At 72.9% G+C, this 56836-nt stretch carries 47 protein-coding genes and 5 pseudogenes; 20 read left to right on the top strand and 32 right to left on the bottom strand.

Annotation, left to right across the window (positions count from 1 at the left end; all coding sequences use genetic code 11):
* Positions 1-2052: ATP-binding cassette domain-containing protein (locus HCJ94_RS24880; RefSeq protein WP_168003471.1), on the top strand; the 2052-nt coding region annotated here is incomplete at its 5' end.
* 175 nt (positions 2053-2227) lie between these two features.
* Here the strand turns inward: HCJ94_RS24880 and HCJ94_RS30515 are convergent.
* The 15 genes from HCJ94_RS30515 to HCJ94_RS24805 form a co-directional block, all read right to left on the bottom strand.
* Positions 2228-3265, bottom strand: coding sequence for a hypothetical protein (locus HCJ94_RS30515; RefSeq protein ID WP_240944485.1), 1038 nt, complete (start codon positions 3263-3265; stop codon positions 2228-2230).
* A 277-nt stretch (positions 3266-3542) separates the two neighbouring features.
* Entirely contained in the window at positions 3543-4457 is a 915-nt protein-coding gene (locus HCJ94_RS24870; RefSeq protein WP_205801868.1) for a hypothetical protein, read from the bottom strand.
* Positions 4458-4699: 242 nt separating this feature from the next.
* The gene (locus HCJ94_RS24865) at positions 4700-5743 is read right to left on the bottom strand and encodes a polyprenyl synthetase family protein (RefSeq protein WP_168003469.1); all 1044 of its coding nucleotides are present in this window, start codon (positions 5741-5743) and stop codon (positions 4700-4702) included.
* Positions 5744-5750: 7 nt separating this feature from the next.
* Complete coding sequence (locus HCJ94_RS24860) at positions 5751-6167, bottom strand: hypothetical protein (RefSeq protein ID WP_168003468.1); 417 nt, start codon at positions 6165-6167, stop codon at positions 5751-5753.
* A 58-nt stretch (positions 6168-6225) separates the two neighbouring features.
* Positions 6226-7473, bottom strand: a complete 1248-nt coding sequence (locus HCJ94_RS24855) for a MalY/PatB family protein (protein WP_168003467.1) — start codon at positions 7471-7473, stop codon at positions 6226-6228.
* A gap of 9 nt (positions 7474-7482) precedes the next feature.
* Positions 7483-8568 carry an LLM class flavin-dependent oxidoreductase gene (locus tag HCJ94_RS24850; RefSeq protein ID WP_168003466.1) on the bottom strand — a complete coding sequence of 362 codons (1086 nt, stop codon included), beginning with the start codon at positions 8566-8568 and terminating at the stop codon, positions 7483-7485.
* An 86-nt stretch (positions 8569-8654) separates the two neighbouring features.
* Complete coding sequence (locus HCJ94_RS24845; protein WP_168003465.1) at positions 8655-9887, bottom strand: vanadium-dependent haloperoxidase; 1233 nt, start codon at positions 9885-9887, stop codon at positions 8655-8657.
* A 68-nt stretch (positions 9888-9955) separates the two neighbouring features.
* Positions 9956-10507, bottom strand: coding sequence for an NAD(P)H-dependent oxidoreductase (locus tag HCJ94_RS24840; protein ID WP_168003464.1), 552 nt, complete (start codon positions 10505-10507; stop codon positions 9956-9958).
* Positions 10504-11565, bottom strand: coding sequence for an aldo/keto reductase (locus tag HCJ94_RS24835; RefSeq protein ID WP_309227418.1), 1062 nt, complete (start codon positions 11563-11565; stop codon positions 10504-10506). Before HCJ94_RS24835 ends, HCJ94_RS24840 begins: the two co-directional genes overlap by 4 nt.
* 22 nt (positions 11566-11587) lie before the next feature.
* Positions 11588-12919, bottom strand: coding sequence for an LLM class flavin-dependent oxidoreductase (locus tag HCJ94_RS24830; protein ID WP_240944484.1), 1332 nt, complete (start codon positions 12917-12919; stop codon positions 11588-11590).
* A 2-nt stretch (positions 12920-12921) separates the two neighbouring features.
* Positions 12922-13659 carry an ABC transporter ATP-binding protein gene (locus tag HCJ94_RS24825; RefSeq protein ID WP_168003461.1) on the bottom strand — a complete coding sequence of 246 codons (738 nt, stop codon included), beginning with the start codon at positions 13657-13659 and terminating at the stop codon, positions 12922-12924.
* A complete protein-coding gene (locus HCJ94_RS24820) occupies positions 13635-14465 on the bottom strand; it encodes an ABC transporter permease (RefSeq protein ID WP_168003460.1) in 831 nt (276 codons plus the stop codon). The genes HCJ94_RS24825 and HCJ94_RS24820 overlap by 25 nt, the downstream gene beginning before the upstream one ends.
* Positions 14462-15526 carry an ABC transporter substrate-binding protein gene (locus HCJ94_RS24815; RefSeq protein ID WP_168003459.1) on the bottom strand — a complete coding sequence of 355 codons (1065 nt, stop codon included), beginning with the start codon at positions 15524-15526 and terminating at the stop codon, positions 14462-14464. Before HCJ94_RS24815 ends, HCJ94_RS24820 begins: the two co-directional genes overlap by 4 nt.
* Positions 15527-16039, bottom strand: a complete 513-nt coding sequence (locus tag HCJ94_RS24810; RefSeq protein WP_168003458.1) for a flavin reductase family protein — start codon at positions 16037-16039, stop codon at positions 15527-15529.
* A gap of 380 nt (positions 16040-16419) precedes the next feature.
* The gene (locus tag HCJ94_RS24805) at positions 16420-17025 is read right to left on the bottom strand and encodes a TetR-type transcription factor C-terminal domain-containing protein (RefSeq protein WP_205801867.1); all 606 of its coding nucleotides are present in this window, start codon (positions 17023-17025) and stop codon (positions 16420-16422) included.
* Between the two features lie 134 nt (positions 17026-17159).
* Here HCJ94_RS24805 and HCJ94_RS24800 point away from each other — a divergent pair, with 134 nt between their 5' ends.
* Genes HCJ94_RS24800 through HCJ94_RS24770 form a run of 7 tightly spaced genes read left to right on the top strand, consistent with a single transcriptional unit; the run spans position 17160 to position 23241 of the window.
* Entirely contained in the window at positions 17160-17942 is a 783-nt protein-coding gene (locus HCJ94_RS24800) for an SDR family oxidoreductase (protein ID WP_168003456.1), read from the top strand.
* Complete coding sequence (locus HCJ94_RS24795; RefSeq protein WP_168003455.1) at positions 17942-18724, top strand: SDR family NAD(P)-dependent oxidoreductase; 783 nt, start codon at positions 17942-17944, stop codon at positions 18722-18724. The genes HCJ94_RS24800 and HCJ94_RS24795 overlap by 1 nt, the downstream gene beginning before the upstream one ends.
* Positions 18721-19704, top strand: coding sequence for an NADPH:quinone oxidoreductase family protein (locus HCJ94_RS24790; protein WP_168003454.1), 984 nt, complete (start codon positions 18721-18723; stop codon positions 19702-19704). Before HCJ94_RS24795 ends, HCJ94_RS24790 begins: the two co-directional genes overlap by 4 nt.
* 51 nt (positions 19705-19755) lie before the next feature.
* Entirely contained in the window at positions 19756-20511 is a 756-nt protein-coding gene (gene fabG, locus HCJ94_RS24785) for a 3-oxoacyl-ACP reductase FabG (protein WP_168003453.1), read from the top strand.
* Between the two features lie 17 nt (positions 20512-20528).
* Positions 20529-20981 (top strand): MaoC family dehydratase, encoded by a 453-nt coding sequence (locus HCJ94_RS24780; protein WP_168003452.1) that lies wholly within the window; start codon positions 20529-20531, stop codon positions 20979-20981.
* Positions 20978-22006, top strand: a complete 1029-nt coding sequence (locus tag HCJ94_RS24775; RefSeq protein WP_168003451.1) for a phosphotransferase family protein — start codon at positions 20978-20980, stop codon at positions 22004-22006. Before HCJ94_RS24780 ends, HCJ94_RS24775 begins: the two co-directional genes overlap by 4 nt.
* Positions 22006-23241 (top strand): acyl-CoA dehydrogenase family protein, encoded by a 1236-nt coding sequence (locus tag HCJ94_RS24770; RefSeq protein ID WP_168003450.1) that lies wholly within the window; start codon positions 22006-22008, stop codon positions 23239-23241. Before HCJ94_RS24775 ends, HCJ94_RS24770 begins: the two co-directional genes overlap by 1 nt.
* Positions 23242-23303: 62 nt before the next feature.
* On the opposite strand, the gene HCJ94_RS24765 is transcribed toward HCJ94_RS24770, so the two are convergent.
* A complete protein-coding gene (locus HCJ94_RS24765; RefSeq protein ID WP_168003449.1) occupies positions 23304-24236 on the bottom strand; it encodes a DUF817 domain-containing protein in 933 nt (310 codons plus the stop codon).
* Between the two features lie 88 nt (positions 24237-24324).
* Positions 24325-25754, bottom strand: a pseudogene (locus HCJ94_RS24760) (CocE/NonD family hydrolase).
* A gap of 314 nt (positions 25755-26068) precedes the next feature.
* Between HCJ94_RS24760 and HCJ94_RS24755 the strand changes: the two are divergent.
* The 4 genes from HCJ94_RS24755 to HCJ94_RS24740 all read left to right on the top strand — a co-directional run bounded on the left by HCJ94_RS24755 (position 26069) and on the right by HCJ94_RS24740 (position 30341).
* Entirely contained in the window at positions 26069-27601 is a 1533-nt protein-coding gene (locus HCJ94_RS24755; RefSeq protein ID WP_168003448.1) for an amino acid permease, read from the top strand.
* Positions 27602-27719: 118 nt separating this feature from the next.
* Complete coding sequence (locus HCJ94_RS24750) at positions 27720-28454, top strand: DUF899 domain-containing protein (RefSeq protein ID WP_168003447.1); 735 nt, start codon at positions 27720-27722, stop codon at positions 28452-28454.
* Between the two features lie 155 nt (positions 28455-28609).
* Entirely contained in the window at positions 28610-29512 is a 903-nt protein-coding gene (locus HCJ94_RS24745; RefSeq protein ID WP_168003446.1) for a bile acid:sodium symporter family protein, read from the top strand.
* Between the two features lie 85 nt (positions 29513-29597).
* Positions 29598-30341, top strand: coding sequence for a YqjF family protein (locus HCJ94_RS24740; RefSeq protein ID WP_168003445.1), 744 nt, complete (start codon positions 29598-29600; stop codon positions 30339-30341).
* Between the two features lie 63 nt (positions 30342-30404).
* Here HCJ94_RS24740 and HCJ94_RS24735 read toward each other — a convergent pair.
* Together HCJ94_RS24735 and HCJ94_RS29705 are read right to left on the bottom strand one after the other, a co-directional pair.
* Positions 30405-30749 (bottom strand): annotated as a pseudogene (locus tag HCJ94_RS24735) (ATP-binding cassette domain-containing protein); the annotation flags it as partial.
* A pseudogene (locus HCJ94_RS29705) lies at positions 30743-31065 on the bottom strand (CbiQ family ECF transporter T component); the annotation flags it as partial. The pseudogenes HCJ94_RS24735 and HCJ94_RS29705, both read right to left, overlap by 7 nt.
* Here HCJ94_RS29705 and HCJ94_RS24725 point away from each other — a divergent pair.
* Positions 31046-31423 (top strand): annotated as a pseudogene (locus HCJ94_RS24725) (DUF2470 domain-containing protein); the annotation flags it as partial. The pseudogenes HCJ94_RS29705 and HCJ94_RS24725 overlap by 20 nt on opposite strands.
* A gap of 36 nt (positions 31424-31459) precedes the next feature.
* Here HCJ94_RS24725 and HCJ94_RS24720 read toward each other — a convergent pair.
* From HCJ94_RS24720 to HCJ94_RS24675, 10 genes are all read right to left on the bottom strand, one after another.
* Entirely contained in the window at positions 31460-32605 is a 1146-nt protein-coding gene (locus tag HCJ94_RS24720; RefSeq protein WP_168003442.1) for an alanine racemase, read from the bottom strand.
* A complete protein-coding gene (locus HCJ94_RS24715; RefSeq protein ID WP_168003441.1) occupies positions 32602-34200 on the bottom strand; it encodes an IucA/IucC family protein in 1599 nt (532 codons plus the stop codon). Before HCJ94_RS24715 ends, HCJ94_RS24720 begins: the two co-directional genes overlap by 4 nt.
* Complete coding sequence (locus HCJ94_RS24710) at positions 34197-35819, bottom strand: IucA/IucC family protein (RefSeq protein WP_168003440.1); 1623 nt, start codon at positions 35817-35819, stop codon at positions 34197-34199. The genes HCJ94_RS24715 and HCJ94_RS24710 overlap by 4 nt, the downstream gene beginning before the upstream one ends.
* Entirely contained in the window at positions 35816-36985 is a 1170-nt protein-coding gene (locus HCJ94_RS24705; protein ID WP_168003439.1) for an ATP-grasp domain-containing protein, read from the bottom strand. The genes HCJ94_RS24710 and HCJ94_RS24705 overlap by 4 nt, the downstream gene beginning before the upstream one ends.
* 85 nt (positions 36986-37070) lie before the next feature.
* Positions 37071-38720: an MFS transporter gene (locus HCJ94_RS24700; RefSeq protein WP_168003438.1), complete on the bottom strand. Its 1650-nt coding sequence runs from the start codon at positions 38718-38720 to the stop codon at positions 37071-37073.
* The gene (locus tag HCJ94_RS24695; RefSeq protein WP_168003437.1) at positions 38717-40501 is read right to left on the bottom strand and encodes an IucA/IucC family protein; all 1785 of its coding nucleotides are present in this window, start codon (positions 40499-40501) and stop codon (positions 38717-38719) included. The genes HCJ94_RS24700 and HCJ94_RS24695 overlap by 4 nt, the downstream gene beginning before the upstream one ends.
* On the bottom strand, positions 40498-41067 hold the full coding sequence (locus HCJ94_RS24690; protein ID WP_168003436.1) for a GNAT family N-acetyltransferase: 570 nt from the start codon (positions 41065-41067) through the stop codon (positions 40498-40500). Before HCJ94_RS24690 ends, HCJ94_RS24695 begins: the two co-directional genes overlap by 4 nt.
* Positions 41064-42356 carry a lysine N(6)-hydroxylase/L-ornithine N(5)-oxygenase family protein gene (locus HCJ94_RS24685; RefSeq protein ID WP_168003435.1) on the bottom strand — a complete coding sequence of 431 codons (1293 nt, stop codon included), beginning with the start codon at positions 42354-42356 and terminating at the stop codon, positions 41064-41066. The genes HCJ94_RS24690 and HCJ94_RS24685 overlap by 4 nt, the downstream gene beginning before the upstream one ends.
* Positions 42357-42377: 21 nt before the next feature.
* Positions 42378-43934, bottom strand: a complete 1557-nt coding sequence (locus tag HCJ94_RS24680) for a pyridoxal phosphate-dependent decarboxylase family protein (RefSeq protein WP_168003434.1) — start codon at positions 43932-43934, stop codon at positions 42378-42380.
* Positions 43935-44121: 187 nt separating this feature from the next.
* A complete protein-coding gene (locus tag HCJ94_RS24675; RefSeq protein ID WP_168003433.1) occupies positions 44122-44832 on the bottom strand; it encodes a siderophore-interacting protein in 711 nt (236 codons plus the stop codon).
* Between the two features lie 96 nt (positions 44833-44928).
* Here HCJ94_RS24675 and HCJ94_RS24670 point away from each other — a divergent pair.
* From HCJ94_RS24670 to HCJ94_RS30975, 4 genes and pseudogenes are all read left to right on the top strand, one after another.
* A pseudogene (locus HCJ94_RS24670) lies at positions 44929-45015 on the top strand (GNAT family N-acetyltransferase); the annotation flags it as partial.
* A gap of 142 nt (positions 45016-45157) precedes the next feature.
* Positions 45158-46216 (top strand): S8 family serine peptidase, encoded by a 1059-nt coding sequence (locus HCJ94_RS24665; protein ID WP_168003432.1) that lies wholly within the window; start codon positions 45158-45160, stop codon positions 46214-46216.
* Between the two features lie 122 nt (positions 46217-46338).
* A complete protein-coding gene (locus HCJ94_RS24660) occupies positions 46339-47997 on the top strand; it encodes an NAD(P)/FAD-dependent oxidoreductase (RefSeq protein ID WP_168003431.1) in 1659 nt (552 codons plus the stop codon).
* Positions 47994-49418 (top strand): ATP-binding protein, encoded by a 1425-nt coding sequence (locus tag HCJ94_RS30975; RefSeq protein ID WP_168003430.1) that lies wholly within the window; start codon positions 47994-47996, stop codon positions 49416-49418. Before HCJ94_RS24660 ends, HCJ94_RS30975 begins: the two co-directional genes overlap by 4 nt.
* A gap of 10 nt (positions 49419-49428) precedes the next feature.
* Here the strand turns inward: HCJ94_RS30975 and HCJ94_RS24650 are convergent, their stop codons facing one another.
* Positions 49429-50424: a glycosyltransferase family 2 protein gene (locus HCJ94_RS24650; RefSeq protein WP_309227416.1), complete on the bottom strand. Its 996-nt coding sequence runs from the start codon at positions 50422-50424 to the stop codon at positions 49429-49431.
* 48 nt (positions 50425-50472) lie between these two features.
* Positions 50473-52254, bottom strand: a complete 1782-nt coding sequence (locus HCJ94_RS24645; protein WP_168003429.1) for a hypothetical protein — start codon at positions 52252-52254, stop codon at positions 50473-50475.
* A gap of 252 nt (positions 52255-52506) precedes the next feature.
* Between HCJ94_RS24645 and HCJ94_RS24640 the strand changes: the two genes are divergently transcribed.
* On the top strand, positions 52507-53883 hold the full coding sequence (locus HCJ94_RS24640; RefSeq protein ID WP_205801866.1) for an FAD-dependent oxidoreductase: 1377 nt from the start codon (positions 52507-52509) through the stop codon (positions 53881-53883).
* Positions 53884-53963: 80 nt separating this feature from the next.
* Here HCJ94_RS24640 and HCJ94_RS24635 read toward each other — a convergent pair whose 3' ends face one another.
* Positions 53964-55313 (bottom strand): carbohydrate-binding protein, encoded by a 1350-nt coding sequence (locus tag HCJ94_RS24635; protein ID WP_168003428.1) that lies wholly within the window; start codon positions 55311-55313, stop codon positions 53964-53966.
* Positions 55314-55422: 109 nt separating this feature from the next.
* Here HCJ94_RS24635 and HCJ94_RS24630 point away from each other — a divergent pair, with 109 nt between their 5' ends.
* Positions 55423-56061 (top strand): TetR family transcriptional regulator, encoded by a 639-nt coding sequence (locus HCJ94_RS24630; protein WP_168003427.1) that lies wholly within the window; start codon positions 55423-55425, stop codon positions 56059-56061.
* Positions 56048-56836: hypothetical protein (locus HCJ94_RS24625; RefSeq protein WP_168003426.1), on the top strand; the 789-nt coding region annotated here is incomplete at its 3' end. The genes HCJ94_RS24630 and HCJ94_RS24625, both read left to right, overlap by 14 nt.

Raw genomic sequence — 56836 nt, 5'->3', positions numbered from 1 at the left:
CGCTCCACCGTCGGCACCGCCACCGACGCCAACGCGATGCTGCGCATCCTCTTCAGCCGGCTCGGGCAGCCGCACATCGGGCCCAACGCCTACTCGTTCAACGTCCCCTCGGTGCGGGCCAGCGGTGGGATCACCGTCGAGCGCGGCCCCAGCAAGACCAGGACCGAGAAGGTCACCTTCAACCGTCTCGGCGGCATGTGCCCGCGCTGCGAGGGCACCGGTTCGGTCACCGACTTCGACCTCACCGCGCTGTACGACGACAGCAAGTCGCTGAACGAGGGCGCGCTGACGATCCCCGGCTACAGCATGGAGGGCTGGTACGGCCGCATCTTCCGCGGGTCCGGGTACTTCGACCCGGACAAGCCGATCCGCAAGTACACCAAGAAGGAACTGCACGACCTGCTCCACAAGGAGCCCACCAAGATCAAGGTCGACGGGATCAACCTGACGTACACGGGGCTCATCCCGACGATCCAGAAGTCGTTCCTGTCCAAGGACGTCGAGGCGATGCAGCCGCACATCCGCGCCTTCGTGGAGCGGGCGGTGACGTTTACGACCTGTCCCGAGTGCGACGGAACCCGGCTCACCGAGGCGGCCCGCTCCTCGAAGATCGAGGGGAAGAACATCGCCGACGCCTGCGCGATGCAGATCAGCGACCTGGCGGAGTGGATCCGTGGCCTCGACGAGCCGTCGGTGGCGCCGTTGCTCACCACGCTGGTGCGGACTCTCGACTCGTTCGTGGAGATCGGGCTGGGCTACCTCTCGCTCGACCGGCCGTCGGGCACGCTGTCGGGCGGCGAGGCGCAGCGCGTCAAGATGATCCGCCACCTCGGGTCCTCGCTCACCGACGTCACCTACGTCTTCGACGAGCCCACCGTCGGCCTGCACCCGCACGACATCCGGCGGATGAACGGCCTGCTGCTGCGGCTGCGGGACAAGGGCAACACGGTGCTGGTCGTGGAGCACAAGCCGGAGGCGATCGAGATCGCCGACCACGTCGTCGACCTGGGCCCCGGTGCCGGTACGGCGGGCGGCACCGCCTGTTTCGAGGGCACCGTCGAGGGCCTGCGAACCAGCGGCACCGTCACCGGGCGCCACTTCGACGACCGCGCCGCCCTCAAGGAGACGGTACGGAAACCGAGCGGCACGTTGGAGATCCGCGGCGCCGCGACCCACAACCTCCAGGACGTCGACGTCGACATCCCGCTCGGGGTGCTGTGCGTCGTCACCGGCGTCGCCGGCTCCGGCAAGAGCTCGCTGATCCACGGCTCGATCCCCGCGACCGCGGGCGTCGTGTCGGTCGACCAGACGCCCATCCGCGGCTCGCGGCGCAGCAAACCGGCGACGTACACCGGACTGCTCGACCCGATCGGCAAGGCGTTCGCGAAGGCCAACGGCGTGAAGCCGGCGCTGTTCAGTGCCAACTCCGAGGGCGCCTGCCCTACCTGCAACGGCGCGGGCGTGATCTACACCGACCTGGGGATGATGGCCGGCGTCACGACGGTCTGCGAGGACTGCGGCGGCAAGCGGTTCCAGGCCGAGGTGCTCAGCTACCTCATCGGCGGCAAGGACATCAGCGAGGTGCTCGCGATGTCGGTGACCGAGGCGACCGAGTTCTTCGGATCCGGTCCGGCGAAGACGCCGACGGCCCACGCGATCCTGTCCCGGATGGCCGACGTCGGGCTCGGCTACCTCAGCCTCGGCCAGCCGCTCACCACGCTCTCCGGCGGCGAGCGGCAGCGCCTCAAGCTGGCCACCCACATGGCCGACAAGGGCGGCGTCTACGTCCTCGACGAGCCGACCAGCGGCCTCCACCTCGCCGACGTCGAGCAGTTGCTCGGCCTGCTCGACCGGCTCGTCGACTCCGGCAAGTCGGTCATCGTCATCGAGCACCACCAGGCGGTCATGGCGCACGCCGACTGGATCATCGACCTCGGCCCGGGCGCCGGCCACGACGGCGGCCGGATCGTCTTCGAGGGCACACCCGCCGATCTGGTCGCCGCCCGCTCCACCCTCACCGGCGAGCACCTCGCGGCCTACGTCGGCGCCTGACCGTGCCGCCCGGGCTGCGACGGGCTCGGGCGACGACCGGGGGCGGTGTCACTCATCCGACCTGTTCGGCCTCGTCGTGTCCGGACGCCGTTCCCGGCTTCGGCGGGGACCGTCGCTGTGGCCCGTCCAACCCAACCGGGCGGCGCGGACGGCCTGATCCGGGCCGACTCTCCCGCTACGCCGACATGATCGGTTCATCCCCGGTCAGGCCGGCGTACTGGTCGGGTTGCGCGGTCAGGATGGTGCATGCGTTGCTGGTGGCGGCGAGCAGCGCGCTCGCCAGGTCCAGTCGACCGACGGTGCGGTACGTGTCGGCGAGGGCGCTCCAGCTGAGCGGATCGACGGTGAGCACCGCCGCGGCGGGATGGTCGACCAGCAGGTCGAGCCGGGCCGTGTCGACGACCGACCTGGACGCTTCCGCCAGGCACGCGACGGGCAGCCCGAACAGGTGGCCCTCCTCGGCGACCTGCGCGATCGCCCCACCGACGGCGGTCGATCCCTTGGTGAAGGCGAGGATCGCCGACGCGTCGAGGACGACCCGGACCGGCAGGTCGGGACCGCGACGCCTGCGGGCGGGCATGTGCGGGCGGGCGGCGGTGACCGATGCGCCCGGTCCGGGCCTCCGTTGTCCCGGACTGCGCCACATCGGGTAGGCGGTGGTGCCGCCCGGGAGCGCGAACGGCTCGCCGGAGACGTAGCCGTGCCGCGCGTACAGGTCCCGGTCGGTCACCGATGTCGCCTCCGTGTACGTGGGGAGCAGCGCCTGGCCCATCCGGGCGGTGCTCGCGGCGAGCAGGGTGGTGGCGCGCCGGACGCGGTGGCCGTCTGGCGCGACCGCGAAGAACGCCAGGTGGTTGTGCGGACGTGCGGGTCGGTGAGTGCGCAGGACGTCGTCGAGCAGCAGGAAGCGGTCGACGTAGTCACCACAGGCGGCGGCGAGCCGTTCGCCGTACCCGCTCGTCCGGGGAATGGGACCGTACCGGTGGAGCCACACGGCGGCGGCGGACCGGTCCTGCAGGAGGTAGGCCTCCCCGAACAGGAGAGCGTGCTCGGTCCAGATCCGGATGACGGAGCTGAGGACGTCACGTCGGCGACGTTCGTCGGGTACGAGCCACTCACTGATGGGGCTGCCGACGAAGGGGGCGACGACCAGTTCGACGATGTCGGGGATGTCCGCCCAGTGGGCGCGGCAGACGGGCAGGGTGTTGGTCACGGGTTCTCCTGGTGGTGGTTGCGGCTGAGCGGTCGTTGTCGGGGCGGTACGGGCTCGGGCACCGATCGGTCCAGACGTGGACGTGGCGTATCGCGGGCCCGGGAGGACTGCCTGGCCACCTGCCGGTGGCCAGTGCGTCAGGAGGGGCGTGGGGACAGAGGGGACCGGCCGTGCGTGCCCGGTCCGGGCCTCTGGCGACAGCGGTGTCCACGGCCGCGCGAGCGACGTGACCGCCCGTCGTGGCCGTTCCGCCTTCGCCGGCGGTGGGGACGGCCGCTCAGGCGGGTCGGGTGTCCGGTTGAGGCGATCGACCCGCGAGCGTGTCGCAGCCACGGACGTGGTGGCCGGAGCGCTTCAGGTCCGGGGCCCACGAGCGAACCGTGGCGTCAGCGGGGTCGCCGGTCCCGACGGCTGCGGATCCACTGCCGGCGGTGCTGGCCGGAGCACCAGGGGCCGATCCTGGGGGATTACGCGGGTCGCCCGGCGGCACCAGCGCCCGGCCCGCATCGGCCCACGGCTTCCGATGAGGTGCTGTCGTGGACGCGGGGGCCGGTGACGGGTCTCCCGGGGCGACCGCGAAGAGCGGTGCGGCGGAACGGGTCAGCGCGCCGGGCGTGCCGACGGCCGATGCGCCACCCACGGGTGTCGGGGCGATCTCGACCGGGTCGGCGGGCGGAGTGGACGGCGCGGCGGGCGGGCCGAGGATCGGCTGGGCCACGTCGAGCACCGGGGCGAGGACGGGGGTGAGGACCGGAGGCAGAACGTCGACGATCGGGTCGGCGACCGGCCGGACGACGGCGGCGACCGGTTCCGGCAGGCCGGTCCTGGAGACCTCCGCGACCGCCGGCGACGCGATCCCCACGACCCGACGTACGACTGAGCCGGCCACCTCGACGATGGCGTCCACCCCACCCCGGGGCCGGGGCGCGTCCACCGGCTGTCGCGCCGGGATGCGTCGGTTCGACGACTGCCCACCCGTCGGCACTCGTGCCGACAGCTTCACACGCGCCAGCGGCTGGTCCGCTCCGGGGAGAACCAGATCGACGCGGACCCGTGTGGCCTCGACGGGGGAACGAGGCGGTGGGGCAGGCGTACAGGCCAGGGAGCCGCCGAGGGCGGTCACCTCGGCGTCGAGCAGATCGCCCCGGACGCAGAGCCGCGTGGGCTCGGCGGCGTGCGCCGGCTGATCCACGACCGCATCGCACAGGCCCCAGACGCCGAACACGCCCCCGACCAGGAGTACGCCCCGCAGCGTCCACCGAGCCAGTCGGCCTCGACCCAGCAACGGGACACCTCCACGGAAACCCTCGTTCACACCGGCCTGCCGATTGTGCCGTGCGTGACTGTCCGAACACTCCTCGACACGCGGGCGAAATCAACGTACGCCGAAGTGTCGACAGGGGAGATGGCGTCCCGGATCGGGGCGGCGCCTGCCTACCGGCTGCGTTCCACGACGTACTCGGTCAGGTCGAGCAGGAACCGGCCGTCCTCGGTCTCGGCCGCCGGGCCCAGCGCCCGCTGTCCTTCGCGCCGTGCGGCCGCAGCCAGGTCCCGGGCGCTGCGGCGCGCGGACTCGACACAGTCGTACGCCAGGAGGCGCCCGTGCAGCCAGCGCACCTCCGCCGCCGTGCGCTGCGCCCGGGTCCCGCTCAGGAACCCGACCAGCCGCTCGCGTTCGTCACCGGTACACCGCTGCATGAAGTCGATGAGGATCAGGGTGCGCTTGCCCTCCCAGAGGTCGCCCGCGATCTCCTTGCCGTACCGGGCGTAGTCGCCGGTGAGGTTGAGCGCGTCGTCCTGGATCTGGAAAGCGGCGCCCAGGTACCAGCCGTAGCGGTCCAGGACGTCGACCGCGTCGTGCCGCCCGGTGGCGACGAGGATTCCGCTGCGGCACGGGTAGATGCACGTGTACCAGGAGGTCTTCTTCAGGCACATGCGGTAGTAGGCGTCGGCGTCCAGGTCGCACACGTTGTCGCGGATCCAGCCGATCTCGATCGCCTGCCCCTCCAACGAGTGGCGCAGCATCAGCTCGGTCTCCTCGAACAGCCGCCACGCGATGCCCGAGCCGAGCGCCCTGCGGTTCGCGGCGAGCCGCTGCAGCGCCAGCAAATTGGTCATGTTGCCGACGTTGAGGGCGACGCCGACCCCGTACTCGGCGTGCAGGGTCTGTGCCCCGCGCCGCTGCTCGCTCTCGTCCTGGATGTCGTCATGGATGAGGAACGCGTTGTGGAACAGTTCCACGGTCACGGCGGCGTTGAGCCCCACCGGCGTCGCACCGCCGAACGCCCGGCAGGTCGCGAGGCACAGCGCGGCGCGCAGACCCTTGCCCCACCGCCGTGGGTACTCGGCGACCAGGTCGTAGAGGTAGCGTGGCCCGCCCGAGGGCACGTCGTCCAGCAGCGCGCCGATCGCGAGCGTCCGGTAGCGCTCCAGCATCCGCTCGACGTGCCCACCGGCCACGCCGGTGGCCGACGGCATCGCCTGCTCACCGGTCCGACGGCGGCGCGTCCTGCCCGGCCGGCGGCATGAGCCGGTCGGCGAGCCCGTTGGCCACGTCCGGCAGCAGTCGCGCGAGGTTGAGAACGGTGTCCAGCGCGTCGTGCGCGTCGGAGGTGTACCGGCGGATGACCTCGCCGCGCTGGTCGTCCGACGTCTTCAGCTGCCCGACCACGGTGTCGATCAGCGCGTGCCCGTCCGTGCGCACCCGCCCCACCAGTTCGTCGAACGCCTCCGGGTCCACCCTGCGGTCGGCGCTGAGCCGCTCCTCGAGCCGCCGCGCGCTGGCCATGCCCGCCGCGAGCTCCTCCTCCAGCACCGAGGCCGCGTGTGTCACGGTCTCGGAGGTCTGCTCGGCCACCTTCTCGAAACGCTCGTCCCTGCGCTCACGCTCGCTGTTCGCCATGTAGGAAGTGTTCGTGGCGCAGCGGGCGGTGGGGTAGAGGTGTGTCGAGATGGTGACTTCAGCCCGTCGACGCGTGGTGCGTCTCGACCGCCCGGCCCATCCGGGTGACGGCGTCGGTGAGGATCGCGGGCGAGGTGGCGAAGTTGAGGCGTACGAAGCCGGCCCCGCCGGTGCCGAAGACGTGCCCGGAACTGAGCGCGACCCGCGCCCGGTCGAGGAACATCCTCGCGGGCCCGGCGACGTCGCTGGCGACGCCCGGCTCGCCGTCCGGCGGCCCGGAGTCGATGCCCAGCGCGGTGCAGTCCAGCCAGGCGAGGTAGGTGCCCTCGGGGCGGTGGTACCCGATCGACGGCACGTGCTTCGCCAGCAGCGTCTCCAGCAGCGTGCGGTTGGCGTCGAGGCCGTCGAGGACGAGGTCCAGCCACCGCCCGCCGGCGCCGAACGCGGCGGTGTGCGCGACGACGCCCAGGTGGCTGGGCCCGTGGCCGACCTCCTCCGGGATCCGGTTCAGGTCGGCGACGGCCCGCGGCCCGGCGACCGCGATTGCCGCCTTGAGGCCGGCGAGGTTCCACGCCTTCGAGGCGGAGATCAGGGCGAACGCGTCCTCGGCGCCGGCCACCGTGAGGTACGGGGTGAAGCGCGCCCCGGGGAGCACCAGGGGAGCGTGGATCTCGTCGGAGACCACCCGCACGCCGTGCCGGCCGGCCAACTCGGCGACGGCCTCGAGTTCGTCGCGGCGGTGGACGACGCCGGTCGGGTTGTGCGGGTTGCACAACAGGAACGCCGGGCGCCGGCCGTACGTCCGGGCGCGGCGGAACGCCTCGTCGAGAGCGGCGAGATCCATGCGCAGGTCGGGCCCGAGCGGAGCCTCGACCACGTGCCGGTCGGCGTGGCTGACGAACGCGTAGAACGGCGGGTAGACGGGGGAGCACACCACCACCGCGTCGCCGGGGTCGGTCACGACCCGGAGCACCTCGACGATGCCCATCATCACGTCGGGCACCACCGTGGTGCGGTCGACGCGGAAGTCGTGCCACCCCCACCGCTGGGCGGCGAAGTCGCCGAGCGCCTCGGCGTACGCCGTGCCGTGCGCGTATCCGGTGTCGCCGAGGTCGATCGCGCGGCGGAGCGCGTCGGCCACGGCGGGGGCGAGGGGCACGTCCATCTCCGCCACCCAGAGGGGGAGCACGTCCGGCGGGTGCATGCGCCACTTCACGCTGGTGCGCTGGCGGAGTTCGGTCAGCGTCAGTCGGGTGAGCGGATTCTGCGTCGCGGCGCCGCCGGCGGAGGGATCAGAGCCTGCCATGCCGCCACCCTATGCGGTGGACGTCGGCCCTCGATCGCGCAGCAGCGGCAGGAGTTGGTCGCCCTGGCGCTTGATCTCGGGCAGGTACGGCGTGTCGGAGAGCACGAAGTGTGTGATGCCGAGCCCCTGGTACCTGCGCAGCGACCTCGCCACGTCCTCGGCCGAGCCGACCAGCCAGGTGGTGCCCGCTCCGCCGCCGCCGAACCTGCCCGGAGCGGTGTAGAGGTTGTCGTCCAGCACCTCGCCGCGTGCGGCGAGGTCGCGCAGCCGCCGCTGGCCGACGGCCGCCTGCCAGTTGAGGTTCGGCGCGGCGTCGCCCGTACCGTTCGCCATCTGCGCGACCTTGGCCTCGGCGTCGGCCCAGGCCTGCTCGGTGGTGTCCCGCACCAGCGTGGTGACCCGCAGACCGAACTCCAGCGGGGGATGCTCGCGTCCCAACGTGTCGCTGAGCTGCTTGAGCCGCTCGATACGCTCGGCCACGCCGTCGAGCGGCTCGCCCCAGAAGAGCTGGACGTCGGCCTCGGTGGCGGCCACCTCCTCGGCGGCCGGCGAGGCGCCGCCGAAGTAGAGCCGGGGGTGCCGGCGCTCGCCACGGACGACCGGCCGCGGCACCGCGGTCGAGCCGGTGACGCTGAAGTGCTCGCCCTGATAGGTGACGTTCTCCTCCGTCCACAGCTTGCGGACGAGCTGCATGAACTCCCGGGTGCGCGCGTAGCGGTGCGCCTGGTCGCCCTCGCCGTCGCCGTACGCCGCCAGGTTGTCCCGGCCCGACACGATGTTGATCAGCACTCGCCCGCCGGTGAGGTGGTCCAGCGTGGCGGCGGCGGAGGCGAAGTTGGCCGGCCGCCAGTAGCCGGGCCGGATCGCGATCAGCGGCTGGAACGTCGTGGTACGGGCGGCCAGTGCGGTGGCGACCGTGAAGGTGTCCGGCCGTCCCCAGCCGGTGCCGATGAGCGCGCCGCCCCACCCGTGCTCCTCGAGCGTCCTGGCGTGGCTGGTGAGGGTGTCCAGGCTGTTGTGGTTCTCGACGACGTCGTCGCCGCGGTGACCGGGCTCGACCTGGTTCGGGATGTACCAGAGAAGCTCGATGCTCATCAGCGGGCCTTTCTGATCTGCGGAAAGGTGGTGGGAACACGAGGCCCGCCGGGGCGGAGCGGCCGCCCCGCCCCGGCTAAGCCTGGTCAGGCGAACAGCCGTGCCGCGTTGCTGACGGTGTACGCCGCGACGTCGCGGCCGAGCTGGACGCCGACCTCGTCCGCGGTGCGGGTGTGGATGCCCGACCACACCCGGGCGTCGATGTTCTCCTCGGTGGGACGTCGCCAGTCGCTGTAGGTGCGGGTGGCGGCGGGCTGGCTGGGGCTGGTGACGGTGTACGGTCCCCGGGCTCGCGCCCCGACGAGGGCGGTGAGCACCTGTTCGGCGGCGCCGGAGTAGGTGTTGTGGCCGCTGGGGTAGTCCGGGTGGGCGGGCGTCGGGTGCAGCGGCGTCCACTGCGGATCCCCGCCCGCGCCGGCCCGGATGGCGGTGACCGGTCGCCAGCGCAGGTACGCGTACTTGGCGTCGGAGGTGGCGATCTGCGTGTCGACGAGCGCGACGTGGAAGATGGCCACCAAGCCGGCCCGCGTGGCGATCGGCCGCGTCGACTGGGCCAGCGCGGCGCGCAGGATCCCGGTGTAGAGGGTCAGCGAGGAGCCGAGCCAGAACGTCGCCGTGTCCGTCTGCTGCGGTGTGCGTACGGCGCTGTCGGCCGCGCCGTACGCACGGACCTCGGCGAGGTCCGCGCGGTAGCGCTCCGAGTCCGGGGCGGGCGGCGGCCCGGGCCGGTACCGGTCCGCGCGGTCGAGCAGGAACGGCGTGGCGAACCGGGTTCCGGCCTGCTGGGCGGTGGTGAGGCTCGGTGGCGTGGGCTGCCAGATGCCGGGCCCCGGGTCGGGAGTGGGGAAGGCGGGGTTGACGGAGGCGGGATCGAGGCCGTCGGCGGCGCGCTGCGCGAGCAGCGATCGCGCTTCGGTCCGGCCGGCGGCCACACCGCGCTGCCTGGTGCGACGGTCGGGGATCCGCTCCAACGTGGTCCGCAGTGCGATGTCGAGCGTGGGCGCACCCTCGGGTATCAGGGTGGTCAGCGCGGTGTGCACGGCGGACGCCAGCGCGGCCTCCTGGTAGTGGCGGCCGGCCCCGGTGCGGGTGGCGCGGGCGGCGGCGAGCCAGCTGATCGCCCAGGCGCGGCTGTTCGTCACCTGCGGCCGGGTGCCGGTCGCGATGGTGGCCGCGGTGGCGTCGTACCACTCGAGAGCGGTGTCGACCGTGGACGTGGCGGCTGCGGCCGGTGGGGCGGCGCCGATGCCGGCGACCAGCACGGCGGCGGCGATACCGGCCACGCGCCGGCGCCAGCCGCGAACTGTTGGCAGGGTCATGCGGTCGCTCCTCTGCGGATGCGGGGGAAAGGGCTGAGGACGGGGACGAGCGGCGTCGACGCGAGACGTCACACCGCTGTGACCGGGTGGTGCGTGAGCGCGGCGGCGTGCTGGTCGGCCCACCGCCCGGCGATGTCGTGGCCGTCCGCCAGCCGCGACTCCGGCACGGCGAGCGGCGGTGCCGGGACCCGGGCGCCCAGTTCGACCAGCACGTCGCGCAGGGCCGACGCGGCCGCGTCCGCGTGCGCCGGCGCGGCGGCGACCGCCACCGGTACGGCCGTCACGTCGGCCAGTTGCCGGTGCGCGAACTGGTCCAGGAAGACCTTCAACAGCCCGGTGTAGCTTCCCTTGTACGCCGGTGTCGCGACGACCAGCAGCCGCGCCGCCCGCACCGCCTCGAACGGATCCGGGCCGGATGTCGCCCCGTACGCCGGCTCCGGCCCGAACGACACCCCGACGGTCTCGGCCAGCTCCACCACCTGGACGCCGCGGGGCGAGTCGCCCCGCCGGTCCAGGAGGGCCGTGGCCACGGCTTCGCCGAGTTCGCGGGTACGCGACCCGGCGCGCGGGTTCCCGACCAGGACGACGACGCCTGCGGCCGGCGGTGGTGCGCCCGTCACCGAGCTGCCCCGGCCGGGTACGGAGACGGCCCGCCGCGACGGCGGTGCGCCGGGTCGGCCAGCGACGGCGGCTGGTAGCCGGCGTCGGCGGGGTTCAGGGTGGTGCCGGGCGGGACGATGGCGTCGATGCGGTCGAGCACGTCCCGGGACAGCGTCACCTTGGCGGCGCCGAGCTGGGACTCCAGGTGCGCCAGGGTGCGCGGCCCGATGATCGCCGACGTGACGGCCGGGTGTTCCAGGACGAACGCGATCGCCAGGTGGATCAGCGACAGCCCGGCCTCGTCGGCGAGGGCGGCCAGCTCGTCGACGGCGGTCAGCTTGGCGGCGTTGGCCGGCAGGGTCGGGTCGAACCGGGCCGGGAACCGGCCGGCGCGGCGGGAGATCGGAGCGTCAAGCCCCGCGTGGTACCGACCGGACAACCAGCCGCCGGCCAGTGGGCTCCACGGGAGGACCGCCAGCCCGTACCGCTGGGCCACCGGCACCACCTCGCGCTCGACCCCGCGGGCCAGGATGGAGTACGGCGGCTGCTCGCTGACCACCCGCTCCCGCCCGCGCCGCTGCGCGATCCACTGTCCCTCCACGATCGCCGACGGCTCGAACGTGGAGGTGCCGAGGTAGCGGATCTTGCCCTGGCGCACCAGGTCGGTGAGCGCGCCCAGGGTCTCGTCGAAGTCGGTGTCGGGCTCCGGCCGGTGCGCCTGGTACAGGTCGATCCAGTCGGTGCGCAGCCGGCGCAGGCTGTTCTCGACCGCGCGGACGATCCACCGACGCGAGTTGCCCCGGTGCTGCGGGTTGTCACCGACCTGGCCGTGGAACTTGGTGGCCAGGAAGACGTCGTCGCGCCGCCCGCCGGCGAGGGCCTCGCCGACGATCTCCTCCGACTCGCCGTCGGAGTAGACGTCGGCGGTGTCGATCGCGTTGATGCCCTCGTCGAGCGCCCGGTGGATGATCCGGATGCCGTCCTCGTGGTCGGGGTTGCCCCGTTGCCCGAAGTTCATGGCGCCCAGCGTCAGGGAGCTGATGCGTACGCCGGTGCGCCCGAAGGGCCGGTAGTCGATCATTGTTCTCCGTTCCTGGGGATCAGCGGGAGGCGGCCGCGAGCTGCCGCGTGAACTGGTTGGCCGGGCGGGGCAGCCGGTAGTGGTCGCGCAGGGTGGCCCCGGTGTACTCGGTGCGGAACAGGCCCCGGCGCTGGAGGATCGGCACGACGTGGTCGACGAACGTCTCCAGCCCGGACGGCAGCACCGGCGGCATGATGTTGAAGCCGTCGGCCGCGCCGCCGCGGTACCACTCCTCGATGGCGTCGGCGACCTGCTCCGGCGTGCCGGCGAAGGTGCGGTGCCCGCGCCCGCCACCGAGCCGGCCGATGAGCTGGCGTACGGTCAGCCGTTCCCGGCGGGCCAGGGTGACGATCAGCGTGTACCGGCTCTTGGCGCCCTCGATCTCGTCCTCGCTGGGCAGGTCGGCGGGCAGCTCCTTGTCCAGGTCGAGGTCTTCCGGGGCGACCCGCAGCGTGGTGGCGAGCTGCTGCCGGGCGTACTCGGGCTTGATCAACCGGTCCAGCTCGTCCTCCAGCGCGCGGGCCTCCGCCTCGGTGGCGCCGATCGCCGGCACGATGCCCGGCAGGATCTTGATGGTGTCCGGGTCACGGCCGAGCTGCGCGGTGCGCCGCTTGAGGTCGCGGTAGAACGCCTGCCCCTCGGCGAGCGTCTGCTGGGCGGTGAAGACGGCCTCCGCGTACCGGGCGGCCAGCTCCTTGCCGTCCTCCGACGACCCGGCCTGCACGAGCAGCGGGTAGCCCTGCGGGGAGCGGGGGACGTTGAGCGGGCCGGCCACCCGGAAGTACCGCCCGGAGTGCTCCGGCGGGTAGAGCAGGTCGTCGTCGCCCCACCGCCCGGCGTCCTTGTCGCCGAGCGGTGCGGCGTCGTCCCAGCTGTCCCAGAGCTTCAGCGACACCTCGATGAACTCGGCCGCCCGCTCGTACCGGTCCCGGTGGGCCGGCAGGTGGTCCAGGTTGAAGTTCCGGGCCGCCTGCTCGCCGGCGGTGGTGACGATGTTCCAGCCGGCCCGGCCACCGCTGATGTGGTCCAGCGACGCGAACCGGCGGGCCAGGTTGAACGGCTCGTTGTACGTCGTCGAGGCGGTGGCGATCAGTCCGATGTGGTCGGTCGCACCGGCCAGGGCGGTGAGCAGCACGGTCGGTTCGAGCGTGCCGCCCGGCCGCCGGCCGATGCTGTTCCACAGCACCGGGCTGTCGGCGAGGAAGAGCGAGTCGAGCTTGCCGCGTTCGGCGATGCGGGCGAGACGTGTGAAGTGTTCGACGTCGGTCTGCGCGAACGGGTCGCTCTCCGGCAGCCGCCAGGCCGCCTCGTGGTGGCCGACGCCCATCAGGAACGCGTTGAGGTGCAGCATGGTCATCCTTCCGTCTGGTCGACGCCGAGCGCCCGCAGCAGGGATTCGCGGTACGCGAGGAACTGTGGCTGCCGGTGCGACCGTGGTGCCGGCAGGTCGATGGCGAGGTCGACCGCGATCCGCCCGCTGTCGAGCAGCAGCACCCGGTCGGCCAGCGTGACGGCCTCGTCGACGTCGTGCGTGACGAGCAGCACCGTGGGCCGGTGCCGGGCGTACAGCTCGCGCAGCAGGTCGTGCATGCGGAGCCGGGTCAGCGCGTCCAGCGCGCCGAAGGGCTCGTCGGCCAGCAGCAGTTCCGGCTCGGACACCAGCGCCCGGGCCAGCGCCACCCGCTGCTGCTCGCCACCGGACAGCTCGTTCGGCCAGGCGCGCTCCCGCCCCGCCAGGCCGACCTCGGCGAGGGCCGCGCGGCCGCGCTCGTCGGCGTCCGGCCCGCGCAGGCCGAGGACGACGTTGTCCAGGACGCGCTGCCAGGGCAGCAGCCGGGCGTCCTGGAAGACGACCGACGAGTTCCCGGGCACGTCGACCCGGCCCGAGCCGGTGACGTCGCCGTCCAGGCCGGCGAGCGCCCGCAGCAGGGTGCTCTTGCCCGAGCCGCTGCGGCCCAGCAGCGCGACGAACTCGCCCGCGCCGATCTCCAGGTCGAACCCGTCCAGGACGGCCCGATTACCGAAGCCGCGCACCAACCCCTGGACGCGTACGGTCCGGGTGGCGGTCAGTCCGCCAGCGTGCGTCGCCACGACAGCGCCCTCCTCTGCGCGAGCCGGACGGCGCCGTCGGACAGCAGCCCGAGCAGTCCGTACAGCACGAGTCCGACGATGATCACGTCGGTCTGGCCGTACTCGCGGGCCAGCTCCATCATGTAGCCGATGCCGCTGGTCGAGTTGATCTGCTCGACGACCACCAGGGACAGCCACGCGCCGACGACCGCGAACCGCATGCCGAGCAGGAAGCCGGGCAGCGCGCCGGGCAGCACGATCCGGCGGATGAAGGCGGCCCGCGGCAGCCGCAGCGACTCGCCCAGTTCGACGTACCGGCTGTCGATGCTCCGCAGCCCGTTGTGCGTATGTATGTAGACGGGAACGAACACGCCCAGCGTGATGGTGATGACCTTCATCTGCTCGCCGATGCCGAACCAGAGGATGAGCAGCGGCACCAGTGCGAGCGCCGGGATGGCCCGCTTGATCTGGATCGGGCCGTCGAGGACGGCCTCGCCCCAGCGGCTGAGGCCCGCGATCACCGCGAGCACGGTGCCGACGGCGGTGCCGATGGCGAGGCCCAGGCCGGCCCGCTGGGCCGAGATGGCCAGGTTGTCCTGGAGCCGGCCGTCGGCGATGAGGTCGCCCGCCGTCGTCACCACGGTCCAGGGCGCCGACAGGGTACGGGCGTCGATCCAGCCGGCCGCCGAACCGACCGCCCACCCGGCCAGGAGCAGGAACGGCCCGATCGCCGACCCGAACGGGATGGGACGGCCCGGCCTCAGGCGGCGCCTCGACGTACGGACGGGGACGGTCGCCGTCGGCCGGGTGAGAACGGAGGCGGTCATCGGGCACCCCCGGCGGCCAGCGCGTCCGCGGCGACGGATTCGTACCGCCGGTCGTACAGGTCCTCGGCTCTGAGCTTCCTGTTCCCGGTCGCCTTGGCCAGCAGGTCGATGGTCTCCTGGTGCCGGGCGATCGCCTCGGTCCAGCTCGCCGGGATGTCGGCCACGCCGGCGTTCTCGACCAGCCACCTGCCGTCCTCGGCGCTGAGACCCTGGTCCTTGACGTAGTAGCGCTCGATCCACTCCTCCGGGTTGGCCTCCCGCCACCGCCAGGCCCGTGCCCACGCCTGCACGTACTCGCGGATCGCGGCCGCCTTCGCCGGATCGGCCAGCACGGTGACCGGCACGTACAGGTGGCCGGGATCGTCCCGCAGGCCGTGCGCGATCGTGGTGGCGCCCTCCCGGCCGTACTTGGTCTCGTAGCGCTTGACCTGCACGCCACCGATCGGGGCGACCTCGACCTGGTGGCTGGCGAGCGCGGTCGCGTAGACGTCACCGGTGCTCGGCAGCTCCACCAGTTCGACGTCCTCCTTGGTCAGTCCGGCCTTGTGCAGGACCCGCAGCACCAACGCGCCCTGTGCCTGTCCCGGGCTGTACGCGACCTTCTTGCCGCGGATGTCGGCGAGCGTCGCGACCGCGACGCCGGGCGCGACGCCGAGCCGGTAGATGGCGTGGTTCAGCGGGTCCTGGCGGAACCTCGACGCGACGATCTTGGTGGGGATGTTCGTCCAGTGGGAGTGGATCGGCGGAATGTCGGCGACCGCCCCGATGTCGAGGGCGTCGGCGCGGAAGGCCTCCAGGGTCTGCGGACCGCCGCTGATGTTGGCCCACTCCACCTCGAACGTGAACTTCTCCGCCTCGCCGGAGAACTGGATCGCCTTCTGGTGCTCCTTGTCGCCCACGACGAGCGTGGTGCCCTTCGGTACGGACTCGGGCAGCGGCGCGCCGGCGGCCAGCGCCGCCCGAGGGGCGTCGTCTCCCGCGCACGCGGTCACGCCCAGCGCGACCGCGCCGAGGGTGGCGGACAGGAACGCCCGGCGGTCCAGGATGATTGGCGACTTCACCTACGACTCCTTCGTGACTGGGTTCAGGGCGGCGTACCGCCCCATGTGGTAGAGCAGGGGTGCGCCCTCGCCGTGGCTTCCGGCCAGCGGCTCGGCCAGCACGATCGCGTGGTCGCCGGCGAGCACCCGCTGGGTCACCCGGCACAGCAGCCAGGCGACCGGCTCGTGCAGCAGCGGCACCCCGTACGGGCCGTAGCGCCATCCGGAGTGCGCGGCGAAGCGGTCGATGCCGCTGGTCGCGAACGTCCGCGCGACGTCCCCCTGCTCCTCGCCGAGCAGGTGCACCGCGACGTGCCCCGCGCCGGCGACGGTCGGCCAGCTCGACGACGACCGGGCCAGGCAGAACGACACCAGTGGCGGGTGCAGGGACACCGACGTGAACGAGGTCGCGGTGAAGCCCGCCGGCGGGTCGCCCGCGGCGGTGACCACCGCGACCGACGCGGCGTGCCGGCGCAGCAGGGCGCGGAACGTGTCCGGGTCGACCGGTGCGGACGGTTCGGCGGTGACGGTCATGACGTTCCTCCTGTCGAGAACGGCGGGCACGCGCCGGCCCGGGCAGGTGCGGGTGTGACGCGGCATCGAAGCCGTTGATCGGATCGCGGGGACGCGGCCGGTCGTCGTCGAGCCGGCGGCGTGGCGGTGGGGGAGAAGTCAGGAATGCGCGTTCAGCGGCAGCGGCCGCGCGCGGTGGTCCAGCCACGGCAGCATCCCCGGGACACCGCGACCGCGGTGCCGTCGAGCGGGTTCGCCTGGCTGATCATGGCAACCACGTTAACCCACAATTCCTACATGTCAAGTAGGAATCCTGTACGCTGGGACGCCGCTGCGCCTTCGGAGAGGGTCGATGCGTTACGCGCCGAGACGGCGAGCGGGCGGTGCGTCCGGCCCGGGTCTCAGCGGGCGCCGACGATGCGCAGCGCCATCTCGGCGTACTGGTCGGCGATGTGCTCGGGGCTCCAGCCGCCCTCGTCGCGGTACCACCGGCCGAGGTCGACGCCGAGCGACATCAGCGCGGCGCCCGCCATTCGTGGGTCCGGGGTGTCGAAGACCCCGGCGCCGACGCCCCTCTCGATGAGCTGGCGGATCGCCTGCTCGATGCGGTGGCGGACGGCCTGGATCTCGGCGAGGTGCTCGGGGCTGAGCGCGGTCAGCTCGTAGTTGACGACGCGGGTACTGGTGTGGTCGCGGGCGTGGACGACCACGAAGTCGTGCACCACCCGCCGGAGCGCCGTGGCGGGATCGTCGGACGACGCGGCGGCGTCCTGCACCAACCGGAGCACGTGGTCGTGCCCTGATCGCGAGATCAGGTAGAGGAGCTCCTCCTTCGACCTGTGGTGCACGTAGAGCGCGGCCGGGCTCAGCCCCGCCGCGGCGGCGATGTCGCGCGTGGTCGTGCCGTGGAAGCCCTTCTCGGCGAACGCGGTGACGGCCGCCTCCAGCAGCCGCGCGCGGGTCGCGTCGGCGCGGGAGAGCTCGGCGGTGTCGGTCAACGCGTCCATCCTTCCGTCCGGAACCTCGCCGGGCATTGATACCACGGGCGCCGGGGTCCGACCTGTTGACGGCGGCCGGGCGGCTGCCGCACACTCCATCGAATGTATCCTAAGCAAGCGCTTAGTAACCATGGAGCCGTGTCGTGACCGCACCTCGAAACGGAGTAGCACCGACGCCCGGGAGGTTCGCCGGACGGACGGCGATCGTCACCGGTGCGAGCCGGGGCATCGGGCTGGCCATCGCCGAGCGGCTGGTCGCCGACGGCGCCAACGTCGTCATCACCGCCCGCAGGCGGGAGGCGCTCGACGAGGCGGTCGCCCGGCTGGGCCCCGAGCACGCACTCGGCGTCGCCGGCCACGCCGACGACGCCGACCACCAGGCCGAGGTCGTCGCCCGCGCCGTCGACACGTTCGGCAGCGCCGACCTCCTGGTCAACAACACCGGCATCAACCCGACGTACGGCCCGATGGTCGAGCTGGACCTGGCGGCGGCCCGCAAGGTCGTCGAGGTGAACTGCCTGGCCGCCCTGTCCTGGGTGCAGCAGGCCCATCGGGCCTGGATGAAGGAGCACGGCGGCGCCGTCGTCAACGTCTCCTCGGTGGCCGGTGTCCGGCCCGCGCCCGGCATCGGGTTCTACGGCGCCACCAAGGCGATGCTCACCCACCTCACCCAGCAGCTCGCCGTGGAACTCGCCCCGGACGTCCGGGTGAACGCCGTCGCCCCGGCCGTCGTGAAGACGAGGTTCGCCACCGCCCTCTACGAGGGCCGGGAGGAGCAGGTGGCTGCCGCGTACCCGCTGAAGCGGCTCGGTGTCGCCGAGGACGTCGGCGGTGCCGTCGCGTTCCTGCTCTCGGACGACGCCGCCTGGATCACCGGCCAGCTGCTGGTCGTCGACGGCGGCCTCACCCTCACCGGAGGTGTCTGATGCCGGTACGGGACCGGGGCGTCGTCGTCACCGGCGCCGGCCACGGCATCGGGCGCGCCCTGGCCGTCCGACTCGCGGCCGAGGGGGCGCGTGTCGTGGTGAACGACCTCGACGCCGACGCGGCCGTCCAGGTGGCCGAGGAGGTCGGGGGGCACGCCGCTCCCGGCGACGCCGCCGGCGAGCGGGGCGTCGCCGCGCTGGTCGAGACGGCACGGGAGCACCTGGGCAGCATCGACATGTGGTTCGGGAACGCCGGGATCGAGCGTGGCCGGGGGCTCGGGGCCAGCGAGGAGGAGTGGGCCGCCAGCCACGAGGTGAACGTGATGGCGCACGTGCGGGCCGTCCGGCTGCTGATGCCCGCCTGGGTCGCGCGTGGTTCGGGCCGGTTCGTCGTGACCGCGTCCGCGGCCGGGCTGCTCACGTCGCTCGGGAATCCGGCGTACGCGGTCAGCAAGCACGCCTGCGTCGCCTTCGCCGAGTGGCTGTCGGCCACCTACCGGCACCGCGGAGTGGTGGTGCAGGCGATCTGCCCGCAGGGCGTCCGCACCCGGATGTTCGAGCGCGCGGGGCCGCTGCAGGGGTTGCTCGCCCACGACGGGGCCCTCGCCCCCGAGGACGTCGCCGAGGCCACGTGGCAGGCCCTGCACGACGACCGGTTCCTGGTCCTGCCGCATCCCCGGGCGGCCGAGTACTACGTCCACCGCGCCACCGACACCGACCGGTGGCTGACCGGCATGAACAGGCTTCAGCGAGGACTCGAGGAGCAGGGGGCGCTCGGATGAGGGCATGGCAGGTGGCCGAGCTCGGCGAGCCGCAGGACGTGCTGCGGCTCGTCGACGTGGCGGACCCGGAGCCGGGGCCGGGCCAACTCGTGGTGAAGGTGCTGGCGTGCCCGGCCAACTTCCCCGACGTGCTGATGTGCCGCGGCGAGTACCAGGTCAAGCCGCAGCTCCCGTTCACACCGGGCGTCGAACTGTGCGGCGAGGTCGTCGCCCTCGGCGCGGGGGTCGACGGGTTCGCGCCGGGCGACCGGGTGCTCGGCGGCGCGGTGCTGCCGTCCGGTGGGTTCGGGGAGCTCGCGCTCCTGGACGCGGCGACCACGTTCCCCGCGCCGGCGGCGCTCGACGACGCCGAGGCGGCCTCGCTCTACATCGGGTACCAGACCGGCTGGTTCGGCCTGCACCGCCGGGCCGGCCTGCGCGCGGGCGAGACGCTGCTGGTCCACGCGGCGGCCGGCGGCGTCGGCAGCGCCGCCGTCCAGCTCGGCAAGGCGGCCGGCGCCCGGGTGATCGGCGTCGTGGGCGGTCCGGAGAAGGCGGCCGTCGCCCGCGCGCTGGGCGCCGACGTGGTCGTGGACCGCCGCGACGAGGACTTCGTCGAGGTGGTCAGGGCCGAGACCGGCGGCCGGGGCGCCGACGTCGTGTACGACCCGGTCGGCGGCGACACCTACGAGCGTTCGACCAAGTGCGTCGCCTTCGAGGGGCGCATCCTCGTGGTCGGCTTCGCCGGCGGCCGGATCCAGTCCGCCGCGCTCAACCACGCCCTGGTGAAGAACTACTCCATCGTCGGCCTGCACTGGGGCCTCTACCACCGCTACGACCCGGCGGCGGTCGGCGAATGCCATCGGGCCCTCACCGCGCTGGCCGACCAGGGCGCGGTACGGCCGCTGGTCAGCGAGCGCCTCCCGCTCGCCGACGCGGCCGAGGGGATCCAGCGGCTCGCCGACGGCGTCACCGTCGGCCGGGTGGTGTACGTCTCGTGACCGTCTTTCCTGCCCCTTCCCCTTCCCCCCACCCAGTGAGGAGTTGACCCCATGACCATCACCCGTACCGCGGTCGTCACCGGAGCGGCCCGCGGCATCGGTGCCGGCGTCGCGAAGCGGCTCGCACGGGACGGGTTCGCCGTCGCCGTGGTGGACCTGAACGAAACGGCGTGCAAGCCGGTCGTCGAGGAGATCGAGGCCGGCGGTGGCCGCGCCCTGGCCGTCGGCGCCGACGTCGCCGACGAGCAGGCCGTGGCGGCGGCCGTGGACCGGATCGCCGGGGAGGTGGGGGAGCCCACCGTGCTGGTCAACAACGCCGGCATCACCCGGGACAACCTGCTGTTCAAGATGACCGCCGACGACTGGGACGCGGTCATGAACGTGCACCTGCGCGGCTCGTTCCTCGTGACCCGCGCCGTACAGGGCTACATGACCAAGGCCGGCTGGGGGCGGATCGTCAACCTGTCCAGCACGTCCGCGCTGGGCAACCGCGGGCAGGCCAACTACGCGGCCGCCAAGGCCGGGCTGCAGGGCTTCACCAAGACCCTCGCCCTGGAACTCGGGAAGTTCGGTGTCACCGCCAACGCGATCGCCCCCGGCTTCATCGAGACGGAGATGACCGCCGCCACCGCGGCGCGGCTCGGCGTGCCGTTCGACGACTTCAAGAAGGGTGCCGCGGCGCAGATCCCGGTCGCCCGCACCGGCACCCCGGAGGACATCGCGCACGCCGTGTCGTTCTTCGTCAGCGAGGGCGCGGGTTTCGTGTCCGGCCAGGTGCTGTACGTCGCCGGCGGGCCGAAGGCCTGAGCGGGGGAGGAGTGACGATGAAGGTCTTCCAGGGCATCGAGGAGCTCGCGCAGGCGGTCGGCACGCACCTCGGCCACTCCGACTGGCACACCGTCAGCCAGCAGCAGATCGACGCCTTCGCCGAGGCGACCGGTGACCGCCAGTGGATCCACGTCGACCCCGCGAAGGCGGCCCACGGCCCGTTCGGCGGCACGATCGCCCACGGCTACCTCACCCTGTCGCTGGTGCCGATGCTGGTCTGGCAGGTGTACAAGGTCGAGGGGGTGCGGATGGGTGTCAACTACGGCGCCAACAAGCTCCGCTTCCCCGCACCGGTCCCCGTCGACTCGAAGGTGCGTGCCGGGGTGGAGCTGCTGTCGCTGGTGCCCGGCGGCGGCGGTTACCAGCTGACGGCGAAGGTGACGGTCGAGCTGGCCGGCGCCGAGAAGCCGGCCTGCGTGGTCGAGACCGTCAGCATCCTGGTCCCGTGACCCGCACGGCACCGCAGGATCCACCGGGCCTGGACCTGACCCGGCTCGCGGACTGGTTCGCCTCCTCGGTTCCCGGGGCGGCCGGCGGTCTGACCGCACGGCTGATCGCCGGCGGGAAGTCCAACCTCACCTACGAGGTCGGTGACGGGCGGACGACCTGGGTGGTCCGGCGGCCGCCACTGGGTCACGTGCTGTCCACGGCGCACGACATGGCCCGCGAGTACCGGGTCATGTCGGCGCTGCGGGCCACCGACGTGCCGGTTCCGGCGACCTACGCGCTCTGCTCGGACACCGAGGTGCTGGGCGCGCCGTTCTACGTGATGGAGCGGGTCGCCGGTACGGCGTACCGGCACGCCGCCGACCTGGAACGGCTCGGCCCGGACCGCACCCGGGTCATCTCGACCCGGCTCGTCGACACCCTGGCCGCCCTGCACGCGGTCGAGCCGGCGGCCGTGGGGCTGGCCGACTTCGGCCGGCCGGAGGGTTTCCTGGCCCGGCAGGTGAGCCGCTGGCGGAGACAGCTCGACGCGTCGTACTGCCGCGACCTGCCGGCCGCCGACGAGCTGCACGCCCGCCTGGCGTCCGCCGTGCCGAGCGGCTCGGCGCCGGGCATCGTCCACGGCGACTACCGCCTCGACAACGTGCTCACCGACGATCGCGACCGGGTCGCCGCGGTCATTGACTGGGAGATGGCCACCCTCGGCGACCCGCTGACCGATCTGGCCCTGCTGGTGCTCTACCAGCGTCTCGGCCGGCTCGTCGGTGAGGCGGTGGCCGACGCCTCCTCCGCGCCCGGCTTCCTGACCGAGGACGAGATCCTCGAGCGGTACGCCGCGCGCAGCACCCAACCCCTCCCACCACTCGGCTTCCACCTCGGCCTGGCGGCCTTCAAGCTGGCCGCGATCTGCGAGGGCATCCACTACCGCCACCTGCGCGGGCAGACCGTCGGCCCCGGCTTCGAGCGCCTCGGCGAGGTCAGCGAGCTGCTGCTCGACGCGGGCCTGACCTACCTCAAGGAGCACTGATGGACTTCAACCCGGACCCCAGGACCGAGGGGCTGCGCGACAACCTCCTGGACTTCATGGACAGCCACATCCGCCCGGCGGAGCCGGTCTTCCACGAGCAGCTCGGGCAGCTCGGTGACCGCTGGGCCTGGGACTCGGTTCCCGTGCTCGCGGAACTCCGCGCCGCCGCGAGGAAGCGCGGGCTGTGGAACCTCTTCCTGCCGGGCGAGCACGGGGCCGGCCTGACCAACCTCCAGTACGCCCCGCTCGCGGAGATCACCGGACGCAGCTCGATCGCCCCCGCCGCCCTCAACTGCGCCGCACCGGACACCGGGAACATGGAGGTGCTGGCGATGTTCGGCACCGAGCAGCAGCGGAAGCAGTGGCTGGAGCCGCTGTTGAACGGTGAGATCCGGTCGTCGTTCGCGATGACCGAGCCGGACGTGGCGTCCTCGGATGCCACGAACATCTCCACCCGGATCGAGCGGGACGGCGACCAGTACGTGATCAACGGCCGGAAGTGGTGGATCACCGGCGCGATGAACCCCAACGCCCGGATCTTCATCGTCATGGGCAAGACCGACCCGGGCGGCGAGCGGCACCGGCAGCAGTCCATGGTGCTGGTCCCGCGGGACGCCCCGGGCCTGGAGATCAGGCGGGGCATGGAGGTGCTGGGGTACGACGACCACGACCACGGCGGGCATGCCGAGCTGGAGTTCCACGACGTCCGGGTGCCGGTGGAGAACATGATCGGCGCCGAGGGCGACGGGTTCGCGATCGCGCAGGCGCGGCTCGGTCCCGGCCGCATCCACCACTGCATGCGCTCCATCGGTCTCGCCGAGCAGGCCGTCGAGCTGATGTGCGCCCGCGCCGAGCAGCGGACCGCGTTCGGCCGGCCGCTGGCCGAGCAGGGGGTGATCCGGGAGTGGATCGCCGAGTCCCGGGTGCGGATCGAGCAGCTTCGCCTGCTCGTGCTCAAGACCGCCTGGCTGATGGACACCGTCGGCAACAAGGGAGCCCACACCGAGATCCAGGCGATCAAGATCGCCACGCCGGAGACGGTCCAGTGGATTCTCGACAAGGCCATCCAGGTGCACGGTGCCGCCGGCCTCTCCCAGGACTTCCCGCTGGCGGCCGCGTACGCCCGCATCCGCACGCTGCGTTTCGCCGACGGACCCGACGAGGTGCACAAGAACGCGCTGGCGCGCCACGAACTGCGCCGCCAGGCCGCCGCGCGGGGGAGCAGCCGCGCCTGACCGGTGGCGGTTGGCCGGGGACCGCGCCGGCCGGTCGAGGGGCGTCGCGCCCGCCGAGCGGCTCAGCCGGTCCGGGAGACGGGGGCGGGCTGGGCCGCGTCGGCGTCCGGTGACGCGGCCGGCCGGCCGTCGTCGGGCGGCTGCGGCGGCGAGATCCAGGTGACCAGCACGACCGAGATGATCATGAGGAGGAACCACGACGCGAGCTTGGCCGCCGAGACCGGGTGCCAACCGCCCACCTGGCTCGGGTAGAGCCACGCGTTCGACCAGGTGGCGATGTTCTCCGCGAGCCAGATGAAGAAGGCGACGAGGACGAAGGCCAGCAGGAGCGGCATGCGCCAGCGGAACCGGAAGATGCGGAACTGCATGACACACCGCCCGAACACGAGCGCGACGGCGGCGATGAGCAGCCACCGCACGTCCTGGGCGTAGTGGTTGGTGAAGAAGTTGGCATAGATGGCCGCAGCCACGACAGCTGTCACCCAGCGCCTCGGGTAGCACGCGAAACGCAGGTCGAACAGCCGGTTGACCCGGACCATGTAGGAGCCGACGGCGGCGTACATGAAGCCGCTGAACAGCGGCACCCCACCCAGCCGCAGCACGCCGTCGGGCTCGTAGGACCACGAGCCGACGTGGGTCTTGAACAGTTCCATGACCGTGCCGACGACGTGGAACAGCACCACCACCCGCAGCTCGCGCAGGGTTTCCAGGCGCCCGGCGACCATGGCGATCTGGATGGCGACCGCGGCGAGGGTGAGGACGTCGTTGCGGGCCAGTGCGGCGTCGTCCGGGTACCACAGGTGCGCGGCGAGGATGACCGCCAGCATCGCCCCACCGAACACGCACGCCCAGGCCTGCTTGAGGCCGAAGACCGCGAACTCGGTCAGCCAGCCGGCCGGCCCGTGCCGGGGCAGTCGCGCCAGGATCGCGCGGAAGCGGGCGTCGATCGCGCGTTCGGCCGTGGTCAGGGCGGCGGGTCCGGACGGGGTACGCATCGCCCCGACGCTATCGTCCGGGCAGGTCACGCGGCGCCGCCGGGGTGCGGTCGCGCCGACCGGTCACCCCGCGCTCCGGCCCGGTGGTTCAGAATCCGAGAACGGCCCGTCCTCCGACCACGGGGAGACGCAGTTCGCTGTCGTGCGGCGCCACGCGCAACCTCGTCCCGCCGAGCGGCAGCAGGGTGTACTCCTGATCGCTGGAGAAGACGACCACACCGATCCGGTGACCCGCCGGGAGACGTGGTCCTTCGGCTCCAGGGTCCACCGGTAGTCGTACAGCTTGCCCTGCCTCAGCGGCTGGGTGCGGGACGGGTCCTTGCGGTTCTGCGGGTCCATCCAGCCCCGGGTGACGACGGTCGGCGCGGCGGTGGTGCCGGCCGGGCCGTAGTCGACCAGGTACGCGGTGAGGTTCGCGTCCGGCTTGTTGTCGATCGCCATCCGCAGCCGCATCTCCGGGCGCCCCGAGATGCGGACGTCCCGGGTCAGCACGGGGGAGCGGTAGGCGAGCCGGTGGGGGCTCGCCGTGTCCGGGTCGGCCACCAGGGTGTCCGGGTGGATGGTCCGGCCCTCGTCGACGAAGCTCTGCTCGACCGTCGACCTCGGCGGCCGGCGCGTGCCGAGCGTGCCGGGGGCCGCCGCGTCGGTCGCGGCCAGCTTCAGCGCGACGTCCCGGGCGCCGGGGTCGGGCCAGTTCGCGTACGTGGTGTACGCCCGGTCCTCCCGCTGCAGCACCGCGGTCGGCTCGTCCATGATCCCGTTGGGTACGTCCCACAGCCAGTGGTCGAACCAGCGGTTCTCGGTCTGCTTGTAGATCCAGGTGCGGCCGTCGGGCAGGGTCACCGACGCGGTGCTGCCCGGGCCGCCGTGCCCGCCCTGGTGCAGCCAGATCTTGCGGGGCACGTCCCGCCGGGCGAGCTCGTCCCACCAGCCGGCGAAGTGCTCGGTCTTCACGTTCCAGTCGTTGAGGCCGTGCACGACGAAGACGCTCGCCCTGACGTTCCGGGCGTCGAGGTGGTCGCGATCCCGCCAGAACGGCGTGTAGTCGCCGGTGACCCGGTCCTGCTCCGCGGTCAGCTCGGCGATCTCGTCGGCGCAGGGGCCCTCGGCCCGCGCCCGGCCGGCGGTGAACCGGGCCAGGACGTCGGTGTCCTCGCCCTGGAACGTCCCGGGTGCGACCACGAGGCCGTTGGCCCGGTAGTGGTCGTACCAGCTGCTGATCGCGGCGACCGGCACGATGGTCCGGAGGCCCGGGACGCCGGTGGTCGCCACCTGGTTCGGCAGCGTCCCGTTGTAGGAGACGCCGGTCATCCCGACGGCACCGGTGGTCCAGCCGGCGGTGACCGGTACGCCGTTCGCGTCGTACCCCTTCGCCCGCCCGTTCAGCCAGTCGACGACCGCCCGCGTGCCGAGCGTCTCGGCCTGGTCGCCGCTGGTCGGGCAGCCGTCCGAGCCGGGTGTGGCCGCCGCCGGCCCGGCCGCCGCAGGGGCTCCGCCCAGGACCAGCGCGCCGGACACGCCGACCCCGAGCAGTGCCCGCTGAGGGCGTCGACGCACGCGCGTCTCCCTTCGGTCGGGCTGGTGGCCGGAGCCGGCCAGAGGCGGACGGACATCGATATATCTGCATGCTAGGCCCGGTCGGCGGATCCGTCGATCACCGCCGGTGGGACCGGCCGCGTGGGCGCTGCCACGCGGTCCAGTCGAACCGCGGCCCGCGGGACGTCGGGGATATTCCTGCGCCCTGGCGACCACGTTCAGTTTCCGGTTTCGGGGGTCAGTCGTTAGCCGGTGGGCAGTCGTCAGTCGCTCTGGAACGGTGAGGTGGTCCGATCGTGAGCCTCTTGCGCAGGAAATCGGTCGAGCAGTCGATCCGTGACACCGAGCAGCCGGAGCACCAGCTCCGCAGGGAGCTGTCGGCCCTGGACCTCACCGTCTTCGGCGTCGGCGTGATCATCGGTACGGGCATCTTCGTGCTCACCGGCGTGGCCGCCAACCGGACCGCCGGACCGGCGGTGGCGCTGTCGTTCGTCCTGGCCGGTGTCGCCTGTGCCCTGGCGGCGCTGTGCTACGCGGAGTTCGCGTCCACGGTCCCGGTCGCGGGCAGCGCCTACACCTACTCGTACGCGGCGCTCGGCGAGCTCGTCGCGTGGATCATCGGGTGGGACCTGATCCTGGAGTTCGTGCTGGCCGGAGCCGTGGTGGCGGTGGGCTGGTCGCAGTACCTCGCGGTGCTCCTGGAGACGCTCGGGGTGAACCTGCCCGCCGCCGTCACCGGCGGCGAGGGCGGCGTGTTCAACGTGCCCGCCACGCTCATCGTGCTGATCCTCACCGCGGTCCTGGTCGCCGGCATCAAGATCTCGTCCCGGGTGAACGCCGTGGTGGTCGCCGTCAAGGTGGCGGTGGTGCTCTTCGTGATCGCCGCCGGGCTGTTCTTCCTGAAGGGCGACAACTACGTACCGTTCGTCCCGCCGGCCCAGCCGGCGGCGGGTGGCTCCGGCGCCGAGGCCACCCTGCTGGAGGCCGTCTTCGGGCAGGCCCCGGCCAACTTCGGCGTCAGCGGCATCTTCGCGGCGGCGGCACTCGTGTTCTTCGCGTTCATCGGGTTCGACATCGTGGCCACCGCGGCGGAGGAGACCCGGGTGCCGCAGCGCGACCTGCCGCGCGGAATCCTCGGTTCGCTGGCGATCTGCACCGCGCTCTACGTCGCCGTCTCGCTGGTGGTGGTGGGCATGCAGAACTACGCCGAGCTGGACACGGCGGCACCGCTGGCCGCGGCGTTCCAGGCGGTCGGCCAGCCCTTCTTCGCCAACCTGATCACCGTCGGCGCCCTCGCCGGGCTGACCACCGTGGTCATGATCCTGATGCTGGGTCAGAGCCGGGTCGCGTTCGCCATGAGCCGTGACGGGTTGCTGCCGCGCTGGTTGAGCCGGGTGCATCCGCGATACGGCACACCGCACCGCATCACCGTCATCGTCGGCGTCCTGGTGGCCGTGCTCGCCGGGTTCGTCCCGCTGGAGGAACTCGCCGAACTGGTCAACATCGGCACCCTGTTCGCGTTCGTCCTCGTCGCCGCGGCGGTCATCCTGCTGCGCCGTACCCGGCCGGACCTGCCGCGCGGCTTCCGCGTGCCCGGGGGACCGGTGATACCGGTCCTCGCGATCGTCGCCTGCGTCGTGCTGATGCTGTTCCTCACCGTGGAGACCTGGCTGCGCTTCCTCGCCTGGATGGTGCTGGGGCTACTCGTCTACTTCCTGTACAGCCGCCGCAACAGCCAGCTCGCCCGGGGCGAGCGGGAGCGTCCGCCGATGCCCGGGGGGTCGGACCTCGACACGGGGTTCGGCTCCGCGTCACCCCCGCCGCGGTAGGCCGGCCGACGGCGGCCGTACGGTCGCCGCCACTGATTCCGCACGACCGCGCGTTCTCAGGCGTTCACCCATCGTGATGTGATGGTCACTCTCCCCGGATCGGAAGGGTGTGCCGCACATGGATGATCTGAAGGTCGTGTCGCAGGACGAGTGGCTGGCTGTCCGCACGGAGCTGCTCGATCGGGAGAAGCACCTCACCCGGCTGCGGGACGAGGTGACCGCGTTGCGCCGCCGGATGCCGGCGGTCGTCGTCGACAAGGACTACCGGTTCGCGGGACCGGACGGGCCGGTACAGCTCCGCGACCTGTTCGAGGGACGGCGGCAGCTCCTCGTCTACCACTTCATGTTCGACCCGAGCTGGAGCGAGGGGTGCACGAGCTGCTCGTTCCTGGTCGACAACCTGGGCCACCTCGCGCACCTGCACGCCGGTGACACGACGTTCGTCGCCGTCTCCCGCGCGCCACTGTCGTCCATCGCACCGTTCAAGGCCCGCATGGGCTGGACGTTCCCCTGGTACTCGTCCTACGGCACCGACTTCAACTACGACTTCCACGTCACCCTCGACGAGACGGTCGCGCCGGTGGAGTACAACTACAAGGACCGCGCGACCCTGGAGCGGGAGGGGCTGACGCACCACCTGCACGGCGAGGCGCACGGGCTGAGCGTCTTCGTCGTCGACGCGGACGACCGGGTCCTGCACACCTACTCGACGTACGGCCGGGGTCTCGACGCGGTGCTCACCACCTACAACTACCTGGACCTGACGCCGCTGGGCCGGCAGCGGTACGTCAACGAGTTCCCCCACCACGACCGATACGAGGTGGTCACCGCGGACGCCGGGCACTGCCACTGACGGCACGCCGTCCCCGGCCCGGCCACCCCTGCCCGGGCCGGGGTGGCCGGTCCGGCCGCGCGTCGCGGAGTGCGCACACCACGAGATGACGGTCGCGCCGCCCCGGTGTGACGATCCGGTGGTCGTTCGCGTACCGCGATCAGGAGGCCACCGCCATGAGTACCGGCTTGTCGATCGTGCTGTTCCCCGTCGCCCTGGGCATCGTCATGCTCGGTCTCGGGCTCACCCTCACCGTGGACGACTTCCGTCGCGTCGTCACCTATCCCCGGGCCGTACTCGTCTCCCTGTTCTGCCAGATGCTGGTCCTGCCGGTCATCTGCCTGGGCCTGGTGGTCGCCGCCGGCCTGCGTGCGGAACTGGCGGTCGGGATGATGCTGCTCGCCGCCTCGCCCGGCGGCAGCACGGCCAGCCTCTACAGCCACCTGTTCAAGGGCAACGTCGCGCTCAACGTCACCCTGACCGCCATCAACTCGGTGCTCGCGCTGTTCACCCTGCCCCTGATCGTCAACCTGTCGGTGGCCGCGTTCATCGGCTCGGACAGCTCGATCGGCCTGCAGTTCGACAAGGTCCTCCAAGTGTTCGCGCTGGTCCTCATCCCGATCTCGATCGGGATGGTCGTCCGTCGGCGTCGTCCCGACTTCGCCGCGCGCATGCAGCGCCCCGTGAAGATCCTCTCCATCGTGGTCCTCGTCGTCGTGCTCACCGGTGCCGTGATCGGCATCAAGGACGAACTCGCCGCCACCGTCGGCGCCGTCGGTCTCATCGCCCTGCTGTTCAACCTGGTCAGCCTGGCCATCGGGTACGCGGCACCGCGCCTGCTGGGCGTCGGGCACCGGGAGGCCGTCGCGTCGTCGTTCGAGATCGGCATCCACAACGCGACCCTGGCCATTACGATCGCGCTCAGCCCGGCCCTGCTCGACAACAACGACATCGCCATGCCGCCGGCCATCTACGGCACCCTGATGTTCTTCACCGCCGCCGTCTTCGGCTTCGTCGCCGCCCGCCGCGGCCACGTCGGCGCGGACACCACGCGCCGGCGACGGACCACGGCGGCGTGACGCGACCACCGGCCACTCTCGGCTCGGACGCCTCGCCGCCGGCCCGCCGGCACGGTGGGTGTCCAGCCCGGGGGAGGATGGACGTGTGGACATCGAGCCGGTGGACTGCGCGCCCGAGCGGGCGTTCCCGCGAGCGATCCTCCGGCAGCGCTGGGAGGATCTCACCTTCCTGCACTGGGCGGTCGCACCCGATCTGGTGGCGCCCCTGCTGCCGCCCGGCACCCGTCCGGACACGCTCGACGGGGTGACCTACGTCGGACTGATCGGCTTCCGGATGGTCGGGCTGGGCCTGGGCCGAGGGCCGGAAGTGCCGTACTTCGGCACCTTCTGGGAGACCAACGTGCGGCTGTACTCGGTCGACGGCACCGGCCGGCGTGCGGTGGTGTTCCGCTCGCTCGACGCGTCCCGGTTGGTTCCGGTGCTGGTCGCCCGGGCGACACTGCGGCTGCCGTACCTGTGGTCGGCGATGCGGCTGGACCGCGACGGTGACCGTTTCACGTACCGGCTCCGGCGCCGCTGGCCCGGCCCGGCCGGTACGACGAGCCGGATGGAGGTCCGGGTGGGTGAGCCGATCGCCGACCCGACCCCGCTGGAGCACTTCGTCACCGCCCGGTGGGGGCTGCACACCCGCGCGTGGGGGCGCACCCTGCACCTGCCGAACTGGCATCCCCGCTGGCCGCTGCACCGGGCCGAGCTGCTGCACCTGGACGACGAACTGGTCACCGCCGCCGGGCTTCCGCCGCCGACGGGGCATCCGGCCAGCGTGCTCTACTCGCCGGGTGTCCCGGTCGTTTTCGGCCCACCGGTCGGTCTGCGGCGACGGAGCTGACCGCTACGGCCTCGCCTGGCCGCCGTCGGCCGCCGGCTCCTCGCGACCGAGGAGGGCGGCCGGGGGCAGCCCGAGGTTCACCGGCCCGAAGGAGACGTCCTGCCGGACGCTGGCGGAGAAGAGCTGGTCGTCCGGGTCCTGCAACACCAGCTGGACCTGCTGCCGCAGTGCCCGCAGGCCGGCCCGGGTGTGCCGCACCCGGGCACCGGCGGCGGCGACGTGCCCGGAGCCGGGCGTCAGCGAGCCGGCCGCCAGCCGGAACAGGGTGGTCTTCCCGCCGCCGTTCGGCCCCACCACGGCCAGCCGCCGGCCCGCCTCCACCCGGAGGCTGACACCGGTGAGAACCGGACGCTCGGGCTGGTAGGCGAAGTGCACGTCGGACAGCTCCAGCAGCGGGCCGGTCACCACCGGGGCCCCAACCAGACGGTGGCGGCGACGATCGCCCCGAGCAGTCCCACGGTCGCCGCCACGAACGGCGGCGACACCCGGAGGACCTCCACCCTGCACCGCGAGCGATCCGCTGTATCCCCGCAACGCCAGCCCCTCCTCGAGTCGGTGGGCGCGGCTGAACGCCCGGACGAACACCGCTCCCGCCTGCCCGGCGAGGGAGCGGTAGGCGGTGCGCCAGGTCCGGAATCCGAGCCGCGGCCTGCGCCTCCCGGACCGTGCGCACGCTGTCCACCAGCAGGAAGAGCATCCGGTACGTCAGCGCCGCCGAACTCAGCGTCGCGGGGGCCACCACGACGGTCGATCCCGTCGAGTTCGCCGCCGCCGAACCGGACCCCCTCGCCGCCGACGAGGCGGAGCTGCTCTGCCACCTCGACCGCCATCACCCGCGGACGATCGAGCAGCTCTGCCGCCTGGTCGACCCACGCCACCGGCACGGCGTGCGACGGGTCGTCCCGGTCCGCCTCGATCGGCACGGACTCGTGCTCCGGATGGAGCACGCGAGCGGCCACCGGGACGTCCGGCTCGGGTTCGCCCCCGCGCTGCGCCACCCCGACGAGCTCGGCGGGCGCATCGCCGTGCTGCTCGACCACGGCGCCGCCTGCCCTCGCCGCGTCCGGACGTGGCCGACCTGACGCGGCGGCCGGCGCCGGAGCCGCCCGTACCCCCGATCACGACCGGGACGGTCGTGCCGCCCACTCGGCGGCCACCCGGTGCGGATCACCGGTCCGGAACTCCGGCGGCTCGTGCAGCAGGAAGTCCCGGTGGCTGATGTTCCAGGCGTAGGCCCCGGCCATGGCGAAGACCAGCACGTCCCCCACGCCGATCGGCCCCGCGGCGGTCGACCGGGACAGGATGTCCTTGGGGGTGCACAACTGCCCGACCACGGTGACCGGCCCGCCGTCGGTGCGGGGACCGTCGGCGTCCTGCCGTCGGTGCACCGTGAACGGCTGCGGATGCCCCTTCGCCGCCGGTGTACGCAGGTGGTGCGTGCCGCCCTCCACCACCACGAACCACTCGCCGTGCGAACGCTTCACGTCGACCACCTCGGCGAGGTACGCCCCGCAGTAGGCGGTGACCGACCGCCCCGGCTCGATTCGCAGCCGCAGCCCCGGGTGCGCGTCGAGGACGTCCGCCAGCGCCCGGCCGTAGCCCACCCAGTCGAACCTCGCCGTCGGGTCGGCGTAGTCGACGGCCATGCCGCCGCCGACGTCGACCTCCGCGGCGCCGACCTCGGCGACCGACCAACGGACGACGGCGGCGGCGACCGCGCCGGCGAGCGGGGCGTCCAGCCCGCTGGCCAGATGGGCGTGTACGCCCCGTACCTCGACGCCGGCCGGCGGATGGCGGACGCACTCCACCGCGTCGGCCGGGTCCATACCGAACGGGCTGGGCCCGCCGCCCATGACCAGGCTCGCACCGGGCGCGTCCACCGGGAGGTTCACCCGGAGCAGCACCCGGGCCGACGTGCCGGCGGCGATCGCCAGCGCGCCGAGGCGCCGCAGCTCGGCCGGCGACTCGACATGGATGCGGTCCACGCCCGCGGCCAGGGCGGCGGCGAGGTCCTCGTCGGTCTTGCCGGGCCCGGCGTACGCGGCCGGTACCCGTCCGGGCAGCACCTCGGCCATCCGCCGCAGTTCGCCGCGGCTGGCGGTCTCGAACCCGTCGACGACCGGGGCGAGGGTCCGCAGCACGCCCGGGTCCGGGTTCGCCTTGACGGCGTAGAGCAGCTCGACCGGCCGTGGCAGGGCAGCCCGGACGGTCCGGACGTGCGCGGCCAGCCCGTCGAGGTCGTGCACGTAGACCGGCCGGGTCACCGGAGCCTGCCGAACGGGTTCGGCACGGGCACGAACGGCGCGGCGCGGTCGGCGTCGCGCCGCCACCGCACCAGGAGGTTCGCCTTGGCCACCAGCGGCTCGCCGCGCAGCAGCGCCCGTAGTTCGGGCGGGTCGCCGAGGTCGGCGGCCACCGCCGCGACCACCGCCCCGACCTCCCGCCACAGCCGCGGTTCGATGCCCGGCCGCGCGTCGGCGAGCGCGCCGCAGATCCCCGCCAGGTGGTTGACGAACAGGCAGTAGACGACGCGGCGGAGAGCGTCCCGGGGCTCGTACGCGGCCTGCGACGGGACGCCGTCCGGCCAGTTGGCCCACCGGCCGGTGTCCAGCTTCACCCCCTCCAGGTCCCGCAGCAGCATCCGCACCGGGCGGCGTTCGGGATCGAGCACCACGACCACGTTCTGCAGGTGCGCCTCGTGCACGACGCCGTGACGGAGCCAGCTGTGCAGCACCACCGGCACGAGCAGCCCGACGTACGCCCGCCACCAGGCCACCGGGTCGGCCACCGCCAGTGGCGCGGCGGCCAGCGCCGCCGCCAGCAGCGGGGTGTCGCCTGGCCTCAGGTGCGGGCGCAGGCCGGTGCGCAGGATCGTGCCGTACGCCTCGTCCGCACCCGGAGCGTCGACCGTGCGGTAGGCGGGCTCGGCGAGCAGCGCGACCCCGGCCGGCATCGGCACCCGGGCCAGCAGTTCGGTCAGGGCGACCGCGCCGGTGAGCTCGTACCGCGCGTTCTTGCGCAGGCAGTTGGTGATCCGCACGTGCAGGCTGGTCTTGACGAACAGGTCGGCCTCGGGGGCGTAGAGGGTGCGGACGCTCGCCGTCGGCCGCACCGGAACGCCGGCCGGCCCCAGTCGACGGACCCGGGGATGCGCCGGTGGGATCAGCGACAGCTGCCAGGGATGCACCGGCAGCGCCCGGTGTCCGGCCGGCGGGCGCGGGGGTTCGAGGGCCGCCACCAGCGGGTCGAACGGTCCGGCGTCCGCGACCAGGTCGTCCGGGACCGCGAGCCAGTGCAGCCGGAACGCGGTGCGCAGCTCCGGCGCGTACGCCCGCCAGCGGTCCGGGTCACCGCTGCGCCACTTCGGGGCGGGGTGGTGCGGGTGGCCGAAGAGCAACGACTGTTCGGAGTCCACGTACGCGTCGATGGCGGGCTCCCCGCTCGGGGCGGGATCCCGTTCCGGCCGGTCGGCCAGCAGCCGGGTCACCGCGTCCCGGCTGGCCCGCACCTGCCCGACGAACTCGTCGTTCGTCCGGCCGGTGCGGGCGGTGAGTTCCGCGGCGACCAGCTCGGCCAGCCGGCTCGCGGCCAGGTCCGCCCACCGGTCGCCGTCGAGCCGCAGCTGCACCGGGCCGGCGTAGCGGTGCGCGCCGAGCGGTGAGATCCGCGCGACGGCGCAGCGCAGCGCCACGTCGAGGTGCCGCAGCCGGAGGACCGCCGCGCCCGCGCGCACGGTCACGTCGCCGTCGGGCAGGGCGATCTCGCGTACCAGGCAGCCGAAGACGGCGTGGGCGGCGGCCAGGTCGGCGCGCCGGTCGGTGCCGAGGCGTGGCCGGGGTGGCGACACCGTGTCCGTCATGGTGTCTCCCGCAGGTAGTTCGGGCCGGTACGCCGGTAGTACTTGTTGACGTCGGCGCAGCCGAGCCGCTGCTTCGGTAACAGGGTGCCGGCGGTGAGCATCGCCTTGACCGGCAGCCGGGCGGCGCGCAGCACCCGCTCGGTGAAGGACCGCGCCGCCGGCCCGTCGCCCCAGCGGTCGCGGGCCGCCGCCAACCTCGGTGCGAGCGCGGCGGCGGGCGACGGTACGCGTACCCCTCGGGCGGCGAGGGAGAGCAGGGGCGCCGCCGCGGCCAGATGCAGGGTGATGGTGATGAACACGTCGGCCAGCTCCTGCGAGTCGCGCGCCCACATCCGGTCGTCCCGCAGCGGGAGCCCACCGGGCCCGCGATGGCGCGGGTCCAGCCGGGCGCCGTCGTTGTCCTTGTAGAGCAGGCCGACCGTCCCGTCCGGGTGCACCAGCAGGTGGATGTTCTGCGGGTGGGCCTCGAGGGCCACCCCGTACCGTAGCCACAGGCAGACGTGCCAGTCGAGCAGAAGGTCCAGGTAGGACGCCACGAGGTCCGTGGGCCGCGCGGCGACCCGTTCGAGCACGGTGCCCGCCACCGGGTCGGGCGCGGCGAGGGCCGCGACCGGCACCACCTGGAACCCGGCCAGGTCGCGCGGGAACCGGCGGAGCAGGAAGCTGAGCCGCTCGTCGCCGCCGACGTGCCCGTAGGTGCTCTCGTCGGCGTGCCGGATCCGGCCGGTGAAGGCCGGTTCCGTGGTCGCGATCTGGTCGAGCAGCCCGGCGACCGCCTCGCCGTCGGCGAGGGTGTCGGGATGCAGGGTCCGCCGGTTCCGGGCGCCGAGGGTCGCGGTCGGCAGCGGCAGCTTCAGATGGGTGTACGGGTCGTGGGCGAGCGCCACCGTCCGCATGGAGAGGGTGGGCCGTACGGTGAGCGCCGGCAGGTCGGTCACCGGCAGCCCGTAGCGTTCCGCGGTGAGCGGGTGCACCGGCATCAGCACCCGGTCGGTCCCCCGCGCCCGCGGCCACCACTCGGGACGGTCACCGGTGAGCCGCACCGCCTCGGCGCGGGCGGCGTACCAGCGCAGGGCGAAGCGGGGCGCGTGCTCGGGGGCGTACCGGCGCAGGTCGTCGTCGCCGAGCCCGTGCCGGCAGCGGTCGGTGGGGTAGACCGGATGGCCGGCGTACGCGGCGAGCACGTCGTCGAGCAGCGCCGCCGGCATGCCGGCGGGGGTGGTGGCGCGTTCGGCCGCGACCGAGGCGAGCACCCGCCGCCGGGCCCCGGCGGCGAGCCGGCGGGCACCGAGGTCGGCGCGGCACTCGGCGGCGAACGCGGCCCAGCCGGCTTCGGCCTCCGGGTCGTCCCGCGGCGCGAGCAGGGCCAGCAGTCCGTCCAGGGTGTCCACATCGTGGGCGTCCCCGTCGGCGACGACGTGCAGCACGGGTGCGGCGCTGCGGAGGACCTGCTGGAAACCGTCCGCGCGGACCGGGATCCGCAGCAGCCCGGCCGGGTGCCGCACCTCCCACCGGCCGGGGCCGTCCGGTCGGCCGCGGCTGAGCAGGCCGAGGTGGTCCTCGCGCAGCAGCGCGTCGAGCACCCGGCGGAACACCTCCCGCTCGCTGTCGTCGGTCATCCGACGATCGTCCACCGCAGGCCGCGTCGGAAGGCGTCCAGGGCGTTCCGGACGGTGTCCCGGTCGGGGCCGATGGCGTGCAGCGCCGCGAGGTAGTCGCGGTTGGTGCCGGTCCGGTCGGCGACCCGGCCCACCTCCCGCAGGGGCCGGCAGGCCAGCCGGACGCCGTCCTCGACGGTGTCCAGCCGGCCGGGAGCGGTGGTGAGCCGGCCCGACCGGTCGGCGCAGACGTACTCGACGCGGGCGTGCCGCGCGACGGTGGCCGGGGCGGGCAGGTCGAGGGCGGTCAGCGGCTCACCGAGGTGCAGCCGGATGACGTGTTCGAACAGCGGCACGCCGAGCAGTTCGGCGAGGATCAGGTCCATCCGGTCGCCGATCAGGCGGTAGTTCACCTCGATCAGCCGCACCCGGCCGTCCTGGACGACGTACTCGGTGTGGCAGGCGCCGAAGCGCACGCCGAGCGCGTCGAGCCGCGCCCGGAGCTCGATGTCCTCCGGTGCCGCCGGGGGCGACCAGTCGAGGCTCGTCTCGGTGAACGTCGGTGGCGGGCCGAGGCCGGTGTGCCACCCGCCGAGGACGGCGAGGCCGGCCGCGTCGCCGAGGGTGTCGTACGTCCGCAGCTCGCCGGCGAGGTACTCCTCGACCAGCAGCGCGACGTCGGGCCGGCGGCGGCGGACCTCGGCGACCCGGGCCGCCAGCTCGCCGGGGTCGGTCACCAGGTACGCGTCCTCGCTGGCGACGCCGTCGCGGGGCTTGACGACGGCGGGGAACATCCCGTCCGGCACCGCGGGCACCGTTCCGGGGTCGACGGCGACGGCGCGGACCAGGTCGAGCCCGGCGGCGGCGACGGCCCGGCGGGCCGCGGCCTTGTCCTTGCAGAGCCGGGCGGCGTCGGGGTCCTTGCCGGGCAGGCCGAGCGTGCGGGCGGCGATCGCGGTCGCTTCCTGGAGGTGGTCGCTGTTGGACAGCAGCGCCGCGGGTCGGACCGCCGCCGCGACGAGGGCCTCCGCGTCGCGGACCGCGCACCGCGCCACCGGCGTGCCGTCGGGCCACTGCTCGGGCCGGTCGGTCAGCACGGTGACCGGCAGGCCGAGCGAGGCCGCCGCCGGGAGGAATCCTTCCAGGACGGCGTCGGTGGGGTTGAGCGCGGTGAGGTACAGCCGCATCCCGCCTCCGTCGACTTGTCGATCATCCTGGTTAGGGCAGCCTATCCTTCATCTGGTGTGTGAGCGTCTGTCGGGGGTGCCCCGGTCAGCCGTCGGCCGCCGGCACGACGCCCGACGGCGCGACGGACGGCAGCGGGACGGGCGGCGCCGCGACGGGTGGCAGCGGCACGGGCGGCGGCGCGGCGGCGTGGTCGGAGGAGCCGGACCGCTCCGCCCGGCGCAGCAGTCCGGCGGCGACCAGGCCGCCGACCAGGACGGCGGCCGCACCCACCGTCTGGCCGGTCCGCAGCGCGGCGGCAAAGGCGTCGGTGACGGCGTCGCGGTCCGGACCGGTGCCGGCGGCGGCGAGGGCCGCCGGGAACGATCCGGCGCCGGCCAGGGCGGCCGGCAGCAGGGCGGTGAACCGGGCGTTCAGCACGGCACCCAGTACGGCGACGCCGAGACTGCTCCCGACCTCGGTCATGGTGCCGTCGACGCCGGCCCCGGCACCGGCCTTCTGCGCCGGGATGGCGCTCATCACCGCCTCGACGATCGCCGGGTTCGCCAGCGCGCAGCCCGTGCCCATGACGAGCAACCCGCCCAGCAGCACCGGGTAGCCGTCGGACGGGGCGTGGGTGACGAGCGCGAGACCGCCCGCGAGCAGCGTCATGCCGACCGCGATGGCGGCCGGCAGCCCGAGCCGGCGGATCGCCACCGTGGCGACACCGCTGACGTTGAGCAGCACGATGGACAGCGCGAACGGCGTCATCCGCAGACCCGCCTCCCAGGCGGGGTAGCCGCGGACGAACTGCAGGTGCTGGGTGAGCAGGAACAGCGCGCCGGTGGCACCGAACGTGATCAGGACGACCCCGGAGACCGCGCCGACGAAGCGGCGGTCCCGGAAGAAGTGCATGTCGAGCATCGGGTCGGAGACCCGCCGCTCCCAGTGGACGAAGAGCCCCAGCAGGAGCAGGCCGGCGCCGCCCGTGCCGAGCACCTCGGCCGACGCCCACCCCCGCTCCGGCCCGGAGATGATCGACCAGACGACCGCCGTCAGGCCGGCGGTCGACAGCACGACACCGCCCACGTCGAGCCGCCCGCCGGCCGGGTCCCGGGACTCGGGTACCAGCGCCCGGCCGGCGACCAGGCAGACCAGCACGATCGGGATGTTCATCAGGAAGATGGCGCCCCAGGGCAGGTGCGCGAGCACGGCGCCACCGATCGGTGGGCCGGCGGCGAAACCCAGCGCGCTGGTGGCCGCCCAGATGCCGATGGCGCGGGACCGCTCGGCCGCGTCGAAGACCTGCATCGCGACCGCGAGGGTGGCGGTGACGAGCAGGGCGCCGCCGACGCCCATGCCGGCCCGGGCGGCGATCAACTGGGTGCCGGAACCGGCGAGCCCGGCGGCCAGCGAGCCGAGTCCGAACAGGACGAGCCCGGCGAGCAGCATCCGGCGACGCCCGTACCGGTCGGCGGCGCTGCCGGCGCTGAGCAGCAACCCGGACAGCACCAGCGCGTACGCGTTGATGATCCACTGCACGTCGGCGGTGCTGGCACCCAGCTCGGCGGTGAGCACCGGCACCGCCACGGTGAGGACGGTGTTGTCCAGCACCACGACGAGTTGGGCGAGACAGAGCACGGCCAGGATCCACCACCGGGTGGGGGGCCGGGGTGCGGCGTCGGCCGACCGGCCGGCGGCCGGTCCGGCGTGGTAAGCCGGGCCGGCCGCCGCGGTGGCCACCGGGTCGACGCTCATCGCGTCGGCGCGAAGCGGGCGAGGGGGTTGGTCAGGGTGCCCGCGAACTGGAGCGCGGCCGACGGGTCGGCCAGGTCGACCATCTGCTGGTTGTTGCGCAGCTGGAGCCGGTTGAGGCAGGACAGCGCGAACTCCTCGGCGAACAGGTCGTAGCGGCGCAGCCGGTCGGCCAGGTGCGGGACGCTGTCGGCGTAGTCGGCCGCGCACTCGGCGACCGTCCGCCAGAAGTCCTCCTCGACGAGGGTTCCGTCGGTGTCCAGGATGGCGGCGAGGTGGCGGAGGAAGCAGTCGAAGACGTCGGTGAAGATGGACAGGATCTTCTCGTCCTCCGGGATGGTGGCCCGGATCCGCCGTACCTGCTCCGGCAGGTCCGCCTCCGGGTTCATCACCACGATCTCCTCGGCGATGTCCTTGAAGACCACCCGTTCGACCGCCCCGTCGCGCAGGACGAGGATGACGTTCTCACCGTGCGGCATGAAGGCCAGGTCGTGCGCGTAGAGGCTGTGCAGCAGCGGCACCAGGTAGGCGTCCAGGTAGCGGCGCAGCCACACCGCCGCCGCCAGGCCCGACTCGGCGATCAGCGCACCGGCCAGCGAGCGGCCCGCGCGGTCGACGTGCAGCAGCGAGGCCATGGTGGCGAGCCGGCGGCCGGGCTCCAGGCCGGCGACCGGGCTCTCCCGCCAGAGCGCGGCCAGCATCTTCCGGTACGGGGAGTAGCGGTCGGTGGCGGCCTCGTACTGGCGGTGCCGGTAACCGATGGCGGCCCGCTCCCGGATGATCGACAGTCGGGTCCGCTTGAGTACGGGGTCGTTGTCGATCAGGTCGGCGAGCCAGTCGTTGATGGCCGGTGTCGCCTCCATGTACGCGGCGGACAGGCCGCGCATGAAGCCCATGTTCAGCACCGACAGCGCCGTCTTGACGTAGTGCTTCGTCGGGTCGGTGACGTTGAAGAACGTGCGGATCGACTGCTGCGCGAGGTACTCGTCCGGTCCCTCGCCGAGGCAGACCAGCCGGCGGCGGGCCACCTCGCCGGCGAAGGTGACCGCCAGCTTGTTCCACCACTGCCAGGGGTGCACCGGGACGAGCAGGTAGTCGGCCGGGTCCAGGCCGAGCCCGGTGAGGGTGGCCGCGAAGCGGGCGACCGTGTCGGCGCCCAGCTCGGCCCGTACCAGGGTGTCGTAGTCCAGGTCGGCGGCGCAGGTGAAGGTCGTGTGGTCCCGGTGGGCGGCAAGCCAGAGCAGCCGGACGGGCGCCGCGGCCTCCGGTGCGTAGCGGTGGTACTCGTGCACCCCGAACCCGATGCGGCCGTTGTTGGCCACGAAGCACGGGTGCCCCTCGGTCATGCCGGTCTCGACGGCCTGGAAGTCCGCCCCGGCGAGCTCGGCGGCGCTGACCGCCGGCTTGCCGAGCTTGTACGCGGTGCCGGCGAGCGTGGAGGTGATCTCCTCCAGGTACACCGGCAGGATCGCGTCGGTGAGGCCGAGCGCGTCGCGCAGGTCGAGACAGAGGTCGACGGCGTCCAGCGGCAGCTCCTCGCCGTCGCGGTGCCGGCTGATGCTGTCGGCGTCGACCTGCCAGTGGTCGAGGGCGAGCCGCCGGGCGGCGAACCGGTACGCCACCGTGCCGTCGTCGCTGCGCACGATCCACCGCCCGTCGCCGGCCGGCTCGGGGGCGATGAGGCGTTCGTGGGCGAACTCGGCGAGCGCCTTGCGCACCAGCAGCCGGTTGGCCGTGGCCCAGGCGTCGGGGGTCAGATGGTCCACGGATGCGGTGGCCTTCACGCGGGCACCCCTCCTCGGGTCGCGGCCAGGAACTGCTCGCGGGTGCAGACGCTGAGCAGTGCCTCCTTCTCGGGCTTGCGGATCGGGCCCACGACGGTGAAGCCCACGGCGGCGTTGAGCGCGTGCACCGCCGTGTTGCGCACGTCGGGCTCGACGACGACCCGCCGGGTCGCCGGGTCGGCGAAGAGCCACGCCATGACGGTCGTGATCACCGCCCGGGTGAAGCCGCGCACCGGGGTGTCGGTGGGGGCGCAGAGGAAGTGCATGCCGACGTCGCCGCCCGCCGCGTCGTACAGGCCGACGAGCTCGACCCGGGCGGGGTCGTACCGTTCGGCGAGGAAGGCGGGCGCGCCGCGCCACAGACCCAGGTACGCGTCGTGGTGCGGGTGGGCGGCGATCCGCCGGTACTCCTCGGCGACCCGTTCCACGTCGGCGTCCTGCATCAGCCAGAACGCCGCCTTGGGATGGGTCACCCAGCCGTGCAGCAGCGCCGCGTCGGCGTCGGCGTCGAGGGGGCGCAGCGCGAACACGCCGAGCCGGTCGTCGACCCGCGTGAACCCGGTCATGACAGCGCCCCCGCGGGCGCGCCGAACTCCTGGAAGGCGATGGCCTTCTCGACGGGGTAGTGCTCGCGGCCGAGCAGCTCGCGGATGATCCACGAGTTGCGGTAGGGGCCCATGCCCAGGTCGGGCGAGGTGATGCTGTGGGTGTGGGTGCCGGCGTTCTGGAGGAAGATCCCGCGGCCGGTGTGGTCGATGCTGTAGTTGCGGGCGACGTCGAAGCGGCCGTGGGAGTCCCAGCGGATCCGGTCGCGGACCGGCTCCAGGAACCCGGGGATCCGGTAGTGGTAGCCGGTGGCCAGGACGAGGCCCTCGGTGTCCAGGGTGAAGTCCCGTCCCTGCTCGACGTGGCGCAGATTCAGGTGGTACCGGCCGGTCGAGGCGTCGTGGGCGGCGCTGGTCAGCTCGGTGTTGGTCAGCAGGCGGGTCCGCACCGGGCCGTCGAGACTGCGGGCGTAGAGCAGATCGTAGATGTCGTTGATCAGGTCGGAGTTGATCCCCTTGAACAGGCCCTTCTGCGCGGACTCCAGCCGGTAGCGGGTGTCCTCCGGCAGGGCGTGGAAGTAGTCCACGTAGTCCGGTGAGGTCATCTCCAGGGTGAGCTTGGTGTACTCCAGGGGGAAGAACCGGGGCGACCGGGTGACCCAGTTCAGCTGGTAGCCGTACGTGTCGATGTCGGCGAGCAGGTCGTGGTAGATCTCGGCGGCGCTCTGCCCGCTGCCGACGATCGTGATGCTGCGCTTCGCCCGCAGCGCGTCCCGGCTGTCGAGGTACCGCGAGTTGTGGATCAGGTCGCCGCCGAGACCCGCGCAGGAGTCCGGGACGTACGGCGGGGTTCCGGTGCCGAGCACCAGGTGGCGGGCCCGGTAGGTGGCGCTCCCGTCGGCCGTGTCGGCGTGCACCACGTAGCGGCCGTCGGCCTCGTCGTACTCCACGGCGGTGACGGTGTGCCCGAACCGCAGGTTCGGCAGCTTCGCGGCGGCCCACCGGCAGTAGTCGTTGTACTCCGCGCGCAGCGGGAAGAAGCTCTCCCGGATGTAGAACGGGTAGAGCCGTCCGCTCTCCTTCAGGTAGTTGAGGAAGGAGTACGGCGAGGTCGGATCGGCGAGGGTCACCAGGTCGGCGATGAACGGCGTCTGCAACCGGGTCGACTCGAGCAGCATCCCGGGATGCCAGTCGAAGCCGTCCCGGGTCTCCAGGAAGACGCCGTCGAGGTCGTCGATCGGTGCGGTCAGGCAGGCCAGGCCCAGGTTGTACGGGCCCAGCCCGACGGCGATGAAGTCGTGGGTCGACATCGGGTCTCCAAGCGGCGGGTGTCAGCCGACCGGGCAGGACAGCTCGGCGGCGGCCGTGGTCTGCGCGTACCAGGCGGCGTGGTCGGCGATGAGGTCGAGAACGTGGGCGATGTCGTCCACGCTGGTCTCGGGGTTGAGCAGGGTGAACTTCAGGTAGTGGGCACCGTCCACCTTGGTGCCGGCGACCAGGGCCGCGCCGGAGGCGGCCAGAGCGTCCCGGGCGTGCAGGTTGGCGTCGTCGACCAGGCTCGGGCCGGCCCCGGGCGGGAGGTAGCGGAAGACCACGGTGCTCAGCTGGGACCGGGCCGCCACCTCGAAGCGGGGGTCGGCGTCCAGCAGCCGCCACGCCTCGGCCGCGAGGTCGACGACCTGGTCGAAGAGCGCCCCGACGGCGTCCGGGCCCATGATCCGCAGGGTGAGCCAGAGCTTGCACGCGTCGAAGCGGCGGGTGGTCTGGATGCTCTTGTCGACCTGGTTGGGGATGCCCTGCTCGACCGCCCGGGCGGGGTTGAGGTAGTCGGCGTGCCAGGTGGCGTGTCGCAGCACCCGGCCGTCACGGACGAGCAGGGCGCTGGAGCTGACCGGCTGGAAGAACGACTTGTGGTAGTCGACGGTCACCGAGTCGGCCCGCTCGATGCCGTCGAGGAGGTGCCGGCGGGTGGGGGAGACCAGAAGACCGCACCCGTACGCGGCGTCGACGTGCAGCCACACGCCGGCCGCCGTGCAGATGTCGGCGATCTCCGGCAGCGGGTCGATGGTGCCGAAGTCGGTGGTGCCGGCGGTGGCGACGACCGCCATCACCACCAGGTCGTCCCGCCGGCAGCGGTCGATGGTCCGGGCCAGCTCGTCGGTCCGCATCCGGCGCCCGGCGTCGGTGGGCACGGTGAGCACCGCGTCCGCGCCCAGGCCGAGCAGCTTGGCGGCCTTCTGCACGCTGAAGTGCCCGGCGGCGGAGGTGATGATCCGCAGCCGGCTCAGCACCTCCGTGCGGGCCGGGCGGGCGGTGGCGCCGCCGACCACCCGCCGGTACGCCTCCTCGCGGGCCAGCAGCATCGCCTGCAGGTTCGACTGGGTGCCGCCACTGGTGAACACCCCGTCGGCGGTGGTACCGAGACCGATCCGCCCCGCCGTCCACTCGATCAGGCGCCGCTCCATCAGCGTCGCGCCGACACTCTGGTCCCAGGTGTCCAGTGAGGAGTTGACCGCGCTGAGCACTGCCTCGCCGAGCAGCGCCGGGATCACCACCGGGCAGTTCAGGTGCGCCAGGTACCGCGGGTGGTGGAACCACACCGCGTCCCGCAGCCAGACGTCGTGCAGTTCGTCGAGGGCGGCGTCGGTGTCGTGCAGCGGCCGGTCCAGGTCGATGCCGGCGATCAGGGGAGCCAACGTGTCCGGTGTGACGCCGGTGAACGGCCGGTCCGCACCGGCCACCCGGTCGGCCACCCGGTCCATGCCCCGGGTCAGCGCGCGCCGGTAGTGCGCGACCGAGCCGGCGTTGAACAGGTGGGCCCGAGCGGTGGACAGGTCCGGCCCCGCCCCGGTCGGCGAGCTGTCGAGCGTGCTTCCGGTCAGGCTCATGCAGGTCCTCAGCGGTCAAAGTGGACACAGGTTCGGCGACTGGCGCCGGAGATTAGGTTAGCCTAACCTAAGTTACGATCAAGATGGCGGGGCGAGGTCTACGCCACAATCGCCGGGTCACTCACCGTCGACGGCTCGTCGGGCGCCCCCGGCGCGGGAGAAAGCGGCCGGCGGAAACGCCGCCCCCTCACGTGGCGCGCCAGTAGCCGAGGGAGGTGACCTGGTGCTTGCCGAGGCCCAGGGAGCGCCGGATGTGCCGGGTGATGGTGCGCGTGCTGGCCGCCTCGCAGGCGACCCAGTAATGGGCCGAGTCGCTGGCGGGCAGGGCGGCGCAGACGGCGTCGACCAGGTGCTGCCCGGCCTGCCGGCGGGGCAGCCAGGTGACGTCGTGATGCGCCCTGGCGCGCGGCGCGAGCGCCTTCTCGCCCTCGTGGGCGTACTCCAGCCAGACCGTCGCCGGGATGTCGGCTCCGGCGTCGAGCAGGCTGTTCACCGCGGGCAGGGACGCCGCGTCGCCGACCAGGTAGAGGTGCTCGGGCGTCGGGTCCGGCAGGTGGAACGCACTGCCCTGCACGGTCGCGTCGATGGTGTCGCCGACCTGCGCCGTGGTGGCCCAGCGGGCCGCGCAGCCGTCGTGGATGGCGAACTCGAGGCTGAACCGCCCGCTGGCCGGGTCGGGGTCCACCAGCGTGTACGCGCGCTGGTGCGCCCGGCCGTCGTTGTCGAACCACAGCCGGATCCACATCGTGGGGTGGACCCCGCAGGCTTCCAGCAGGCCGCCACCGTCGAGGAGCAGCCGCTGGTAGTGCCCGTCGATCGACTCCGTGCCCAGCACGGTCAGCCGAAAGTCCCGGCCTCCCATGGCCTTCAGGACCAGGGCCTCCCAGTTCCGTTTCACGCACCCTCCAGGTAAGGCCAACCTCAGTTAGGGCAGGTTAACCTAAGTCGCGTGCTCGGCGGAAGGCGCGTGTCACCCACCGCGACCGGTAGCGACGCCGAGATCGACATGCCGGACAAGCGCGCCCAACTCGCGTTCCTGACCCGCGCCCGCTTCGAGGCGGACCACCCCGTCCCGGCCTGACCCGCCGGTCAGGACGGCGGGGCACGGCTCGGCGGGCGCCTCCCGAGGCAGGCCTGGGCGGCGGCATCCGTCGTGGCTGTTGCGGTTCACGCATGATCTCCGATTCATAGATGACGTGCTGTCGCATCCGAGGAGAAATCTCATGCCGATCGCCCGGTTACTCGCCGGCACCGCGGTGGCCACCGCGCTCGTGGCCGTCGCCGCCGTCCCCGCGAGCGCGGCTGTCAACGATCCGTTGTACGACAAGCAGTGGGGCCTGCAGCAGATCCACGCCGAACAGGCCTGGCGGACCAGCACCGGGGCCGGTGTGGTGATCGCGGTCGTCGACACCGGCGTCGACCTCGGGCACCCGGACCTGAGGTCCAAGCTCGTGCCGGGCGCCACGTTCATCGACTGCGGGCCGGCGCCCTGCGGCAACGGTGACTGGCGCGGCCCCAACGGCGTGCCCGACGCCTCGGACGAGCACGGCACCCACGTGGCGGGCATCGCCGCCGCGGCCACCGGCAACGGGGCCGGTGTCGCGGGAGCCGCGCCGGACGCGAAGATCATGCCGATCAAGGTGCTGGAGGCGGGCAGTGGCAGCTTCGCCGACATCGCCGCCGGCATCCGGTACGCCGTCGACCACGGCGCCAAGGTGGTCAACCTCAGTCTCGGCGCACTGCCCGGCGCGCAGGCCCTCACCCTGACCGGGCTCGAGTCCGCCGCGACCGAGGCGATCGCGTACGCGCGGACGAAGGGCGTCGCCGTCATCGCCGCCGCCGGCAACGAGACGTCGCCGCTGTGCGCCACCCCGGCCTGGGAGGCCGGCGCGCTCTGCGTCGCCGCCACCGACCGCAACGAGGTGAAGGCGCCGTACTCCAACCTGGGCGTGAAGCTCGACCTGAGGGCCGTCGCCGCCCCGGGCGGTGCCGGCGCCGTCACCTGTGACGACGACGTGTGGTCCACCGTCCCGAGGGGCACCGGCTCGGCCGGCTGCGGGCAGGGCGACTACGACGCCTACGCGGGCACGTCGATGGCCACGCCGTACGTGGCGGGGGTGGCTGCGCTGCTCTTCGCCCAGCAGCGCAGCCTCGACAACGTGTACTCGGTGCTGATGTCGACCGCCCGTACCCCCGTCCTGGGACTGCGCGGCGTCTACACGCCGCTGTACGGCTGGGGCATCGTCGACGCCCAGGCCGCCGTCGCCGCGCCCCGCACCTGACGGTCGCCGGCTGCGGTCACCGGGGACGCCCCAGCCCGGCCGAACCTCGCCGGGCTGGGGCGTCGCCCGACGGCCGGACCGCTGGCCTCCTCCTCCGCGCGGGAGGTGCTTTAGTTGACGCCATGCCCAACCCCGCGATCCTCACCGTCGACGACGACCCGGCCGTCTCCCGGGCGGTCGCCCGCGACATCCGTCGCCGCTACGGCGACCGCTACCGGGTGGTCCGGGCCGACTCCGCCGAGGCGGCGCTGGAGGCGCTGCGCGAGCTGAAGCTGCGCGGCGAGCAGGTGGCCGTGCTGATCGCCGACTACCGGATGCCCCAGATGAACGGCATCGAGTTCCTTGAGGCCGCGATGGATCTGTTCCCCAGCGCCCGTCGGGTCCTGCTGACCGCGTACGCCGACACCGACGCCGCGATCAACGCGATCAACGTCGTCGACCTCGACCACTACCTGCTCAAGCCGTGGCACCCGCCGGAGGAGAAGCTCTACCCGGTGCTGGACTCGCTCCTGGAGGCCTGGCTGGCCACCGGCGCGACGCCCACCAGTGACCTGCGCGTCGTCGGGCACCGCTGGTCGGCCCCGTCGTTCGCGGCGCGTGACTTCCTGGCCCGCAACCTGGTGCCGTTCCGGTGGGTGCTCGCCGACGAGCCCGAGGGGGCCGAGCTGCTCGCCGCGGCGGGGACGAGTGCGAACGACGTACCCCTGATCGTCACGGCCGACGGGAAGTCGCTGGTGCAGCCGACGGAGGCCGACCTCGCCGCCCACGTCGGGCTGGCCACGACGCCGGCGGCCGACTTCTACGACCTGGTGGTCGTCGGGGCCGGTCCGGCCGGGCTCGGCGCCGCCGTCTACGGCGCCTCGGAGGGGCTGCGGACGGTGCTGATCGAACGTCGGGCCACCGGTGGCCAGGCCGGGCAGAGCAGCCGCATCGAGAACTACCTCGGCTTCCCCGACGGTGTCTCCGGCGCCCAGCTGACCGACCGGGCCCGCCGCCAGGCGCTGCGGTTCGGCGCCGAGCTGCTCAGCGCCCGCGAGGTGGTGGCCCTGGAGGACGGCGGTGTGGCGCGGGTGCTGCGGTTCGCCGACGGAAGCACCGTCGCCGCCCACACGGTCGTGCTCGCCACCGGCGTCTCGTACCGGATGCTCACGGCACCCGGTCTGGCGGAGCTGACCGGACGCGGCTGCTTCTACGGCTCGGTGGCGAGCGAGGCGCCGAACTGCTCGGGCGAGGACGTCTACATCGTGGGCGGGGCGAACTCGGCCGGCCAGGCGGCCGTGCACTTCTCCCGGTACGCCCGGCGGGTGCACCTGCTGATCCGCGGTGCCGACCTGACCCGGTCGATGTCCAGCTACCTGATCGAGCAGATCGCGCGGATCGACACCATCGAGGTCCACCCGACCACGGAGGTGGTCGGCGGAGCCGGTGGGAAGCACCTGGAGCAGCTGACCCTGCGCGACACCCGCACCGGTGACGTCCGGAACGTCGACACGTCGTGGCTGTTCGTGTTCATCGGAGCGGAGCCCTGCACGGACTGGCTCGACGGCGCGGTCGCGCGCGACCGGCGCGGCTTCGTCCTCACCGGCCCCGACCTGACCCGGGGCGGCCGCCGGCCGCCGGGCTGGACCCTGCCACGCGACCCGTACCACCTGGAGTCCAGCATGCCGGGCGTCTTCGCGGCTGGTGACGTACGGGCGGAGTCGGTGAAGCGGGTGGCCTCGGCCGTCGGCGAGGGCGCGATGGCGGTGTCGCTCGTGCACCGGTACCTGGAGGCGCAGTGACCACGGAAGCGGACCGGCTCACGCCGGAGGAGCTCAGGAGCCTCTTCCTCTTCGAGGCGCTCACTCCCGAGCAGTTGGCGCACCTGTCCGAACACGGCCGGGTGGAGCGGCGCCGCGCCGGTGAGCCCGTGTACGTCGAGGGTGACCGGGCGAGCTGCTTCTACGTCCTGCTCGACGGCACCGTGGCGGTGCGGCGCCGGGTGCAGGGCGACGACGTCGAGATCAGCCGCACCAGCCAGCGCGGCGTGTACGGCGGCGCCACGCAGGCGTACATCGGGGACCTGGCCGACCAGCGGTACGCCAACAGTCTCCTCGCGGTGACCGACTGCGACGTCTTCGCCCTGCCCGCCGCCGTCATCGCCGACGTGATGCGCACCTGGTTCCCGATGGCCACCCACCTGCTGGAGGGACTGTTCATCGTGATGCGGACCATGCACACGGTCGTCGGTGAGCGGGAACGGCTGCTGGCCCTGGGCGCTCTCTCGGCGGGTCTGACGCACGAACTCAACAACCCGGCGGCGGCCGCGGTCCGGGCGACCTCCGCGCTGCGCGGCCGGGTCGCGAAGATGCGGCACAAGCTCGCGATGATCGCCGACGGTCGGCTCGACGGCCGGCGCCTGCACGACCTGGTCGCGTTGCAGGAGGACGCCGTGAAGCGCGCGGCCGAGGCGCCGTCGCTGACGCCGCTGGCGGCCAGCGACGCCGAGGAGGAGCTCGCCGACTGGCTCGACGAGCATGGCGTCCGGGGTGCGTGGGAACTCGCGCCGACGCTGGTCGCCGGCGGCATCGACAGCGGCTGGTTGCGCCAGGTGGACGCCGCGGTCGGCGGCGACGACGTCGAGTCGGCGATCCACTGGATCGCGTACACCATCGACACCGAACTGCTGATGGGTGAGATCGACGACGCGGTCTCCCGGATCTCCGGGCTCGTCGACGCCGCGAAGCAGTACTCCCAGCTGGACCGGGCGCCCTACCAGACCGTCGACGTCCACGACCTGCTCGACGCCACCCTGGTCATGCTCCAGGCCAAGATCCCGCCGGGGGTGCGGGTGGTGAAGGAGTACGACGGGAGCCTGCCCGCCGTCCCGGCGTACGCCGCCGAGCTGAACCAGGTCTGGACCAACCTGATCGACAACGCGCTCGCCGCGATGGGGGAGACCGGCACCCTGACCGTCCGGACCGGCCGCGAGGAGGACCGGCTGGTCGTGGAGATCCGCGACACCGGCGGCGGGATCCCGCCGGAGATCCGGCCCCGGATCTTCGAACCGTTCTTCACGACCAAGCCCGTCGGCGAGGGCACCGGCCTCGGGCTGGACATCTCCTACCGCATCGTCGTGAACAAACACCACGGCGACATCCGGGTACGGTCCCGGCCGGGCGACACCCGGTTCACCGTGCTGCTGCCCACGGAGGCGGCGTAGCCGCGGTCGCCTACTGCTCCCGCAGGTCACCCACCACCGACTCGCCGGCGGCGCGACGGAGTGGACGCTGCCGGCCGAGGTCCTCGGTCTCCTGGACCAGGTAGTGCGGCCGGCGCTTGGTCTCGTAGTAGATCCGGCCGATGTACTCGCCGATCACGCCCAGGATCGTCATCTGGAGGCCACCGAGACCGATCACGCTGACGATGATCGTGGTGTAGCCGGGGACGTCGATTCCCTTGCTGACGGCGTCCGCGACCACCCAGGCCATGTACACGACCGCGATCAGCGTGAGGAACAGGCCGCCGTAGATCGCCAACCGGAGCGGGCGGTTGTTGAACGACAGCAACCCGTCGAACGCGTAGTTGAACAGCTTGCCGAACGTCCACCGGCTCCGGCCCGCCTGCCGGGACTCGTTGCGGTGCGCGACCACCACCGTCCGGAAGCCGATCCAGGAGAACAGCCCCTTGGAGAACCGGTTGTACTCCGGCATCGCCAGGACCGCGTCCACCGCGAGCCGGGACAGCAACCGGAAGTCACCGGCCCCGTCCAGGAGCCGCACGTCGATCCACCAGTTGACCATCCGGTAGAACGACCGCGAGGCCAACATCCGCAGGAGCCGGTCACCGCGCCGGTCCCGCCGGGCGATCACCTGGTCGAAACCCTGCCGGTACAACGCCACCATGTGCGGCAGCAACCGTGGCGGATGCTGCAGGTCGGCGTCCATGATGACGACCGCGTCGCCGCTGGCCCGCTCCAGGCCGGCCAGCATCGCCGCCTCCTTGCCGAAGTTCCGGCTCAGCGACGTGTAGCGCACGGACGGATCGGCGGCGGCGAGCCGGCGCAGCGCCACGAGGGTGCCGTCCTCGCTGCCGTCGTCGACGTACACCACCTCGAGGTCGACGTCGGACAACTCCGCGGCCGCGGCGGTCACCGCGGTGTGCAGCCGCTCCACCGACGCTTCCTCGTTGTAGCAGGGCACCACGATCGACAGGCGCACGTCCGTCACCCCGCCCGGCCCGTGGATGCCCGGCCGGCGCGCGGCCCGGTGCCGCGGTCACAGGCGATAGACCAGCACACCGTCGATGTCCTCCCGGGTGATGCCCAACCCGTCGACCGGCCGGGACGCGATGCCCTCCCACGGTGTGCCGGCGGTCCAGCCCGGCAGGGCCACCACCGACCGCACCCCGATGCTCCGCAGGTACGCCACGCTGCCCGCGTCGGGGAAGGTGGCCGTCGCGGCCCGCGTCCGCGCCTGGGTGACGGGCTCGAAGCCGGCCAGCCCGTTCGTCACCCGGGGGAAACCGTCGGTCGTCCACGCCATGACGACCAGGTCGAGCGCGCCACCGGCGGGCAGCACCAGCATCGGCTCCGCCGCCGTGCGCAGCGCGGCCGGAGGCGGCGGGACCACCGGATGCGGCGTCCGGTTGACCCCCTCCAGGCCGACGAGGGCCAGCGGCACCAGCAGGACCACGGCCGCCAGGTACCGTGCCCCGCGGGCCGACCACCGGCCCACCTCGCCGGCGAGCGCCGTCACCGCGCCCGCGGCCAGCACCGCCAGCAGCAGGCTCGTCCAGTGCATCATCCGGCCCGGCGTCCGCAGCGCGTCCCAACCGGGCAGGTGCTCGGACAACGTCAGGTAGCCCGGATCGCCGTCCCCGCCGAGGGTGGCGCCCAGGCCCAGCAGCACCGTGCCGAGCACGCCGAGCCCCACCGCGACCCGGTGCCGGGCCGGGTACACCGACAGGAACAGCCCCGCCCCGGCCAGCCCGAGCAGGGTCATCCCGGGCAGCAACGCCATCTCCGGCGGCCAGGCCAACTGGTCCCGTGCCGTGGCGTGCCGCTCGCCCCACAACCACGAGTCCGCCGGGGCGGTGACGAACCCGATCAGGGGCGGCGAGAAGTGCCTCGTCCAGTCCAGCGTCCGCTCGGCCTGCGGATTGAGGTCCACGACCCGCAGGTAGACCAGGCCCAGCAGCAGCGTCACCGCCCCGAAGACGGCGCCGCCGGCCAGATCCGCGACCAGCAGCCGCCGGCCGAACGCCGGTCGCCGCCTCCTCCGCCACCACGACCAGCCGTAGCCGCCGGCCGCGACCAGCACCCCGGCCAGCAGGAAGTAGACCAGCGGCAGCCCGATGGCGAAGCCCAGGCCGACCTGCCAGGCGGCGACGAGCCACCCCGCCAGCGCCCAGCCCGGCCGCCGCCGTTCCGGCCGGTAGCCGTGCCGCAGCGACCAGCCGTGACCGCGGGCCAGCATCGCCAGGCACAACGCGATCCCACCGCTGGACAGGATGTTCAGGTGACCGGCGTGCGCCAGGCGCCACGGCGCGAACGCCCACGCCAGCCCGGCGACCGCCCCGCCCCACCGGCCCGCGCCGAGCTGACGGACCAACGCGTACGCCCCGACGAACGCCAGCGCGTGCACCAGCACGTACATCACGTTGTACCGGACCAGGGCGGCCTCGAAGCCCGAGCCGAGCATCCCCGCCGGGGCGTACCCGAGCAGCGTGTCGCTGTAGGCGTACGTGTACGGCTCGGGGAAGAACGTGTTCGAGTGCCAGAGGCCGGACGCGGTGGTGAGCAGGGCGTGCCCGCCCCAGGCGAGCTGCCACGCCTGCAGGGTCGGGTCGCCGATGTCGCCGGGGACCGTGCTCGCCGGATGGCGCAGCGTCGGCCAGGTCAGCACCACCGCCAGCAGCAGCCCGCCGAGCACCGACAGCGTCCACTCGTGCCGCAGCCACCGCCAGCGGCCCCACCGGTCGGGGCTCCCGGTGGCGGGAACGTCGTCGCGGTCGGCGATCTCGGCGGGCGGCAGCGCATCCGTGGACCCGGTGGTCATGAAGATAGATGTTCCACGATGTGAGCGGATCTGTCGATCCACATTCCGAGAATTGGGCTCGGCGACCGGGGCTGCTGCCACCTGCGCCGCGACTCGCACCGGACCACGTCGTGGACGTGCTCGGGATGCGCCCGGCGATCGTGCGACGATCGTCGGACGGCATGCGACCGGACCGTGCCGCCGCTCTGCCCGCAACCGGCGGCGTGCAGTCGGCGGTACGGCACCACACCTCGTACCCCTTTGGAGAGCACGATGTCCCTCTCGCCGGCTCGGGTCTTCGCCGCGCTGAACGCGGTGCGACCGCCCGACCAGCCCTCGCCGGTCATGAACAAAGCCGTCGTGATCGGCGGCAGTGTCGCCGGGCTACTGGCCGCCCGGGTTCTGTCCGACTACGCCGAGAGCGTCGTCATCATCGACCGTGACGACCTGCACGTGACCGGCGGCCGGCCGGGCGTGCCACAGGGGACGCAGCTGCACGCGCTGCTGCCCGGCGGCTTTCTCCAGTTCGAGCGGCTGTTCCCCGGATTCCGGGAACAGGCCGTCGCGGAGGGGGCGATCGAGGCTCCACCCGAGGCGCGGCGGAACTACCTCGACGGCCGGCTGAAGGTCGTCGTACCCGACGACGCCGACAGCCTGGCCGGCAGCCGGCCCCTCCTGGAAGGGCTGATCCGCCAGCAGGTGCTCCGGCTGCCCAACGTCAAGACCGTCCGCGCCCGCGCCACCGGTCTCGTGTTCGACGGTGCCGTGACCACCGGGGTCCGCTGCGACGTCGGTGGTGCGTCCGGGGTCGAGCGGGGTGACCTCGTGGTGGACGCCATGGGGCGGTCGAGCCGGCTGTCCGAGTGGCTGGAGCAGGCCGGCTGGGAGCGGCCCCTGACGCGGCGGATGACCGTGCACCTCAACTACGCGACCGCACTGTTCCGACGTCGCGAGACGCACCCGGATCTCACGGTCGTCCTGGCCCTGCACAGCCCGAGGGTCTCGTCGGACGTGGCCGGTGCGGCGTTCTTCGCCATCGAGGACGGCCGGTGGATGGCCATGATGGCCGGTTACGGGGACAACCGCCCGGGGCACACCGCCGAGGACTTCGTACGCCGGCTGCGGGAGCAGTTCCCGCCGGAGTTCGGCGAGGTCGCCGGGAGCGAGATGCTCGGCGACGTGCGGACCTACCGCCATGCCGACAGCCGGCGGCGCGAGTTTCACGCGCTGACGCGGTTCCCGGCCGGGCTCGTCAGCGTCGGTGACGCGGTCGCGTCGTTCAACCCCGTGTACGGGCAGGGGATGACCGCGGCGGCGCTGCACGCGGCCTGCCTGTCGACGTACCTGCGGTCGAACCCGGATCCGGCCCTGCCCGCACGCCGGTTCTTCGCCCTGCAGAAGGTCGTCGTCGACGCCGCCTGGTCGCTGTCGACCTCCGCCGACCTGGCGCTGCCGCACGTCGACGGGCCCTACCCGCGCGGCTACCGGCTCTCCAGTTGGGTCAGCCGGCAGATCATCGACGCCACCGTCACGGACGTGGGGATCGCGCGGCGGTTCAACGAGGTCGTCTCCATGCGCGAGCACCCCGGGACGCTGGCCACACCCGGCGTGATACTCGGTGCGCTACGCGCCAACCTGCGCGCGCGCTGACCGGGCCGCCCGCTCGGCGGAGACCCACTCGGGCGGTTGCCGGGGTTCCGTGCGGAACCCCGGCATCCGCCCCGGCGCGGTCAGCGGCCCTGGAGGGCCTTGACGTTGTCCCCGAAGGTCCAGCCCTTCGAGCCGTCCCAGTTCAGTGACCAGGTCATCAGCCCCTTCAGGCCACCGCGGTAGGTGTTCCACGCCTGGGCCACCGCCGACGGGGCCATCCAGCCGCCACCGGCGCCGGGCTGTGCCGGCAGGCCGGGGACCTGCTTGTCGTACGGGACGCGGATGGTCGTGCCCTGGATGACCAGCCCGGCGTTGAGACAGTCGGTCTGGGCGACGAAGCCCTGCACCGTTCCGGCCGCGTACGAGTCACCGGAGCAGCCGTACATGCTGCCGTTGTAGTACTGCATGTTCAGCCACCAGAGCCGGCCGTTGTCGGCGTACCGCTTGATGATCGGCAGGTACGCGCCCCAGATCGACCCGTAGGTCACGCTGCCGCCGGTGACGTACGCGGTCTCCGGCGCCATGGTGAGGCCGAAGGTGGGCGGCATCTGCGCGAGCACGCCGTCGATGATCCGGATCAGGTTCGCCTGCGACGTGGAGAGCTGGGCGATGTTCCCGCTGCCGGTGAGGCCGGTCTCGATGTCGATGTCGATGCCGTCGAAGTTGTACCGCTTGAGGATCGGCACGATGGTCGCGACGAACCGGTCGGCGACCGCCGCCGAGCCGAGGTCGATCCCGGCGGTGGCGCCGCCGATCGACATCAGGATGGTCAGCCCGGCGGCCTTGGCCCGGCACATCTCGGCGGGGGTGGGCACCCGCACCGTGGCGTCCATGCCGTCCTCCCACAGCACCGTGCCGTCGGCGCGGATCACCGGGAACGCCGCGTTGATCACGTTGTAGCCATGCGCGGGGATGCGCGGGTCGGTGATCGGGATCCAGCCCAGCGGCGGGTGGACCCCGTTCGACGCGCCGTCCCAGTTCTCCCAGTAGCCCTGGAGCACCTTGCCGGCCGGCTTCGACTTGCCGGCACAGGTGTCGGGACCGGGCGGGGCGGGCGTTCCGGTGGGCGTGGGTGTGGGTCTGGGTGTGGGTGTGGGTGTGGCGGTGGGCGTCGGGGTGGGGGAGGGCGGTGGCGTGCCGTCGCACGCCCCGAGGTCGGTCCACAGTGACGGCGTGGCCGCCGGGTTCCAACCGGCGCCGGGGGGTGGGGTGTGCGTCACCAGCGCCTGGTACAACCGGCCGGCGTAGGTCACGCGGCTGCCGGCGGAGTAGCTGACACCCTCCGCCCAGGCCGGCGCGGTGCAGGCGACCAGCGTGGTGCTCGGTCCACCGGTGGCGGCGGCGAAGCTGTCGACCCGTGGCAGGGCCGCGACGGCGGCGACCAGCGCCGCGCCGGCCACGAGGGCGGGAACCGCCCGTCGAAGTCCCATGGCGTACCTCCTCATCGATTGATGGGAGGCTATCAATTAACTTTGTTAAAAATAAGAGTCGACCGTCTCGGGGGTTGTGCGGCATAGCGGAATGACGTGTCATTCCTGTATGGCCCGAACCGCCGACCCCCACCGCCGACAGTCCATCCTCGACGCCGCCCACTCGGTCTTCGCCCGCAAGGGCTACGCCGCCACCGGCATCGCCGACGTCGCCGGGGAGTTGGGCATCGGCCACGGCACCGTGTACCGGTACTTCCAGAACAAGCGCGACGTCGCCGCCGCGGTGCTGGACCGGGCGCTCGAGCGGATCGCGGCGGTGGTCACGGCGGAGGACGCGACGGCCACCCGCTCCCTGGCCGAGTACCGGGCGCAGGTGGAGCGGATCGGTCACCGGCTGTACGAGCTGTTCGCCGCCGACCGGGCGCTCGGCCGGCTGGTCTTCCACGATCTCGGCGCCGTCGACGACGACCTGCGGGAGCGCCTGCACGCCGCCCACGAGACGTTCGCCGAGTACACCGCGGCATACCTCCGGAACGGCGTGGCCAAGGGGTTCCTCCGCGCCGACCTGGACGTGGACACGACCGCGCGGGTGGTCAACGGAATGATCTTCGAGGGTGCCGCCCAGGTCACCCGGACCGACGATCCGCGGCCCCTGCGCGACCGGTGGATTCGTGCCGTGGTCGCGCTGATGTTCGACGGAATCGCCCAGCACGGAGAGCTCGGGAGGAGCGAACATGGTCCAGGTTGACGTCTTCTGGTCGTACGCGATCGGCGCGGGTTTCGGTACGGCGGCCGCTCACGCGGCCGTCGCCGAACCGGTCCGGCCCCTGTTGTCCGACCGTCGGTTCACCACGACGGTGCTCTTCCTGGCGTGCCTCTTCGCGCCCAGCGGGCTGTGGCTGGTGTGGCAGTTCACCGGTTGGGAGACCATGCACGCGGCGGCCGCGCCCGCCGACCTGCCGGCCTGGTTGGTCGCGGCCTTCGCGGTGACCAACGTGACCCAGGGGATCGTCGGGTACGCCGTGACCCGGCACCTGTGGCGTAGCGGGCACCGGTATCTCTCGTGGCTGCAGATGCCGCTGGGTTACTTCGGGATGTTCTTCGTGCTGGCGTACGGCTGGGACGGCACCGGGTACCGCCGGTTCTTCGCGCCCACGACGGCAGCGTGGCGGGCCGGTTCCTTCGATCCGCTCGCGTTCCTGACCAGCCCGGTGGCCCTCACGCTGTACGGCATGGGTGCGATCCTGATCCCGACGATGCTGTGGCTCCAGGCGGGATGGTGGGCCGGCGACGGGCTCGGTCGGGCGCGCGTCGTCGGACTGCTGCTGGTCGCGACCTTCAGCCTCGGACTCGGTACGGCGGCCGTCGCCGCCGTGGTGCTGCGTACCCTCGGCGTGCTGCCGGGCCTTCTCGCGTGCGCCGTGCTTCTGGTGGCCGCCTTCCATCCGCGCGGGCTCGCCGGCCTGCTGGCACGCACCTTCCCGCTCGCGATCAGGCGGCCTGTCCCGGCGTCGGCCGCACCC

The organism is Micromonospora thermarum (genome assembly GCF_012034245.1).
Lineage (GTDB): Bacteria > Actinomycetota > Actinomycetes > Mycobacteriales > Micromonosporaceae > Micromonospora > Micromonospora thermarum.
Note: the sequence above shows the minus strand (reverse complement) of the source record. Positions and strands in the feature narration are given on the sequence as shown.

What these genes read in the sequence shown, in the direction of transcription:
- HCJ94_RS24865 (WP_168003469.1), bottom strand. Translation starts at nt 5,743, where the DNA reads ATGCCGTCGGCCACCGGCGTGGCCGGTGGGCACGTCGAGCGGATGCTG.
- HCJ94_RS24860 (WP_168003468.1), bottom strand. Translation starts at nt 6,167, where the DNA reads ATGGCGAACAGCGAGCGTGAGCGCAGGGACGAGCGTTTCGAGAAGGTG.
- HCJ94_RS24855 (WP_168003467.1), bottom strand. Translation starts at nt 7,473, where the DNA reads ATGGCAGGCTCTGATCCCTCCGCCGGCGGCGCCGCGACGCAGAATCCG.
- HCJ94_RS24850 (WP_168003466.1), bottom strand. Translation starts at nt 8,568, where the DNA reads ATGAGCATCGAGCTTCTCTGGTACATCCCGAACCAGGTCGAGCCCGGT.
- HCJ94_RS24845 (WP_168003465.1), bottom strand. Translation starts at nt 9,887, where the DNA reads ATGACCCTGCCAACAGTTCGCGGCTGGCGCCGGCGCGTGGCCGGTATC.
- HCJ94_RS24830 (WP_240944484.1), bottom strand. Translation starts at nt 12,919, where the DNA reads ATGCTGCACCTCAACGCGTTCCTGATGGGCGTCGGCCACCACGAGGCG.
- HCJ94_RS24820 (WP_168003460.1), bottom strand. Translation starts at nt 14,465, where the DNA reads ATGACCGCCTCCGTTCTCACCCGGCCGACGGCGACCGTCCCCGTCCGT.
- HCJ94_RS24810 (WP_168003458.1), bottom strand. Translation starts at nt 16,039, where the DNA reads ATGACCGTCACCGCCGAACCGTCCGCACCGGTCGACCCGGACACGTTC.
- HCJ94_RS24805 (WP_205801867.1), bottom strand. Translation starts at nt 17,025, where the DNA reads ATGGACGCGTTGACCGACACCGCCGAGCTCTCCCGCGCCGACGCGACC.
- HCJ94_RS24795 (WP_168003455.1), top strand. Translation starts at nt 17,942, where the DNA reads ATGCCGGTACGGGACCGGGGCGTCGTCGTCACCGGCGCCGGCCACGGC.
- HCJ94_RS24790 (WP_168003454.1), top strand. Translation starts at nt 18,721, where the DNA reads ATGAGGGCATGGCAGGTGGCCGAGCTCGGCGAGCCGCAGGACGTGCTG.
- fabG (WP_168003453.1), top strand. Translation starts at nt 19,756, where the DNA reads ATGACCATCACCCGTACCGCGGTCGTCACCGGAGCGGCCCGCGGCATC.
- HCJ94_RS24780 (WP_168003452.1), top strand. Translation starts at nt 20,529, where the DNA reads ATGAAGGTCTTCCAGGGCATCGAGGAGCTCGCGCAGGCGGTCGGCACG.
- HCJ94_RS24770 (WP_168003450.1), top strand. Translation starts at nt 22,006, where the DNA reads ATGGACTTCAACCCGGACCCCAGGACCGAGGGGCTGCGCGACAACCTC.
- HCJ94_RS24765 (WP_168003449.1), bottom strand. Translation starts at nt 24,236, where the DNA reads ATGCGTACCCCGTCCGGACCCGCCGCCCTGACCACGGCCGAACGCGCG.
- HCJ94_RS24750 (WP_168003447.1), top strand. Translation starts at nt 27,720, where the DNA reads ATGGATGATCTGAAGGTCGTGTCGCAGGACGAGTGGCTGGCTGTCCGC.
- HCJ94_RS24745 (WP_168003446.1), top strand. Translation starts at nt 28,610, where the DNA reads ATGAGTACCGGCTTGTCGATCGTGCTGTTCCCCGTCGCCCTGGGCATC.
- HCJ94_RS24715 (WP_168003441.1), bottom strand. Translation starts at nt 34,200, where the DNA reads ATGACGGACACGGTGTCGCCACCCCGGCCACGCCTCGGCACCGACCGG.
- HCJ94_RS24710 (WP_168003440.1), bottom strand. Translation starts at nt 35,819, where the DNA reads ATGACCGACGACAGCGAGCGGGAGGTGTTCCGCCGGGTGCTCGACGCG.
- HCJ94_RS24705 (WP_168003439.1), bottom strand. Translation starts at nt 36,985, where the DNA reads ATGCGGCTGTACCTCACCGCGCTCAACCCCACCGACGCCGTCCTGGAA.
- HCJ94_RS24700 (WP_168003438.1), bottom strand. Translation starts at nt 38,720, where the DNA reads ATGAGCGTCGACCCGGTGGCCACCGCGGCGGCCGGCCCGGCTTACCAC.
- HCJ94_RS24690 (WP_168003436.1), bottom strand. Translation starts at nt 41,067, where the DNA reads ATGACCGGGTTCACGCGGGTCGACGACCGGCTCGGCGTGTTCGCGCTG.
- HCJ94_RS24685 (WP_168003435.1), bottom strand. Translation starts at nt 42,356, where the DNA reads ATGTCGACCCACGACTTCATCGCCGTCGGGCTGGGCCCGTACAACCTG.
- HCJ94_RS24680 (WP_168003434.1), bottom strand. Translation starts at nt 43,934, where the DNA reads ATGAGCCTGACCGGAAGCACGCTCGACAGCTCGCCGACCGGGGCGGGG.
- HCJ94_RS24665 (WP_168003432.1), top strand. Translation starts at nt 45,158, where the DNA reads ATGCCGATCGCCCGGTTACTCGCCGGCACCGCGGTGGCCACCGCGCTC.
- HCJ94_RS24660 (WP_168003431.1), top strand. Translation starts at nt 46,339, where the DNA reads ATGCCCAACCCCGCGATCCTCACCGTCGACGACGACCCGGCCGTCTCC.
- HCJ94_RS24645 (WP_168003429.1), bottom strand. Translation starts at nt 52,254, where the DNA reads ATGACCACCGGGTCCACGGATGCGCTGCCGCCCGCCGAGATCGCCGAC.
- HCJ94_RS24640 (WP_205801866.1), top strand. Translation starts at nt 52,507, where the DNA reads ATGTCCCTCTCGCCGGCTCGGGTCTTCGCCGCGCTGAACGCGGTGCGA.
- HCJ94_RS24635 (WP_168003428.1), bottom strand. Translation starts at nt 55,313, where the DNA reads ATGGGACTTCGACGGGCGGTTCCCGCCCTCGTGGCCGGCGCGGCGCTG.
- HCJ94_RS24630 (WP_168003427.1), top strand. Translation starts at nt 55,423, where the DNA reads ATGGCCCGAACCGCCGACCCCCACCGCCGACAGTCCATCCTCGACGCC.